The 55638-nt window shown below is 69.6% G+C and carries 55 protein-coding genes (1 of these 55 only partly in view); 31 read left to right on the top strand and 24 right to left on the bottom strand.

Features of this window, described 5'->3' with window-relative positions; genetic code table 11:
- The first annotated feature begins 119 nt into the window (after window positions 1–119).
- From ACIQD6_RS33430 to ACIQD6_RS33465, 8 genes are all read left to right on the top strand, one after another.
- Complete coding sequence (locus tag ACIQD6_RS33430) at window positions 120–776, top strand: HAD family hydrolase (protein WP_401890061.1); 657 nt, start codon at window positions 120–122, stop codon at window positions 774–776.
- 92 nt (window positions 777–868) lie between these two features.
- Window positions 869–2119, top strand: coding sequence for an MFS transporter (locus ACIQD6_RS33435; protein WP_401890063.1), 1251 nt, complete (start codon window positions 869–871; stop codon window positions 2117–2119).
- Window positions 2088–3260: an acetoin utilization protein AcuC gene (locus ACIQD6_RS33440; protein ID WP_401890066.1), complete on the top strand. Its 1173-nt coding sequence runs from the start codon at window positions 2088–2090 to the stop codon at window positions 3258–3260. The genes ACIQD6_RS33435 and ACIQD6_RS33440 overlap by 32 nt, the downstream gene beginning before the upstream one ends.
- Before the next feature lie 136 nt (window positions 3261–3396).
- Window positions 3397–4212, top strand: a complete 816-nt coding sequence (locus ACIQD6_RS33445) for a phosphatase (RefSeq protein WP_401890068.1) — start codon at window positions 3397–3399, stop codon at window positions 4210–4212.
- Between the two features lie 127 nt (window positions 4213–4339).
- A complete protein-coding gene (locus tag ACIQD6_RS33450) occupies window positions 4340–4552 on the top strand; it encodes a helix-turn-helix domain-containing protein (protein ID WP_014046653.1) in 213 nt (70 codons plus the stop codon).
- Window positions 4553–4662: 110 nt separating this feature from the next.
- Window positions 4663–4761 (top strand): 30S ribosomal protein bS22, encoded by a 99-nt coding sequence (locus tag ACIQD6_RS33455; RefSeq protein ID WP_003948845.1) that lies wholly within the window; start codon window positions 4663–4665, stop codon window positions 4759–4761.
- 452 nt (window positions 4762–5213) lie between these two features.
- Window positions 5214–6251 carry an NAD-dependent epimerase/dehydratase family protein gene (locus ACIQD6_RS33460; RefSeq protein ID WP_401890070.1) on the top strand — a complete coding sequence of 346 codons (1038 nt, stop codon included), beginning with the start codon at window positions 5214–5216 and terminating at the stop codon, window positions 6249–6251.
- Window position 6252: 1 nt separating this feature from the next.
- Window positions 6253–7434 carry a 1-acyl-sn-glycerol-3-phosphate acyltransferase gene (locus tag ACIQD6_RS33465; protein ID WP_401890073.1) on the top strand — a complete coding sequence of 394 codons (1182 nt, stop codon included), beginning with the start codon at window positions 6253–6255 and terminating at the stop codon, window positions 7432–7434.
- A gap of 127 nt (window positions 7435–7561) precedes the next feature.
- Here ACIQD6_RS33465 and ACIQD6_RS33470 read toward each other — a convergent pair whose 3' ends face one another.
- From ACIQD6_RS33470 to ACIQD6_RS33480, 3 genes are all read right to left on the bottom strand, one after another.
- The gene (locus ACIQD6_RS33470; RefSeq protein ID WP_401890076.1) at window positions 7562–8797 is read right to left on the bottom strand and encodes a DUF5667 domain-containing protein; all 1236 of its coding nucleotides are present in this window, start codon (window positions 8795–8797) and stop codon (window positions 7562–7564) included.
- Window positions 8798–9041: 244 nt separating this feature from the next.
- Window positions 9042–9836: an ECF subfamily RNA polymerase sigma factor, BldN family gene (locus ACIQD6_RS33475; protein ID WP_401890079.1), complete on the bottom strand. Its 795-nt coding sequence runs from the start codon at window positions 9834–9836 to the stop codon at window positions 9042–9044.
- A gap of 421 nt (window positions 9837–10257) precedes the next feature.
- The gene (locus tag ACIQD6_RS33480; protein ID WP_401890082.1) at window positions 10258–11208 is read right to left on the bottom strand and encodes an HAD family hydrolase; all 951 of its coding nucleotides are present in this window, start codon (window positions 11206–11208) and stop codon (window positions 10258–10260) included.
- Window positions 11209–11358: 150 nt separating this feature from the next.
- Here ACIQD6_RS33480 and ACIQD6_RS33485 point away from each other — a divergent pair, with 150 nt between their 5' ends.
- The 9 genes from ACIQD6_RS33485 (at window position 11359) to ACIQD6_RS33525 (ending at window position 22297) form a co-directional block, all read left to right on the top strand.
- Entirely contained in the window at window positions 11359–11637 is a 279-nt protein-coding gene (locus ACIQD6_RS33485) for a glutaredoxin family protein (protein ID WP_401890085.1), read from the top strand.
- A gap of 480 nt (window positions 11638–12117) precedes the next feature.
- Window positions 12118–12906: a redox-sensing transcriptional repressor Rex gene (locus tag ACIQD6_RS33490; protein ID WP_401890088.1), complete on the top strand. Its 789-nt coding sequence runs from the start codon at window positions 12118–12120 to the stop codon at window positions 12904–12906.
- Window positions 12903–14258, top strand: a complete 1356-nt coding sequence (locus ACIQD6_RS33495; protein WP_401890090.1) for a glutamyl-tRNA reductase — start codon at window positions 12903–12905, stop codon at window positions 14256–14258. The genes ACIQD6_RS33490 and ACIQD6_RS33495 overlap by 4 nt, the downstream gene beginning before the upstream one ends.
- Window positions 14255–15250, top strand: a complete 996-nt coding sequence (gene hemC / locus ACIQD6_RS33500; RefSeq protein ID WP_401890093.1) for a hydroxymethylbilane synthase — start codon at window positions 14255–14257, stop codon at window positions 15248–15250. The genes ACIQD6_RS33495 and hemC overlap by 4 nt, the downstream gene beginning before the upstream one ends.
- Complete coding sequence (locus tag ACIQD6_RS33505; protein WP_401890095.1) at window positions 15247–16908, top strand: uroporphyrinogen-III synthase; 1662 nt, start codon at window positions 15247–15249, stop codon at window positions 16906–16908. The genes hemC and ACIQD6_RS33505 overlap by 4 nt, the downstream gene beginning before the upstream one ends.
- A 246-nt stretch (window positions 16909–17154) precedes the next feature.
- Complete coding sequence (hemB, locus tag ACIQD6_RS33510; protein WP_401890097.1) at window positions 17155–18150, top strand: porphobilinogen synthase; 996 nt, start codon at window positions 17155–17157, stop codon at window positions 18148–18150.
- Between the two features lie 172 nt (window positions 18151–18322).
- On the top strand, window positions 18323–19264 hold the full coding sequence (locus ACIQD6_RS33515) for an STM4015 family protein (protein WP_401890260.1): 942 nt from the start codon (window positions 18323–18325) through the stop codon (window positions 19262–19264).
- A gap of 63 nt (window positions 19265–19327) precedes the next feature.
- A complete protein-coding gene (locus ACIQD6_RS33520) occupies window positions 19328–20506 on the top strand; it encodes a hypothetical protein (protein WP_401890099.1) in 1179 nt (392 codons plus the stop codon).
- A gap of 357 nt (window positions 20507–20863) precedes the next feature.
- Window positions 20864–22297 carry a helix-turn-helix domain-containing protein gene (locus ACIQD6_RS33525; RefSeq protein ID WP_401890101.1) on the top strand — a complete coding sequence of 478 codons (1434 nt, stop codon included), beginning with the start codon at window positions 20864–20866 and terminating at the stop codon, window positions 22295–22297.
- 9 nt (window positions 22298–22306) lie between these two features.
- Here the strand turns inward: ACIQD6_RS33525 and ACIQD6_RS33530 are convergent, their stop codons facing one another.
- From ACIQD6_RS33530 to ACIQD6_RS33545, 4 genes are all read right to left on the bottom strand, one after another.
- Entirely contained in the window at window positions 22307–23083 is a 777-nt protein-coding gene (locus ACIQD6_RS33530) for an alpha/beta fold hydrolase (protein WP_401890104.1), read from the bottom strand.
- A 50-nt stretch (window positions 23084–23133) separates the two neighbouring features.
- A complete protein-coding gene (locus ACIQD6_RS33535) occupies window positions 23134–23958 on the bottom strand; it encodes a rhamnogalacturonan acetylesterase (RefSeq protein ID WP_401890106.1) in 825 nt (274 codons plus the stop codon).
- A gap of 119 nt (window positions 23959–24077) precedes the next feature.
- Window positions 24078–24317 (bottom strand): DUF397 domain-containing protein, encoded by a 240-nt coding sequence (locus ACIQD6_RS33540; RefSeq protein WP_401890108.1) that lies wholly within the window; start codon window positions 24315–24317, stop codon window positions 24078–24080.
- A complete protein-coding gene (locus ACIQD6_RS33545; protein WP_401890110.1) occupies window positions 24314–25141 on the bottom strand; it encodes a Scr1 family TA system antitoxin-like transcriptional regulator in 828 nt (275 codons plus the stop codon). The genes ACIQD6_RS33540 and ACIQD6_RS33545 overlap by 4 nt, the downstream gene beginning before the upstream one ends.
- A gap of 113 nt (window positions 25142–25254) precedes the next feature.
- Here ACIQD6_RS33545 and ACIQD6_RS33550 point away from each other — a divergent pair, with 113 nt between their 5' ends.
- On the top strand, window positions 25255–25779 hold the full coding sequence (locus tag ACIQD6_RS33550; protein WP_401890113.1) for an ATP-binding protein: 525 nt from the start codon (window positions 25255–25257) through the stop codon (window positions 25777–25779).
- 74 nt (window positions 25780–25853) lie between these two features.
- Here the strand turns inward: ACIQD6_RS33550 and ACIQD6_RS33555 are convergent, their stop codons facing one another.
- Window positions 25854–26567, bottom strand: coding sequence for a hypothetical protein (locus ACIQD6_RS33555; RefSeq protein ID WP_401890116.1), 714 nt, complete (start codon window positions 26565–26567; stop codon window positions 25854–25856).
- Window positions 26568–27029: 462 nt separating this feature from the next.
- Between ACIQD6_RS33555 and ACIQD6_RS33560 the strand changes: the two genes are divergently transcribed.
- Both ACIQD6_RS33560 and ACIQD6_RS33565 read left to right on the top strand, forming a co-directional pair.
- Window positions 27030–27374, top strand: a complete 345-nt coding sequence (locus ACIQD6_RS33560; RefSeq protein WP_401890118.1) for an ArsR/SmtB family transcription factor — start codon at window positions 27030–27032, stop codon at window positions 27372–27374.
- Window positions 27371–27814 (top strand): SRPBCC domain-containing protein, encoded by a 444-nt coding sequence (locus ACIQD6_RS33565; protein WP_401890121.1) that lies wholly within the window; start codon window positions 27371–27373, stop codon window positions 27812–27814. The genes ACIQD6_RS33560 and ACIQD6_RS33565 overlap by 4 nt, the downstream gene beginning before the upstream one ends.
- On the opposite strand, the gene ACIQD6_RS33570 is transcribed toward ACIQD6_RS33565, so the two are convergent.
- Window positions 27796–27951 (bottom strand): hypothetical protein, encoded by a 156-nt coding sequence (locus ACIQD6_RS33570; protein WP_401890124.1) that lies wholly within the window; start codon window positions 27949–27951, stop codon window positions 27796–27798. The genes ACIQD6_RS33565 and ACIQD6_RS33570 overlap by 19 nt on opposite strands.
- On the opposite strand from ACIQD6_RS33570, the gene ACIQD6_RS33575 reads away from it, so the two are divergent.
- Window positions 27950–28681, top strand: coding sequence for an N-acetylmuramoyl-L-alanine amidase (locus tag ACIQD6_RS33575; RefSeq protein ID WP_401890126.1), 732 nt, complete (start codon window positions 27950–27952; stop codon window positions 28679–28681). The genes ACIQD6_RS33570 and ACIQD6_RS33575 overlap by 2 nt on opposite strands.
- Before the next feature lie 62 nt (window positions 28682–28743).
- Here ACIQD6_RS33575 and ACIQD6_RS33580 read toward each other — a convergent pair whose 3' ends face one another.
- A complete protein-coding gene (locus tag ACIQD6_RS33580) occupies window positions 28744–28965 on the bottom strand; it encodes a helix-turn-helix domain-containing protein (RefSeq protein WP_401890128.1) in 222 nt (73 codons plus the stop codon).
- Window positions 28965–29456 (bottom strand): DUF2975 domain-containing protein, encoded by a 492-nt coding sequence (locus tag ACIQD6_RS33585; RefSeq protein ID WP_401890129.1) that lies wholly within the window; start codon window positions 29454–29456, stop codon window positions 28965–28967. Before ACIQD6_RS33585 ends, ACIQD6_RS33580 begins: the two co-directional genes overlap by 1 nt.
- Before the next feature lie 621 nt (window positions 29457–30077).
- Here ACIQD6_RS33585 and ACIQD6_RS33590 point away from each other — a divergent pair.
- The 3 genes from ACIQD6_RS33590 to ACIQD6_RS33600 all read left to right on the top strand — a co-directional run bounded on the left by ACIQD6_RS33590 (window position 30078) and on the right by ACIQD6_RS33600 (window position 31856).
- Window positions 30078–30332, top strand: coding sequence for a hypothetical protein (locus ACIQD6_RS33590; RefSeq protein WP_401890131.1), 255 nt, complete (start codon window positions 30078–30080; stop codon window positions 30330–30332).
- A 237-nt stretch (window positions 30333–30569) separates the two neighbouring features.
- Window positions 30570–30812: a hypothetical protein gene (locus tag ACIQD6_RS33595; RefSeq protein WP_401890132.1), complete on the top strand. Its 243-nt coding sequence runs from the start codon at window positions 30570–30572 to the stop codon at window positions 30810–30812.
- Between the two features lie 426 nt (window positions 30813–31238).
- Window positions 31239–31856, top strand: a complete 618-nt coding sequence (locus tag ACIQD6_RS33600) for a DUF4291 domain-containing protein (protein WP_401890135.1) — start codon at window positions 31239–31241, stop codon at window positions 31854–31856.
- Between the two features lie 158 nt (window positions 31857–32014).
- On the opposite strand, the gene ACIQD6_RS33605 is transcribed toward ACIQD6_RS33600, so the two are convergent.
- Complete coding sequence (locus tag ACIQD6_RS33605; RefSeq protein ID WP_401890137.1) at window positions 32015–33241, bottom strand: methyltransferase domain-containing protein; 1227 nt, start codon at window positions 33239–33241, stop codon at window positions 32015–32017.
- Between the two features lie 328 nt (window positions 33242–33569).
- A complete protein-coding gene (gene argS, locus ACIQD6_RS33610; protein ID WP_401890138.1) occupies window positions 33570–35369 on the bottom strand; it encodes an arginine--tRNA ligase in 1800 nt (599 codons plus the stop codon).
- Window positions 35370–35515: 146 nt separating this feature from the next.
- On the opposite strand from argS, the gene lysS reads away from it, so the two are divergent.
- The gene (gene lysS / locus ACIQD6_RS33615) at window positions 35516–37288 is read left to right on the top strand and encodes a lysine--tRNA ligase (protein WP_401890140.1); all 1773 of its coding nucleotides are present in this window, start codon (window positions 35516–35518) and stop codon (window positions 37286–37288) included.
- 97 nt (window positions 37289–37385) lie between these two features.
- On the opposite strand, the gene ACIQD6_RS33620 is transcribed toward lysS, so the two are convergent.
- The 3 genes from ACIQD6_RS33620 to ACIQD6_RS33630 form a co-directional block, all read right to left on the bottom strand.
- The gene (locus tag ACIQD6_RS33620; RefSeq protein ID WP_401890142.1) at window positions 37386–39002 is read right to left on the bottom strand and encodes a DUF2637 domain-containing protein; all 1617 of its coding nucleotides are present in this window, start codon (window positions 39000–39002) and stop codon (window positions 37386–37388) included.
- Window positions 39003–39375: 373 nt separating this feature from the next.
- Window positions 39376–40185 carry a DUF3558 domain-containing protein gene (locus tag ACIQD6_RS33625; protein WP_401890144.1) on the bottom strand — a complete coding sequence of 270 codons (810 nt, stop codon included), beginning with the start codon at window positions 40183–40185 and terminating at the stop codon, window positions 39376–39378.
- A 127-nt stretch (window positions 40186–40312) separates the two neighbouring features.
- On the bottom strand, window positions 40313–41350 hold the full coding sequence (locus ACIQD6_RS33630) for a DUF3558 domain-containing protein (protein WP_401890146.1): 1038 nt from the start codon (window positions 41348–41350) through the stop codon (window positions 40313–40315).
- A gap of 228 nt (window positions 41351–41578) precedes the next feature.
- Between ACIQD6_RS33630 and ACIQD6_RS33635 the strand changes: the two genes are divergently transcribed.
- Window positions 41579–42772, top strand: coding sequence for an RtcB family protein (locus ACIQD6_RS33635; protein ID WP_401890148.1), 1194 nt, complete (start codon window positions 41579–41581; stop codon window positions 42770–42772).
- 67 nt (window positions 42773–42839) lie between these two features.
- Here the strand turns inward: ACIQD6_RS33635 and ACIQD6_RS33640 are convergent, their stop codons facing one another.
- Entirely contained in the window at window positions 42840–43748 is a 909-nt protein-coding gene (locus ACIQD6_RS33640; protein WP_401890150.1) for a hypothetical protein, read from the bottom strand.
- A gap of 176 nt (window positions 43749–43924) precedes the next feature.
- Window positions 43925–44665 (bottom strand): class I SAM-dependent methyltransferase, encoded by a 741-nt coding sequence (locus tag ACIQD6_RS33645; protein WP_401890152.1) that lies wholly within the window; start codon window positions 44663–44665, stop codon window positions 43925–43927.
- Window positions 44666–44960: 295 nt separating this feature from the next.
- Between ACIQD6_RS33645 and ACIQD6_RS33650 the strand changes: the two genes are divergently transcribed.
- The 3 genes from ACIQD6_RS33650 to ACIQD6_RS33660 are packed head-to-tail and all read left to right on the top strand — an operon-like array spanning window position 44961 to window position 47547.
- Window positions 44961–45440, top strand: coding sequence for a MarR family winged helix-turn-helix transcriptional regulator (locus tag ACIQD6_RS33650; RefSeq protein ID WP_401890154.1), 480 nt, complete (start codon window positions 44961–44963; stop codon window positions 45438–45440).
- Window positions 45437–46954, top strand: coding sequence for an MFS transporter (locus ACIQD6_RS33655; RefSeq protein WP_401890157.1), 1518 nt, complete (start codon window positions 45437–45439; stop codon window positions 46952–46954). Before ACIQD6_RS33650 ends, ACIQD6_RS33655 begins: the two co-directional genes overlap by 4 nt.
- On the top strand, window positions 46951–47547 hold the full coding sequence (locus ACIQD6_RS33660) for a cysteine hydrolase family protein (protein WP_401890159.1): 597 nt from the start codon (window positions 46951–46953) through the stop codon (window positions 47545–47547). The genes ACIQD6_RS33655 and ACIQD6_RS33660 overlap by 4 nt, the downstream gene beginning before the upstream one ends.
- Window positions 47548–47554: 7 nt before the next feature.
- Here the strand turns inward: ACIQD6_RS33660 and murJ are convergent, their stop codons facing one another.
- The 3 genes from murJ to ACIQD6_RS33675 all read right to left on the bottom strand — a co-directional run bounded on the left by murJ (window position 47555) and on the right by ACIQD6_RS33675 (window position 50616).
- Window positions 47555–49261 carry a murein biosynthesis integral membrane protein MurJ gene (gene murJ, locus ACIQD6_RS33665; RefSeq protein WP_401890162.1) on the bottom strand — a complete coding sequence of 569 codons (1707 nt, stop codon included), beginning with the start codon at window positions 49259–49261 and terminating at the stop codon, window positions 47555–47557.
- Window positions 49262–49386: 125 nt separating this feature from the next.
- Window positions 49387–50160, bottom strand: a complete 774-nt coding sequence (locus tag ACIQD6_RS33670; protein ID WP_401890164.1) for an SDR family NAD(P)-dependent oxidoreductase — start codon at window positions 50158–50160, stop codon at window positions 49387–49389.
- 105 nt (window positions 50161–50265) lie between these two features.
- Window positions 50266–50616 (bottom strand): YnfA family protein, encoded by a 351-nt coding sequence (locus ACIQD6_RS33675; protein ID WP_401890166.1) that lies wholly within the window; start codon window positions 50614–50616, stop codon window positions 50266–50268.
- Window positions 50617–50763: 147 nt separating this feature from the next.
- Here ACIQD6_RS33675 and ACIQD6_RS33680 point away from each other — a divergent pair, with 147 nt between their 5' ends.
- On the top strand, window positions 50764–51273 hold the full coding sequence (locus tag ACIQD6_RS33680) for a hypothetical protein (RefSeq protein ID WP_401890169.1): 510 nt from the start codon (window positions 50764–50766) through the stop codon (window positions 51271–51273).
- 89 nt (window positions 51274–51362) lie between these two features.
- Here the strand turns inward: ACIQD6_RS33680 and ACIQD6_RS33685 are convergent, their stop codons facing one another.
- Window positions 51363–52097 carry a Mut7-C RNAse domain-containing protein gene (locus ACIQD6_RS33685; protein ID WP_401890172.1) on the bottom strand — a complete coding sequence of 245 codons (735 nt, stop codon included), beginning with the start codon at window positions 52095–52097 and terminating at the stop codon, window positions 51363–51365.
- Between the two features lie 81 nt (window positions 52098–52178).
- Window positions 52179–53063: a DUF6597 domain-containing transcriptional factor gene (locus tag ACIQD6_RS33690; RefSeq protein WP_401890173.1), complete on the bottom strand. Its 885-nt coding sequence runs from the start codon at window positions 53061–53063 to the stop codon at window positions 52179–52181.
- A 63-nt stretch (window positions 53064–53126) separates the two neighbouring features.
- Between ACIQD6_RS33690 and ACIQD6_RS33695 the strand changes: the two genes are divergently transcribed.
- Window positions 53127–53696 (top strand): TIGR03086 family metal-binding protein, encoded by a 570-nt coding sequence (locus ACIQD6_RS33695; RefSeq protein ID WP_401890175.1) that lies wholly within the window; start codon window positions 53127–53129, stop codon window positions 53694–53696.
- 123 nt (window positions 53697–53819) lie between these two features.
- Here ACIQD6_RS33695 and ACIQD6_RS33700 read toward each other — a convergent pair whose 3' ends face one another.
- Window positions 53820–55638, bottom strand: the 3' portion of a protein-coding gene (locus ACIQD6_RS33700; protein WP_401890177.1) for a SpoIIE family protein phosphatase. Its footprint extends 971 nt past the window's final position; the window shows 1819 of its 2790 coding nt (coding positions 972–2790); its start codon lies off the right edge, out of view; the stop codon is at window positions 53820–53822.

The following is a 55638-nucleotide window of genomic DNA, read 5'->3' on the forward strand; positions in this document are numbered from 1 at the left end:
CGAACAATTATTGTGGGAATGCCCCGCACCAGTCATGGTGCGGGGCATTTCTGCGTTCACAACCCATTTCCCGTTTCCTGTTCATCCGGCCACGAGCAGCCCCCATTTACAGTCTGAGCATGCGCTACGAACTGATCCTCTTCGACAATGACGGTGTGCTCGTCGACAGCGAGCCTCTCTCCAACACCATCCTGGCCGGCTATCTCACCGAGCTGGGACATCCCACTTCGTACGAGGACTCCCTGCGCGACTACATGGGTTCTGCCATGCATCGCATCCATGACCTGGTGGAGGAGCGCACCGGAAAGCTGCTGCCCGCGGACTTCGACGACATCTTTCATTCGCGTGTCTTCGGCGCTTTCGAGCGGGAGTTGGAGCCGGTCGACGGGGTGGCCGAGGTGCTGGAGAAGCTGGCCGCCGACGGGGTGCCGTACTGCGTCGCCTCGTCGGGGAGCCATCAGCGGATCCGGGTCGGGCACCGGAAGACCGGGCTGGACCGGTGGTTCGAGGACAGCGTCATCTTCAGCGCCGAGGATGTCGGGCGGGGCAAGCCGGCGCCGGACCTCTTCCTCCACGCCGCTGCCCGGATGGGGGTCGCTCCCGAGCGTTGTGCGGTGGTCGAGGACAGCCCGCTCGGGGTCGCGGCCGCCAGGGCCGCCGGCATGGATGTGTACGCGTACACGGCGATGACGCCCGTCGACAGACTGACCGGCGCCACCGGGTACTTCTCCGACATGGCGGAGCTGCCGGGACTGCTCGGCCGCCCCGCGTCCTGATCGACCGCCTCACCCCTTCGTCCGATTCGCTGCCTCATTCACCGCCTGATCCATCTACCCATGGGTAGATGGGCGCTCTACGCTGTCCGGCCATGACAGATGCGCGGTTGCGGCACGGTCGGGTCTCTCTGGCACTCAGCTTCTTCGTCCAAGGGGTGACCTTTGCCCTGCTGGTGACGCGTATCCCCGCGATCCAGGACCGGTACGGGATATCCGACGGACTCCTGCCCGCCTTCCTCGCCGCCGTTCCCGTCCTCGCGGGTGTCGGCAGTGTCGTCACCGAGAAGCTGGTCGGGCGGGTGCGGCCCGGGACGGTGCTGCGGTGCGCGCAGCCCGTCGTGCTGCTGGCGCTCCTCGGGGTCGGGGCCGGTGCCGAGGTGTGGCAGGTCGCGGTCGCCCTGGGGGTGTTCGGGCTGGCGGTCGGCGGGCTGGACGCGTCGATGAACATGCTCGGCGTGAGCCTTCAGAGGGCGTACGGGCGGAGCATCATGCTCGGCTTCCACGCCACGTTCAGCCTGGGCGGGATCGTCGGCGCCTCGCTCGCCTGGGTGGGCGCGCACGAGGACATGTCCCTGGTGGTGTCGTATCTGCCGGTGGTGGCGGTGCTGTTGCCCGCCGCGCTGATCGGCAGCCGCTGGTACGCGGACACCCGCGACGAGGACGACGAGGAGTCGCGGAAGACGGACAGCACCGGTACACCGAGCACCGGCATCGCGAGCGCGGGCACACCGGTGTCGTTCAAGCTGCTGCTTCCGTTCTGTCTCGTCATGGCCTTCGCCTATATCGGCGACTCGACGGTGTCGAACTGGAGCGCCAAGTACCTCCAGGACGTGCTGGGCAGCTCGGAGGAGCTGGCGACCGTTCCGTACAACGCCTATATGGTCACCACACTGCTGGGGCGGGCCGTCGGGGACCTGGGGGTGCGGCGCTTCGGGCCGGTGGCTGTCGTGCGGTGCGGGACGCTGCTCGCGGCGGCCGGGTTCGCGGTCGTGGCGCTGGCGGCCGGGCCCTGGGCGGGGATCGCCGGGTTCACGCTGCTGGGGCTCGGGCTGTGTGTGATCGTGCCGCAGACGTTCGCGGCGGCCGGGAGGCGTGCTTTCGAGAGTCATGGCCCGGCGGCCGGCGACGCGGCGGTGGCCCGGCTCAATATCTTCAACTATGTCGGTTTTCTGGTCGGTTCGCCGCTGGTGGGAGCGCTCGGGGACGCGTGGAGCTATCGCGGCGCGATGCTCGTACCGATGGTGATGGTCCTGGTCACTCTCCTGTACGCCCGCTCGTTCGAGGCGGATCCGGCCCGATACGGTGGCGGGCATGAGCAGCCGCGCACGGTTGATGTGGGATGACGGAGTAACGGCGTACGACTTCGGGTCCAGCCATCCGATGGATCCGGTGAGGCTCGCTCTGACCATGGGGTTGGTGCGGGCATTCGGGCTCGACCGCGCGGTGGACGTGGTCGCCGCGCCCGCCGCGGGCGATTCCACGCTGAGGCTCGTCCACGATCAGGACTACCTGGCCGCGGTACGGAGGGCCTCGCTGGACCCGCGGAAAGCCGATGAGGCGTACGGGCTCGGCACGACGGACGACCCGGCCTTCGCGGGGATGCACGAGGCGTCGGCGCTGATCGCCGGACAGTCGGTCGGCGCCGCGGAGGCGGTGTGGCACGGGGAGGCCGCGCATGCCGTGAACTTCGCGGGCGGACTGCACCACGCGATGCCAGGGTCCGCTTCCGGATTCTGCATCTACAACGACGCGGCCCTGGCGATCGCGCGGTTGCTGGAACTCGGCGCGGAGCGTGTCGCGTACATCGATGTGGATGTGCACCACGGGGACGGTGTCCAGACGGCGTTCTGGGAGGATCCGCGCGTCCTGACGGTCTCGCTGCACGAGCACCCACGGACGCTCTTCCCGGCGACCGGCAGGCCGGAGGAGACCGGCGCCGGTGCGGGTGAGGGCAGTGCGGTGAATGTGGCGCTGCCGGCCGGGACGGGAGACGCGGGCTGGCTGCGGGCGTTCCACTCGGTGGTGCCCGAACTGCTGGCGGACTTCCGGCCGGAGGTCCTGGTGACGCAGCACGGCGCGGACACGCACTTCGACGATCCGCTGGCGCATCTCGCGGTCTCCCTCGACGCGCAGCGGGCGGTGCAGGCGTCCTGCCACGACCTGGCCCACGACTATGTGGACGGCGGGCGGTGGGTCGCGCTCGGCGGAGGCGGCTACGCGGTGGTGGATGTGGTGCCGCGGTCCTGGACCCACCTGGTGGGGATCGCCGCGCACGCACCGGTCGATCCCGAGTCGGCGGTACCGGCGTCCTGGCGGGACGAGGTGTACGCGCGCACCCGGCAGTTGGGTCCCGGCCGGATGACGGACGGGCGGACGCCGGGCTGGCAGCCGTGGGACGCCGGATACGATCCGGCGGACCGGCTGGACCAGGCGATCCTGGCGACGCGCAGGGCGGCTTTCCCGTTGCGGGGGTTGCTCGCGTAACTCCTGTTGCTCTCCGGGGCAGGTGGTGCCCGGCGCCGTCCGCCGCGATTTCCCTACCGGACGTTCGTTACGCCAACTGTGCGGTGTATCCGGGGTTCTGGCCCCGGCCGGTGCCGGAAGGGGCAGCATCGGCAGGGTGTTGAGCACCGGAGCCCTGCGGGCGCATCTGCTGGCGGCCAGGCTGGCCGGTCCTGTGGCCACCTCGCGGGAGGTGAGCCTGCGCAGTTACCGTCTTTTCGCCGCCCGCGATCCACGCGTAACGCTCGGACTCGATCCAGAATGGGCATGGAGTGAGCGGGACTTGCTCGGGCTCATGGCCGACAAGTGCGGGGTGTCGAACGATCCCGGTCATGTGTCGGGACCCGATGTGATCGACCCGGAGCGGACGCTGAGCGCGCTGGACGCGTTCGCCGCGCGACTGCGCGAAGCCGTGGAACGCGGGTCTCCGGTGCTGATCGGGACGGGGCATCCGCACCGGCTGCTCGGGTTCTACGCAGGTCTGGCAGACGCTTTGTCGGCGGCGGGATGTCTCGTCCTCACCCCGGCGCAGGGCCGATGTATCGACATAACGACCCGGTTCGGGGTACGTACCTACAACCTCGGCTACGTACGAGGAGTCGCACTGGTGCGGGAAACCGGCGGGGTGTGCGCCGGGAGTGAAACCGGCGCACATAGCCACTCGCCACTGCCGGTTCGGGTGGCTCTGGAGGGCGCGGCGGAGGCCGGCGGGCCGCTCCCCGAGCTGGTCGTCGGGGACCACGGCTGGGTCTGCGGGGCAGGTCAGCTGGGCATTGAGGCCATCGGCCTGGCTGATACGGACGACCCCGCACTGTTCGTCGGAGAAGCCGAGGGGCGGGTGTCCGTGGCCGTTCCACTTGATGACGCTGTGCGGTCCGCTTACTACCGGCCGCTTACTCGCTATGTACTCAATCGGGCGTGTCTGTCACAGTAGCGGCCGAAGGCTGCTCCTCTTCCCCACTCGCATCACCCGCCCCTAGTCTTGGGCGTGAGCGCACAACGACGAAGAGTTACCGGAGGGGAAGCCGGTGGCCGTCGGGTGCGGAAGGTACAGGTGGGTCATGGCTGCTGGCAGCGAGAGGCCTCTCAACGAGGTCAAGTTCCTTACCGTGGCGGAGGTCGCCTCGGTGATGCGAGTGTCGAAGATGACCGTGTACCGCTTGGTGCACAGCGGTCATCTGCCGGCGATCCGGGTGGGCAGGTCCTTCCGGGTTCCGGAGCAAGCGGTTCACGAGTATCTCCGCGAGTCCTTTGTGGGGGTGGAGTCCGCGTAGGCCGTCCCTCGGATTACGTCCCTCACTCGGTGGCGGGTAGGCTAGGCCGACGTAGGTCGTGTGGGCCCAGACGCCCCGCACCGAGTGAAGAGAAGTGAGCGAGGGTAGTCGTGGGCTCTGTTATCAAGAAGCGGCGTAAGCGGATGGCCAAGAAGAAGCACCGCAAGCTGCTCAAGCGCACCCGCGTTCAGCGTCGCAACAAGAAGTAAGCGACAGCTGTTCGTGCATTCGCGGCCCTTCCACCGACACGGTGGGAGGGCCGCGGTGTTTGTTCCGGTGCTTTTCCACCGAGTGTGCCGGGGCCCTTCCCGGGCGCCCTGTCCTCGGCCCTTCATGTGGCCCTTCACGTGGCCCTTCCCGGGCTGTTTGTCGGCCAAAGTGCGCAGTGGCACGTCGTACGGTCATCACAGCGCAATACCGACCGGCTACGGTGGCGCCTAGGCCCTGTCTGACAAATAGCGCCGTCCGCCTGTAGGGCGGGGCTCGCGGTGCCTGGGGCGTGCAATCGCAAGGCGGAGGATCGCCCGTGTACTGGACGTACTCGGGCGACTCCGACAACGCAGCGAGTGTGCGTGCCAGGCGTCGCGAGCCAGGCGGGATTTGTCAGACAGGGCCTAGGCAATCGAGGGTGGCCTACGAGACCTAGGGGAAGGCGCTGATCTTGGGCAAGGTCGTGCTCGTGACCGGAGCGGCCAGAGCGCTGGGCGGGCGTTTCGTACGACGCGTTCAGCGCGCCTCCGACGTGGACCGGGTGATCGCCGTCGACGCGGTCACTCCCGAGCATCAGCTGGGTGACGCGGAATTCGTCCGCGCCGATATCCGCCGGCCCGCCATAGCGCGGGTCCTGGCCGAGCACGGAGTCGACACCGTCGTCCATTTGGATGTGACGGGGACTCCGCTGGGCACCGGCAGCCGTGCCACGGTCAAGGAGACCAATGTCATCGGCACGATGCAGCTGCTCGGTGCCTGCCAGAAGTCGCCGACCGTCAAACGGCTGGTGGTCAAGTCCAGTACGGGCGTGTACGGCGCCGCGCCCCGTGACCCGGCGGTCTTCACCGAGACCACGCCGCCCAAGTCGCTGCCGATCGGCGGATTCGCCAAGGACGCGGTGGAGGTCGAGGGGTACGTACGGGGCTTCGCGCGCCGCAGGCCGGACGTGGCGGTCTGTGTGCTGCGATTCGCGAACATCCTGGGGCCCGCCGCGGATTCTCCGCTCGCCGAGTACCTCTCGCTGCCCGTCCTGCCGACGGTCTTCGGCTATGACCCGCGGCTCCAGTTCGTCCATGAGGACGATGTCGTCGACGTCCTGCTGATCGCCTCGGACGAACCGCGGCGCGGGACGCTCAACAGCGGGACGTTCAATATCGCCGGTGCGGGCGTCCTGCTGCTCTCGCAGTGCTCACGGCGGCTGGGACGGCCCACGGTGCCCGTTCCGCTGCCCGCCGTGACCTGGGTCGGTACGGCACTGCGTACGGTCGGGGTGACGGACTTCGCGCCGGAGCAGATCAGGCTGCTGACGCACGGGCGTGTGGTCAGCACGGACCAGATGCGCGAGACACTGGGCTTCGTCCCCACGTACACGACGGCCGAGGCCTTCACGGACTTCGCGCGCGGCCGGGGCGCCGGGCTCCTGCCGCCCGAGGCCGCGGCCCGGACGGTCGACCGGCTCTCCACCCTCGTCAGCAAGGAGCGCATCTGACATGGCCGATGCCAAGGTCATCCCCTTCGGCGAGGAACCGAGGGCGAGGCGTAGCCCCACCGGCGGCCGGCGGCAGCATGCCAAGGACGGTGCCACGAAGCGTCCGCAGGGGCCGGGCCAGGGGCCGGGGCAGGGCGCGGGGCGTAAGGCGGGGCCGCTGGCGCCCGTACCGGAGCCTCAGGAAACGGAGCCGCGTACACCGGGGCCGCGGACCTCGGACGAGCGGACCTCGGACGAGCGGACCTCGGACGAGTGGACTTCGGACGAGCAGGTGGCCGAGGCGCGGGGAGCGGAGCAGGAGCCGGAGCCGGACGGCGAGGCGGTCCGTGAGCAGGGCGGCGGGCGTGGTTGGGAGCGGCGGATCGCGGGCGGGCTGGCGTTTCTGCGCCGGCGGGTCACCGGCGATTACGAGGTCGACGAGTTCGGGTATGACGAAGAACTCACCGACCAGGTCCTGATGTCGCTGATCCGGCCGCTCTACGAGAACTACTTCCGCGTCGAGGTGAAGGGCATCGAGAACATCCCGTCGGACGGCGGGGCGCTCGTGGTGGCCAACCACTCGGGGACGCTGCCGCTGGACGGGCTGATGATGCAGGTCGCCGTCCACGACAACCATCCGGCGGACCGGCATCTGCGGCTGCTGGCGGCGGATCTGGTCTTCATGCTGCCCGTGGTCAACGAGTTGGCGCGAAAGGCCGGGCACACCCTGGCGTGCGCGGAGGACGCGGAAGCGCTGTTGCAGCGCGGCGAGGTCGTCGGGGTGATGCCGGAGGGTTTCAAGGGCCTCGGCAAGCCGTTCAGCGAGCGCTACAAGCTTCAGCGCTTCGGCCGGGGCGGGTTCGTCTCGACGGCGCTGCGGGCGGGGGTGCCGATCGTGCCGTGCTCGATCGTGGGCGCCGAGGAGATCTATCCGATGATCGGGAACGCGAGGACGCTCGCGCGGTTGCTGGGCGTGCCGTACTTCCCGATCACGCCGACGTTTCCGTTGCTGGGGCCGTTGGGCGCGTTGCCGTTGCCGACGAAGTGGACGATCCAGTTCGGGGAGCCGATTCCCACGGACGGCTATCCGCCGGAGGCGGCGGAGGATCCGATGCTGATGTTCAACCTGACGGATCAGGTACGGGAGCAGATCCAGCACACGCTGTACAAGCTGCTGGTGCAGCGGCGGTCCGTGTTCTTCTGACCGTGCTTGCTGCTGCCTCCGACTGCCTCCTGATGCTTTCTTCCGCGTCTCGTGACATGACGAGGTGGGGTGTGGTGTTCCTGTGTCGGAACACCACACCCCACCTCGGTTGTCTCGGTCCAGACCGCTAGTCCGCGTCCTCGGCCCTGATGCCGAGTCCGGGCAGCAGATCCGGCAGCAGGGGCGGGATCGTGACGTTCGGACCTGGACGGTCGCTGGTGTTGCTGTTGTCGGACGGCGACGGCGTGACGCTGTTCGGCGGCGGGTCCAGCAGCCCGCCCGTAGTGCCGCCGAGCAGACCACCCTCCTCTGAGGTGCTCTGTGAGTCCGGGCCCGAATCCGACGGGCGCGGGCTGTCGCTGGTGTGCGATTCGCTGTCGCCCCCGCTCTTGCTGGGTGCGGACGGCGAGGGACGGTCCACGTGGCCGGAGCCGGTGGAGTCCTGAGTGGAGCCGGGGCGGCCGGTGGTGCTCTGGTGTTTCTCCGGGGGCCGGGGCAGCAGCGACTGGAGCGGGGCGACCTCTTGGTCTATGGCGTCGAAGACCGAACTGACTTCGTCGCCGACGTCCGTCAGCTGGAGGGGCAGCCGGTCGCGAAGCCCGTTCCACGGCTGGCGGTGTGCGGCGGAGAACGATGAGAGCGTGGCGATCGGGTCGAGCGAGCCGTCCCGTTCGTATGCCTGATGGAGCAGGCGATGGCCCTCGGTGACGTCGTGCTTCATCCCGCCCAGCGTGCGCCGGATCTCGGCCAGGGATTCGTGGTCGAGCTGTCCGGCGCGGTCGCGCTCCATCAGCCGACGGGCCTCGCCGAGCCGGGTCGAAGCGTGGTCGAGGAACAGCTCGCCGCGGTCGGACTCGTCGTCCGCCAGGTTGAGCTTGAAGTCCTCCATGCCACGCTTCAGCGCGTACAGCGAATCACCCGGCAGGGCGTCCGAACTGGCAGCGGCCACTCCGCCGAAGGCCCCCGCCGCCACGCCGACCGTGAGCCCGCCGGCCGCGAGGCTCTTGGACCAGCGGGATCTTGGGCGCAGTTTCCGGAGCGGGGAGGCCCGGTGGGCACCCCGGCCGGTGGTCCGCTGCTCGGGCACCGTAGGGCCCGAGGACACACCTCCGGCGGCCGTGCCTTCTTGCAGCATGGCCTCCATGGCTGCCACGAGCTGTGCTCGTTGCACCACTTTGACCTCGGGGTCCAGCGTGGGCCTCGGTAGCTCACCGAGACCACTCGCCAGGGCCAACAGCCGCCCCTGTCCGGCCGATTCGGCCGACTCGGCGGGCTGTTCGGCCGCCGCGCCCTGGACCTTCTGGTCTTCCAGGGCCTGGGCGAAGGCGTTCGCCCGCCGGTGTGCCGAAACATTCGCGATCACTGGCGGCACCTCCTCTCGTCATGACGATCGACTCCCCTGGGGGTCCGGAAGGTTGCACGCCTTGAGCGCATCCACACGATTGAGTGAGTGGCTGCGGGCATGGCGTGACCGCAGGGAGCCTGCATCCCGCACAACGAGCGTCGCGGCAGTTGGGTTACGCGCGGAGGATGATCCGACCAGTGCGTCATCGAGGCGTCACCGACTGTGAGTTGAGCCTTGGAGGGGAAGGCGGCGGCGGTGACGGTCAGCGGGCGTCTTCCGGGAGCAGCCGGGCCAGGGTGCGGACGGCCCGGTACTGCAAGGTCTTGATCGCTCCTTCGTTCTTGCCCATGACCCGGGCCGTCTCGGCGACCGAGAGGCCCTGGAGGAAGCGCAGTGTGACGCACTCCTGCTGCTGGGGATTGAGTTTCCGTACAGCTTCGAGCAGCGCCGCGTTCGACAGGGACTCCAGGACGGAGTCCTCCGGGCTGCGCTCGACCTCGTTCGCGTCGAGCATTTCGCCCGTGGTCACTTCGAGCCGGAAACGGCTCGATTTGAAGTGGTCGGCGACCAGATTCCGGGCGATCGTGACCAGCCAGGCGCCGAAATCGCGGCCCTGATAGGTGAACGTGGAGATCCGGCGCAGGGCGCGCAGGAAAGTCTCGCTGGTGAGGTCTTCCGCGGTCGCCTTACCGCCCACGCGGTAATAGATATAGCGATAGACGGTGTCGCTGTACTGGTCGTACAGCCGGCCGAAGGCCTCGGCCTCGCCGGCCTGGGCGCGCTCGACGAGTTCCATCATGCGGCCGCTGTCACTGTCGGCGGTGGGTCGGCGGGGGGTGGTCGAGGCGGAGGTGCTGCTTCGGCTTCCCCGTCTGCCGACCGCCGCACCGCCGTTCGCCAGGGCATAACAAGGACCGATAGGGCCGCTCACGGCAGGGGCCGGTGCGGCGAAGGCGGGGACGGCGTACGCGGTGGGGACGAAGCCGCGCAAGTGGTCGAGGACCGTTGCGCGCAGCGTAGCCAGGCCCGAGGCGTCAACCCCGACGTGTGGGTACACGGGACTCCCAGAGGCAGAGCTTCCATCACGTGCAGTGCGGGACCGTTCACTCGTCGTGGCGACGCGTGGGGTCCGGTATGCGTCTGAGGAGAATAACGCTTCGTACAGGCAGTGCTACACCCAGTTGCTCAAATCATCGATTACGTCGCTTCCGTGCCGCCTAGGGGGCGGATCGAGTAGCGCATCGTGACCGTTTGTTGATCGGATTGGGTCAAAATCTGCCTGCTGAGGTGATGGGTTGTGCCTGAGTGACGGTGGCGGGAGTGACGGGGGAGCTCGGTGGGTAGAGGGCCGCATCGCTCGTGCGGGTGAGCGCGCGGGGAGTGCGCAGACGTACGAAACCGCCACGGCGGCCGGGCGTGCCGTGGCGGTGCGTCATCGGTAGGTGTTTGCCGGTAGGTGGCTTTGAGGTGCCGGGGCTCTATCGGCGGCGGCGGTGCAGGGCGACCGCGGCCACCGTGCCGCCCGCGAGAGCGCCCACTCCGGCTGCCGCGGGGATGCCGACCTTGGCCGCTTTGCGGCCGGTCCGGTAGTCGCGCAGGCGCCACTCCAGTCCGCGCGCGTGCTTGCGGAGCTTGGAGTCCGGGTTGATGGCGTACGGATGCCCGACCAGCGAGAGCATCGGGATGTCGTTGTGCGAGTCGCTGTACGCCGCGCAGCGGTCCAGGTCGAAGCCCTCGGTGGCGGCCAGGGCGCGGACGGCCTCGGCCTTCGCAGGGCCATGCAGCGGCTCGCCGACGAGCTTGCCGGTGTAGACGCCGTCGATGGACTCGGCGACCGTGCCGAGGGCGCCGGTCAGGCCGAGCCGGCGGGCGATGATCGTGGCGGTCTCGACGGGCGCGGCCGTCACCAGCCAGACCTGCTGGCCGGCGTCGAGGTGGGCCTGGGCGAGGGCGCGGGTGCCGGGCCAGATGCGGTCGGCCATGTACTCGTCGTAGATCTCCTCGCCGATGGACATCAGCTCGGAGACGCGGTGGCCCTTGACGATGGACAGCGCGCTGTCGCGGGCGTCCTGCATGTGCTCGGGGTCCTCGACCCCGGCCAGCCTGAACCAGGCCTGCTGCCAGGCGAACCGGGCGAGTTCGCGGCGCTGGAAGAACTTCCGTTTGTAGAGGCCGCGGCCGAAGTGGAAGAGCGCGGCGCCCTGCATCACGGTGTTGTCGAGATCGAAGAACGCGGCGGCGCGGACGTCCCCGACGACGGGGAAGGCCGGCGTCTCGTCGGTCGGAGTCGCCGACGAGTCCAGCGCGTCCAGCGAATTCAGTGATTCCTGTGTGGACTTGAGCCCTGCTTCGGCTGCGGCCTCGCCTGCGAGCACGCTCCGGGCTGTGGCGGAGCGCCTACGGGGGGTGAGCCATCCCAGTGCGGCCATAGCGTGAGCATAGTCAGTCTGTTCGGTACTTCCTGACCGATGGGGATGCGAGGGGGTGAACTCTCCGCGACCGGTGTGTTAATCCGGCGAACGGGCTCGGCTGTGGATGACCGCCAGCACCCGGCTTCGCGCGAGCGGACAATGGCTTCCATGAGTCCTCTGTTGCGGCGTACGACAAAGAAGAAAGCCGGCGAGCGGATGGTGACGCTTGTCTCGAAACCGGGGTGCCATCTCTGTGACGACGCGCGCACGGTGGTCGAGGCGGTGTGCGCGGAGACCGGGGCGTCCTGGGAGGAGAAGGACATCAGTCAGGACGAGGCGTTGCACCGTGCTTATTGGGAGCAGATCCCGGTGGTCCTGGTGGACGGGGAGCAGCACACGTTCTGGCGCGTGGACGCCGACCGGCTCCGCCGTGAGCTGGGGGCCTGAGGGGGCGAGGCGCGTGAGGGAACGGAGAGGGGGCGGGGCCTGACGGAAGCAAGGGGGCCTGACGGAAGCGACGGGGCCTGACGGAAGCAAGGAGGCGTGAGTGGAAAGACGGCTACCATCGTGGGCGCTTTGCCGACGTCCTCCGGTGGGCGCGGTCCGGGTCATGGTGCGGTGCGGATGCTGCCGCCCGCAGGTCCGGGGGGCCAGTTTCCCGGGAGGGCCCCGAAAAGCGGTCTCGGGGTGGTTTCGGGGGCGTATTCGTGAGGAGTGTGTGCGGTTTTGCCCCCTTCGTGTAGGCAATGGGCTGATGCGTTGGCTGGTTCCGTGTTGGCGGGATCAGAACGCGTGACCCCGATCACTTTGCTCGGACAAAGCGGACACTATCTTTGTGCACGCGTTCACAAAGACATAGCCTGCATTCGACGGGGCGGTCCTGGGACATACGGCCGCCTGCAGCCCCGCTCATCCCGCAGGAGCACCGTGGCAACTGGCCGAACTCACCGACCGGCGACCCGTAGCCGAGGAATCCCCGAGGCCACCGTCGCCAGGCTCCCGCTGTATCTGCGGGCGCTGACCGCGCTTTCCGAGCGTTCCGTACCCACCGTCTCGTCCGAGGAACTCGCGACCGCGGCCGGGGTCAATTCCGCGAAGTTGCGGAAGGACTTCTCCTATCTCGGTTCGTACGGGACCCGTGGCGTGGGCTACGACGTCGAGTACCTCGTCTACCAGATCTCCCGCGAGCTGGGGCTGACGCAGGACTGGCCGGTCGTGATCGTCGGTATCGGTAACCTCGGCGCCGCGCTCGCCAACTACGGCGGGTTCGCGTCCCGCGGCTTCCGGGTGGCCGCGCTGATAGACGCCGACCCCGCGATGGCCGGCAAGCCGGTCGCCGGGATGCCGGTCCAGCACACGGACGAGCTGGAGAGGATCATCAGCGACAACGGCGTCTCGATCGGGGTCATCGCGACCCCCGCGGGCGCCGCGCAGCAGGTCTGTGAGCGGCTGGTGGCCGCCGGTGTGACCTCGATCCTCAACTTCGCGCCGACCGTGCTCACCGTGCCCGACGGGGTGGACGTCCGTAAGGTCGACCTCTCCATCGAACTCCAGATCCTCGCCTTCCACGAGCAGCGCAAGGCCGGCGAAGGCGCCGCGGCGGAGGCGGCCCTGCCGCCCATCGCGCGCGACAGCGCCGTCGAGGCCGCGGCCGACAGCGTCGCCGCGAGCCGGAAGGGACCCGACGGGGACGTTCCCGCGGTGATGCCGGCATGAGTCTTCTGGTCGTCGGACTGAGCCACCGCAGCGCGCCGGTGAGTGTGCTGGAGCGTGCCTCGCTCACCACGGACGCGCAGGTCAAGCTGTTGCAGGACACGCTCGCCGCCGAGCCCGCGACAGAGGCCGCGGTCCTCGCCACCTGTAACCGCATCGAGCTGTACGCCGACGTGGACAAGTTCCACGCCGGTGTCGCCGAGCTGTCCACGCTGCTCGCCCAGCACAGCGGAGTCAGCCTGGAGGAGCTCACCCCCCATCTTTATGTGCACTACGAGGACCGGGCCGTCCACCACCTCTTCTCGGTGGCCTGCGGACTGGACTCGATGGTCGTCGGCGAGGGCCAGATCCTCGGGCAGATCAAGGACGCGCTGGCGCTGGGGCAGGAGCTCCACACCGCGGGCCGGCTGCTCAACGACCTGTTCCAGCAGGCGCTGCGGGTCGGCAAGCGGGCCCACAGCGAGACCGGGATCGACCGGGCCGGACAGTCGCTCGTCACCTTCGGTCTGGAGCAGCTCGCCGGCGGTACGGCCGTGGAGGCCTGGGCCAAGGGCAAGCACGCGCTGGTGATCGGCGCGGGCTCGATGTCCTCGCTGGCCGCCGCGACGCTGGCACGGGCCGGCGTCGAGGAGGTCGTCGTGGCCAACCGCACGGCCGCGCGCGCCGAGCGGCTCGTACAGATCCTGACCGAGCCCGGCGGTACCGGCGTGCGCGCGCGGGCCGTCGGCATGACCGCCCTCGGCGACGAGGTGACACGTGCAGATGTCGTCGTGTCCTGCACGGGCGCGACCGGCCTGGTGCTGACGGCCGACGAGGTCGAGGCCGCGCGGAACGGCCGTACGGCCACGCCCGCGCTGCTCGACCTCGCCATGCCCCGCGACATCGACGCCGCCGTGCACCGCATCGCCGGGGTCAGGTTCGTGGACATCGAGTCGCTGGCCGAGGCATCCGCCGACGCTCCCATGGCGGCCGACGTCGACCAGGTGCGCACCATCGTCTCCGACGAGGTGGCGGCCTTCGGCGCCGCTCAGCGTGCCGCTCACATCACACCGACCGTGGTCGCGCTGCGCGCCATGGCCGCCGATGTGGTGAGCAACGAGGTCGCGCGCCTCGAAGGCAGGCTCCCCGATCTTGACGAGAAGCAGCGGGCCGAGGTCACCAGGACCGTGCGCCGCGTTGTCGACAAACTCCTGCACGCGCCCACCGTGCGGGTCAAGCAGCTGGCCAGTGAACCCGGCGGCGCCGGGTACGCGGACGCGCTGCGAGAACTCTTCGACCTCGACCCGCAGACGGTCGCAGCCGTCAGCCGGGCCGACCTGAATGACACCGACGGTGTAGGCAGAGGGCGAGTATGACCGAGAGAGCACTGAGGCCCGACAATGCGCCGACGACCGAGAAAGCGCTGAGGCTCGGCACGAGGCGCAGCAAGCTCGCCATGGCCCAGTCCGGGAACGTGGCGGACGCGGTACGTGAGCTGACCGGCAGGCCGGTGGAGCTGGTCGAGATCACCACGTACGGCGACACCTCCCGCGAGCATCTCGCGCAGATCGGCGGTACGGGCGTCTTCGTCACCGCGCTGCGCGACGCGCTGCTGAGCGGGGAGGTCGACTTCGCCGTGCACTCGCTGAAGGACCTCCCGACGGATCAGCCGGACGACCTGACGCTGGCGGCCGTACCGGCCCGCGCGGACGCGCGGGACGTGCTGATCGCACGCGACGGGCTGACCTTCGAGCAACTGCCCGACGGCGCCCGTGTCGGTACGGGGTCGCCGCGCCGCATGGCGCAGCTCAACGCCTACGCGCGGGGGCACGGCCTCACCATCGAGACCGTACCGATCCGGGGGAACATCGACACCCGGATCGGGTTCGTCCGCAGCGGGGAGCTCGACGCCGTCGTGCTGGCCGCCGCCGGACTTCACCGCATCGGCAGGAGCGACGAGGTGACCGAGTTCCTGTCGGTCGACACCGTCCTGCCGGCCCCCGGCCAGGGGGCCCTGGCTGTCGAGTGCGCCGCGGTCAACGTGGACCTCGCCGCCGTGCTCGCCGAGCTCGACGACCCGTACACCCGGGCCGCCGTGACCGCCGAGCGATACCTGCTCGCCGCCCTGGAAGCCGGCTGCAGCGCACCTGTGGGTGCGTTCGCCGACCTGCTGGCCGACGGACAGGTTGTCAACGAAATGCGCCTGCGCGGCGTCGTCGGCACGACCGACGGCTCGACGCTGGTGCAGCTGTCCACCACCGGTCCCGTACCCACGTCGCACGGCGACGCCATCGCGCTCGGTCGCGAACTCGCGTCCGAGATGCTCGCCAAGGGTGCGGCCGGTCTTATGGGGGAGCGAGCACTTTGAGCCCCACCACCTCTGACCTTCCGGCCTGCTCCGCATCGGGGCACGTCACCTTCCTCGGTGCCGGCCCCGGTGATCCGGGGCTGCTGACACTGCGCGCCGTCGACGCGCTCGCGGGAGCGGATGTACTGATCGCCGAGCCTGATGTGCTCGATGTCGTACGGAGCCACGCCAGGACGGGTGTGAGCACCCCGGCGCTGACGGTTGTCGACGAAGCGTCAACAGCCGCCGGAATTCCCGCGATCCGGGATGCCGCCAATCTTGTCATGGAGGCCGCGCGGGGCGGCAAGCGGGTGGTCCGTGCGGTCACGGGCGACCCCGGGCTGGACGGCGACGCGGGCACGGAAATGCTCGCCTGCGCCACCGCCGGCATCCCCTTCGAGGTCGTCCCCGGTATCGCCGCCGCGGTCGGTGTACCGGCGTACGCCGGGGTGCCGCTGCGCGATGCCCAGGGCGCGGACGTACGGTTCGTGGACGCCAGGACCGCCAGCGAGCGCTGCTGGACCGAGGTCGGCGCGAGCGACGGCACGGCCGTCGTCTCCACCACTCTGGACTCGGTGGCCGCGGCCGCCGGTGAGCTGGTCGCGGCGGGCCGCAAGCCCGACACCCCGATGACCGTCACCGTCGCCGGTACGACCACACGCCAGCGCACCTGGAACGCGACGCTCGGCACCATCGCGCAGGTCCTCAAGCAGGCCAAGGTGCTGCCCTCCCCGGAGGGGCATCAGCCCGCGATAGCCGTGGTCGGGGAGCGCAGCGCGGCGGCGCAGCGGGACCAGCTCGCGTGGTTCGAGTCCAAGCCGCTGTTCGGCTGGAAGGTCCTCGTACCGCGCACCAAGGAGCAGGCCGCCTCGCTCTCCGACCAGCTCACGTCGTACGGCGCGGTGCCGCACGAGGTCCCGACCATCGCGGTCGAGCCGCCCCGTACGCCCCAGCAGATGGAGCGCGCGGTCAAGGGCCTGGTCACGGGCCGGTACGAGTGGATCGCCTTCACCTCGGTCAACGCGGTGAAGGCGGTGCGGGAGAAGTTCGAGGAGTACGGGCTCGACGCCCGTGCCTTCGCCGGGATCAAGGTCGCCGCGGTGGGCGAGCAGACGGCCGCCGCGCTGGTCGACTTCGGTGTGAAGCCCGACCTGGTGCCGTCCGGCGAGCAGTCCGCCGCCGGGCTGCTGGACGACTGGCCGCCGTACGACCCGGTCTTCGACCCGATCGACAGAGTGTTCCTGCCGCGTGCGGACATCGCCACCGAGACGCTGGTGGCGGGCCTCATCGAGCTGGGCTGGGAGGTCGACGACGTCACGGCGTACCGCACCGTGCGCGCCTCGCCGCCGCCGGCCGAGACCCGCGAGGCGATCAAGGGCGGCGGTTTCGACGCGGTGCTCTTCACCTCGTCGTCGACCGTACGGAATCTGGTCGGCATCGCGGGCAAGCCGCACAACGTGACGGTGATCGCGTGTATCGGCCCCGCGACGGCGAAGACCGCCGAGGAGCACGGCCTGCGCGTCGATGTTCTCTCGCCGGAGCCGTCGGTGCACAGGCTGGCCGAGGCGCTGGCCGCGTTCGGCGCGCAGCGCCGCGAGGCGGCGAAGGAGGCGGGCGAAACGGTCACCCGCCCGAGCGAGCGCCGTCCGGGCAGCCGCAGGCGCCGTACGACGACCTGACCGGCGCGCTGCCCGAGCGGCGCTGATCCTCACGTAATGCCCCTTACGGACCGTGCGGTCCGGCTGCCTCGGCGGCCGGGCCGCACGGCCGTTTCCGTCGCCTTTTCGGCCGGGGGCTCCGGTTTGCCGGTCTCGGTGTCGGTAAGGGCGCGGGGCGGGCGGGGCTATGGTCGAAAGTGGTCCGACGGCCTTGCCGGACCCCGGGCCGCAGGCCTGGGAAGCAGAAGACGCAAGAGGCGACTGACGATGACTGTGCATGGATCCTTTCCCGGCTCGCGGCCCCGGCGGCTGCGGGTGAACCCCGTGATGCGCCGGATGGTCGCCGAGACCCGGCTGCACCCGGCGGATCTGATCCTCCCCGCGTTCGTACGGGAAGGGATCAGCGCCCCCGTCCCCATCTCCGCGATGCCCGGCGTCGTCCAGCACACGCTGGACACCCTGCGCAAGGCGGCCGTGGACGCGGCCTCGGCCGGTGTCTCCGGGATCATGCTCTTCGGCGTCCCCGAGGACAGCAAGAAGGACGCGACGGGCACGGCGGGCACGGACCCGGACGGGATCCTCCAGGCCGGAATCCGCGCGGTGAAGGCCGAGGTCGGCGACGACCTGGTCGTCATGTCCGACCTGTGCCTGGACGAGTTCACCGACCACGGCCACTGCGGCGTGCTCGACGCCGAGGGCCGCGTCGACAACGACGCGACCCTGGAGCGGTACGCGGAGATGGCCCAGGTCCAGGCCGACGCGGGCGTCCATGTGGTCGGCCCCAGCGGCATGATGGACGGCCAGGTCGGCGTGGTCCGCGACGCGCTCGACACGATCGGGCGGGAGGACGTGTCGATCCTCGCCTACACGGCGAAGTACTCGTCGGCGTTCTACGGCCCCTTCCGGGAGGCCGTCGGCTCCTCGCTCAAGGGCGACCGCAAGACCTACCAGCAGGACCCGGCCAACCTGCGCGAGTCCCTGCGCGAGCTGGCGCTCGACCTCGACGAGGGCGCCGACATGGTGATGGTCAAGCCGGCCCTGCCGTACCTGGACGTCCTGGCCAAGATCGCCGCCGAGGTGGACGTGCCGCTCGCCGCGTACCAGATCTCCGGCGAGTACGCGATGGTCGAGGCGGCGGCCGAGAAGGGCTGGATCGACCGCGACGCGGCGATCCTGGAGACCCTGACGGGCGTCAAGCGCGCGGGCGCGAACATGATCCTCACGTACTGGGCGACCGAGGCGGCGAACAAGCTCAGCCGCTGACAAGCCCCTGGGCGCCGCCCGCCTCCCGTACCCGTATGCCCGTCTCGTGGGAATTCCCGTACACGAGACGGGCATTGGCGCGTACGGGCCCGGGGGCGCTGTCAGTGGCTGCTGGTAGAACGTGGCGCACGGACAACAGCCACGGAGCTTCGGGAGCGTCATCTTGTCGTACGTGCAACATCTGGAGAATTTCTACGGGTTACCGGTACTGACCGTTCCGCCGTACACACCCGCCACGCTACTGCCCGATGCCTCCTCGGTCGCCTGGCGCCTGGCGGTCGGGCAGGGCACGACCGACGAGGACTACGAGGTCTGTTGGGACCGCTTCACCAGCACGGTGGAGCTGGAGAAGGTGCGGGCGCTGGTCCTCGGCCATGGCCTGCACTACATGTCCGACGACAAGCTCATCGAGATGAGCGACCGGCTGACCGGTCTCGAAGCGCTCTTCCTCTCCGATCTGGAGGACGAGGAGGAGATGATCTCCTCGATGTACCAGTCCGATCTCGCACCGCTGTTGGAGGCGTTCCCCGGTCTGCGGGAGCTGGCCGTCCGTGGCGGGCAGGGGCTGGATTTCCCGGTGACGGGGCACGCGGGGCTGCGCTCGCTGCGGGTCGAGTCCGGCGGGATGCCGCCCGGGGCGGCGGAGAAGATCGCCGCCGCCGATCTGCCGTCGCTGGAGCGGCTGGAGCTGTGGCTGGGCGACGACAACTACGGGGGCGGCACCACGGTCGAGCAGCTCGCCCCGCTGCTCGCGGGTGAACGCAAGCCCGCGTTGCGTCACTTGGGGCTGCAGAACAGCCCGATCCAGGACGAGCTGGCCGCCGCGCTGGCCTCGGCGCCGGTCGTGCCCCGACTGACGTCGTTGAGCCTGTCGATGGGCACGCTCTCCGACGAGGGCGCGGAGGCGCTGCTGAACGGGCAGCCGCTCACCCACCTCACCGAGCTCGACCTTTCGCACCACTTCCTCAGCCACGACATGATGCTGCGGATATGGACGTCGCTGGAGCCCGCGGGGGTCCGGGTGAACCTGTACGGGAGGAACGACGAGGAGGAGCCCTACGACTGGGACGACGAGGACGATCACGACGGCCGCTACATCGCGGTGGCCGAATGATCACCGGGCGCGATCCGCGCTGTTCCCGTCTCCCGTACCCGTACCGCCTCCGAAAGGTCCGCCATGTCGAACAGCCCTGAGTCCCAGGACCCGGAGGACCTCCGGATCACCCGTTTCGACCTGCCGGGGATCTCCCGGGTGAAGCCCGGTCAGCCGGTGCCGTACGGGCATGTTCTGTACGGCGCGGCGACGGTGGGGTGTGCTCCCGCCACCATCGTGTCGAGGCTGACCGCGCTGGGTTACGACGACATCGAGCTTCCCGGGGGCCCGCTGCCTCTCACGGCCGACCGGGACGACGTTCTGCTGCTCAGGACGGAGGAGTACAGCCCCAGGTGGCACGGACTCGGCGACCCCGTGTCGCTGCGGCACATACTCGCGGCGGCGGGGCGGCACGGCCGCAGCCCCGCCGACGTGGCGCGCCGGGTGACCGCCCTCGGCTACGCGGTCCCGGCCGGCCATGCGCTGCCCGAGACCCCGGACAGCCGGGACATCATGCTGATCCGTGGGAGCGGCAGGGGTTCGGGCGACTGGCTGGACTGGGGCGGGGAGGCGCCCGTCCACCATGTGCTCGAAGTCGCCGGGACGCTGCTTTGCAGCCCGCACGCCGTCGCCAAGCGCATGGTCGCGCTCGGTCTGAGGCTCCCGTACGTACCCGAGCCCGACGACGACCGGATCCTCAAGCACCGGGAGGGGGACGCCACGGGGCATTGCTGGCTCGGCCGGTACTCCGAAGCGCCCGTCGGGCACCTGCTCGCCGTCGCGCGGGACACGGGCCGCAGCCCGGCGGACATCGTCGCCCGGCTGAAGGAGCTGCGCCCGGGTGGTCAGCGCGACCTGCCGGACACCGCGAACGTGGACGACCTGTGCGTCCTCAGTGAGCGACTCGACGGCCGGCAGCCCTGGTTGGAAGGGAGCCACGTCGGGGTGCAGTTGCGGCACATCCTGCGTGCGTCCCTCGTCACGGGGCGGAGCCCCGCGGAGGTCACCGAGAGGCTGGCGGCGCTGGGGCACCCGCCGCACGAGAACGCGAAGGTGCCCGAGGTCGCGGACGCGGAGGACATCCGGTTGCTGGAGGCGCTCGACCGCTCGTTCATGGACAACGTCCACCTTGAGCATGTGCTGCGCTGCGCGAGCCGGACGGGCAGGAGCCCGGCGGATGTCGCCTCGCGGCTGACGGCTCTCGGCTACCGGCTGCCCGACGAGGTGGACTACCCGGAGGTGTGCGGCGCGTTGCGCCGGTGATGTTCGGTGACATCCGGCGGGTGATGACGTGATGGCGCGCGCCGCCCCTGGGCGGGGCGGCGCGCGCTCAGGGCAGTGGCTGTCGGTTGATGATCGAGATGACGATCGCTGTGCAGGTGATCAGCACGGCGACAGCCACTGCGTCGACCAGGCTGATGCGGATTCGGGTTCGGATGACTGCTCCCCGTTCGGCCGGTGCTGCGCTCACCCTGCGCCTCGGTGGGAAGCGACCGCAATCGACAGGGGACAATGAGGGAAGCTGGAACGCCTGCGCATGGTCTGACCTGGGGAGATGTCCTGCCCCCGGAACGCGTTCCTGGGACGGTCCAGACGAGGGCCCTAGGAGGGGAACGACAGGTGGCGACCACCGAAGCCGAGGCTTTCGCGCGATTGCTCAGGGAGTTGAAGGCCCGTTCCGGGCAGAGTTACGGGGTGCTCGCCGGCAAGCTTCATGTGAGTACGTCCACGCTTCACCGCTACTGCAACGGCGACGCCGTGCCCGCCGAGTTCGCCCCGGTCGAGCGGTTCGCGCGGCTGTGCGGTGCGAAGGGCGAGGAACTCGTCGCCCTGCACCGGCGGTGGATCCTGGCGGACGAGGCCCGCCGCCGGGCACGGTCGGCCGCGCCGTCCGCCGCCGAAACGACCTCTGCCGTCGATACGGCCCCCGTCGCTGATACAACCCCCGCCGCCGACACGGTCCCTGGCCCCGATACGACCCCCGCCGCCGTGCCTGCCGAGGGCCCGGACCCCGACGAGGCGGAGGCCGGGCAGGCCGACTCTTCGGCGCCCGATCCGAGTACCGACGTAACCGTCACCGCAAAGGGCGATCCCCGCGCGCCGGGTACTCGCCCCGGACGCAAGAGACTTGTCCTCGCTGCCGCCGCCCTGGTCGCCGTCGTAGCCGTATCCGGCGCCACCTTCGGGGCCTGGGGCGCGCTGACGGACGACGACACGTCCGTCGCCGCGAAGGATGTGGGCGACGGCGCTCAGGGGGAAGGCCCCGCCGATCGCGTTTCGCCGTCGCCGACACCGTCGCGGAGCGGCAAGTCGCCGTCGGCGTCCGCCTCTTCGTCCGCCTCCGCTTCGCCCTCCGGCGGTGCGAACGGCGGCGCGAACCCGTCGGGACCGGCCGCCGGGAGCAAGGCGCCCGAGGCCGGCCGGACCTCCGGCGGCGAGGAGGCGCAGAGCGGCGCGGTGCCGGTGACGGTGGCCACGCGGCCGTACGCGTTCGCGGATCCCTGCGGCCCGCACTATCTGGTCGACAGTCCGCCGGAGGACGTTCCTCCGCCGCCCTCGGAGCAGGACGCGCCCGGCTGGGTCGGCGCGCTCGGTGGCGTCCCGGCGGGAGATCAGTTGCTCGAACTCACCTTGCAGGGAAGGACGAGCGAAACGGTCGTCCTCCAAGCGCTGAACGTACGCGTGGTGAAGAGCGGTGCCCCGCTCGCCTGGAACGTCTACGGCGGGTTCTCCGCCTGCGGCGGCGACGTCTCCACGAAGTCCTTCGACGTCGATCTGGACGCGGGCCATCCCGTCACCGTGCCGAAGGCCGGGCAGCGGGGCTTCCCGTACAAGGTGAGCGAGTCGGATCCGGAGGTCTTCTACGTCACCGCGAACGTCTCGACACGGGACGTCAGTTGGTACCTGGAGCTGGAGTGGTCCAGCGGCGACCGGCGCGGCACGCTCCGCGTGGACAACAACGGACAGCCCTTCCGTACGAGCGGATCGCAAGGCCGGCCGACGTACAACTACCCGATCGGTGGTCCCGAGTGGCTGAGGGAAGAGACGGGCTGACGCGCCGGGTCATGTCCGCACCGCCGCCGTCACGGCGGCGGGGTTGTCCCGGTAGACGGAGTGGCCCGCTCCTTCCACGACCGACCAGTGGAAGTCCGTTTTGATGCTCTGGATGCGGCGGCCCTCCCCGGCGGTGAAGGCGGGGGAGTGGAGAGGGTCGGCGGCGAGCACGGTGACGGGGTGCGGATACGTGGCCAGAGTCTTCTCGTACGACCACGGGGCGTTGCCCCGCAGGAAGGTCTCGACCACGTACGGCGTCGTCCGGCGCGCGGCCTGCGCCTTCAGATACGCGTCCTCGGGGTGCCAGCGCGGGTTCTCCCTGAGCATCTCCTCCGGGTCGGCGTCCCGCACCTCGGCGGAGATCGAGCGGACGAAGCCCTCGACCGCCTCCTCCCGCACGGTGATGACGGGGTCGAGCAGCAGAAGCCGGCCGGCCCAGCCGTGGTCGGCGCTCGCGGCGGCGGTGGCGACGAGACCGCCCAGGGAGTGCCCGATGACGAGATCCCACGCCGGTGTTCCGTGCGGCTGAGCGGGTGGCCGGAGGAGCAGCACGTCGGCCACGAACCCGTCGATGTCATAGCGTCGGGTCCGTGGCGCGAGCCCGTGCCCTCGGAGGTCGGGGGCGGTGACCGACCAGCCCGCGTCGGCGAGTTCATCCGCCACGTGCCACCAGCAGGCCGCCGCCGAGGTGAGACCGTGGAGCAACAGGACGCGCCGGGGCGCGTCCTGTCGACCCCAGTGCAGGACGGGCAGTTGTACGGGTGTGTGTACGGGGGTGTGATCCATCGCGCCATCGAAGCACGGCGCCGTGGCATACGGGATGCGGGACGCGGGATTCAGAGAGCGGCGGGCTTCACTTCCCCGGACAGCGGCAGCCCGAGCTTGGACACCGCCTGTGCGACGAGGCGGGCCATCTGGGTGGCGCCGTTCTGCTGGAAGTGGGTGTCGTCCGAGACGCCGTTCGGGAAGTTGGGGTACTGGCCCGGACTCAGCCAGAGGAAGAGCTTCTTGGACGGCTCGATGCCGACGCCGTTCAGATACGTACGGCTGAGCGCCGACAGGTCGACCAGCGGGGCTCGCTCTTCGGCGGCGACGGCCTTGGCCGCGTCCACGTACGCGGGGAACGAGACGTTGAACTGGCCCGTGGAGGCGTTGTACGAGCGCCGGGATACGGGCGTGACGACGACCGGCGTCGCGCCGCGCGAACGCGTGGCGCGGATGTAGTCGTTGCGCAGGTATTCCTTGTAGTCGGCGGGCGAGGTGTAGCGCTCGGCGTTGCCGACGGTGGCGTCGTTGTGCCCGAACTGTACGAAGAGGTAGTCGCCCGCCTTGATCACCTGGTGGATCGCGGCGAGACGGCCCTGCTCGATGAACGAACGCGAACTCCGGCCGCCGATCGCGCGGTTGGCGACCGTGATGTTCGAGGTGAAGAACCCGGGGAGCATCTGACCCCAGCCCGCCTGCGGGTAGAAACTGGAGTTGTACGTCTGGGCCGTGGAGTCGCTGGCGATGTAGAGCGTGCCGGTCGCGAGACGCGGTGCCGCGCTCGCGGTACCGGGGAGGCCGAGGGTACCGGCCGCGCCCGCGCCGAGCGCGGCGGTCGTGCCGAGGAGGAAACGTCTGCGGCTGGGGTTGGGGCTGCTGGGACTGGTGGGGGGCATCCGGAACTCCTGACGAGAGTGTGGGGTGGAGCTGTCGTCAGCCGGATGTCGCCGCCGGGGGCGGAAAGGTTGCGGGGTTTACGTGATCGGTTCTGCCGCGATCGACGTGATCAGCGCGATCAGTTGGCCGCGTACGCCGTGAAGTCGGCCCAGGCGGCGGGTGCCAGGGCGAGGGCGGGGCCGGTGGGGTTCTTGGAGTCGCGGACGTGGATGGTGTGGGGGCAGGTGGCTACCTCTACGCAGGCGCCGCCCTGCTCGGTGCTGTAGCTGGACTTGCGCCAGGTGTAGGCGACTTCGAGGCAGTCGCCGCCCTCGTCGCTGCTGTAGCTCGACTTGAACCACTGAAGTGCGATGTTCATTGCTCTCCCAGGAGACGGTCCAGCAGGCCCCTGGAGTCCTCGGGGGTGAGGGCCTGTGCCCGCAGCATCGCATATTTGCGGGACATGGTGGACACCCTGTCGAGGTCGGAGACCCAGTGGCTGCCCTGCTGGGACTCGGCGTAGGCGAGGTGCTGGTGGTCGGGTGTCTCCAGCACTACGAAGGGGCCGCTGATCCCGGCATGGGACGGACGGTCCAGTGGCAGGATCTGCAGTGAGAGGCCTGGTAGTTCGAGGCAGGCGCGCAGGTGTTTCAGTTGGTCAACGTAGATTTTGGGACCGCCCAGAGGGAACCGGAGAGCTGGCTCCCAGACAACGAAACTGAGCGTCGGGGGGACCTTGCGTTGCAGGATCTCCTGGCGCTCCATACGAGCTGCGGTCTTGGTTTCGATCTCGTCTTCGTCGAACGCGGGAACGCGGGTGCCGAAGATTTCCCGCATGTACGCCTCGGTCTGGAGCAGTCCGGGGATCACCTGGTTCTCGAACCACGACAGGGAGATCGCCTCGCGCTCGTGGTCCACGTACTCCTCCGCCCACTGCGGGAACTGGTCGATCTCCGGCATGTTGTCCACCCCGACCGACAACACCCCTTTGGTGTCGAGCAGTTGATCCAGCGTCTCGGCGAGGTCCGCTTTCAGCGGGCGTCTGCCCTGCTCGATCGACGCGATGGTCTCCTCGTCCGCGACCACGCGTTCGCCGAGGGAGCGCTGCGTATAGCCCGCCGCCCGGCGAAAAGTCGCCAATTGCGCGCCCAGCAACTTCATCGCCGAGGCATTCTTCTTCCGGGGACGTTTCCTGGGGTCCATGCTCGTCCAACTCCCCACATCTGCGCGTACTTGATCTCACGTAACCCCGTACACGAGATTTGTACGGGTTCGCTCGCTGCTCAACACTAGTCACGCTCCGCGACGATCGTCTTGTGAATGAGACAACTCGACCCCCGGTTCTCCGGGAGAGGTTCTTCCGCCGTGATCGCCGGTCCATCCCCGCAGCCAGGGAGTTCACTCACTGGGCTCTGGTCGACTGGGGCCTGTCCGTGGGCACTCGCGCGGATGACGCGTTGCTGTGCGTGAGTGAGCTGGCCACCAATGCCCTGGTGCACGGGGTGCCGCCCGGTCGCGGGTTCCTGCTGTGTATGCGGTACGACGGTGACGTACTCCGTATCGAGGTGCACGACAGCGGCGGTGGCGTCCCGGAGGTCGGTGAAGCGACGGAGGCGGACAAGGACGACGAGGGCGGGCGTGGGCTGTTGCTCGTCGCGGCGTTCGCCGACAAGTGGGGCGTGAACGAACGGCAGCCCGGCAAGGTGGTGTGGTGCGAGTTCGCGGTGCGGGAGGACGGTGACGACGAGGTGCTGCGGGCCGCGTTGATGGTGTACACGGACGAATGCCTGCGGATCGGCGTCGCGCCTGGGGACGTACTGCCGGGCGTGGGGCAGGTGTGACGCGGACGGGCGGGCCGCCGTGACCGGTGTGATCGGTCGCGGAGGCCCGCCCGTTCTGTGCGATGTGGGTCCGACTAGCTGAAGGGAACCGCGTCCGCCGGGTTGGTGTGCCAGTTGGTGACGATCGGCTTGTCGACGGTGATCGCGCCGACCGGCAGGGACTCCGGGTTCGGGTCCCCCTGGTCGACGGCGACGATGATGTCTTCGAACTCGATGCCGTCGTTGTTGTTGGTGGTCTTCGGGTTCATCCCGGCGTAGGCGGTGGTCTTGCCGCTCAGGGTGATTTCGTCGCCGACCGAATGCTCCGCCGGGCGCGCCTCGATGCCGCCCGAGCCGAAGGCGACGACCGGGTACGTGCCGGGCAGGGTGCAGGTGATGCCCGGCTTGGCCTTGGCGATGATCAGGATGTAGCCGCCGGCCTGGCTCTCTTCCCGGGTGCTCCAGTTGATGTCGTTGGCGCCACAGGCCTGCCCGACCTCGGCCCGCTCGCCGTTGCCGACATCGGCGCCGGAGCCTCCCGCGGTTCCCGTGCTGCTGGTGCCGCCCTGGGCCTTCGTGCCGGAGTCCTTGGCGTCGCTGCTCTGTCCGTTGTCTGCGGCGGACGCGTCGGATGAGTCGGACGTGCTGGAGGCGTTGGAGGCGTTGGTGGTGTTGTCGGCGGAAGAGGAAGAACCGTTCAAAGAAGAACCAGACTTCGCGGCACCCGAGTCCGTGCAGGCGGTCAGCGACAGGGCGGCGACGAGGGCGGTGGCGGCCAGGGCGGTGGTGCGGAGGCGGTTCTTACGCATGGTTTCTTCTTCTTCCCGTTTTTGTGTGGAGCGGAGTGATGAGTGGCAGCGTGGAGACGGCGGGAGGGCGGGGTCGCGGTGGGCGACCGGTGCTGTCCGGGCCGATGCTGCCGGGCCGGTGCCGCTGTCTGGTCACAGCTTTCGGCGTGCCCGGTCCGGGCCGCAAGCTTCGACGGGGAGGTCGGGACGCCGGAACGGTGGAATGCCATCTGACCTGCGGAAACAGCAGGTGCCTGGAACGGTGGTACGGGACGGCTGGTGCTGTGACCTTGAAGGGTTCACCGTGTTGTCGGTGTCGGCACGCCGTGGTCGGCGTGTGCATTTTGGAGTATCTCGGCTCATCTTGCGCACGGGTCGGCAGGCTGTCGGGCCACGTCATCCCGCTGGTCCGCCCGCCACCGGGCGGACCAGAAACTTAAGCCCCTACTTGACTTTGCGGGCCTGGTGGCTAAAGTTAAGCGCATGCTTAAGTATGAGGGGGAGGTGGCGGACCGGGTGTTCCACGCGCTCGCGGACGCGAACCGACGGGCGGTGATCGAGCGCCTGACCCGCGGCCCGGCCACCGTGAGCGAGCTGGCGGCCCAGCTCGGGGTGACCGTCGCCGCGACGGTCCAGCACCTACGGGTGCTGCAGGACAGCGAGCTCGTGCAGTCGGAGAAGGTCGGACGGGTCCGCACCTGCCAGATCGATCCGGCCGGCCTTCGCAACGCCGAGGCGTGGCTGCAGCGTCGGCGCACGGCGTGGGAGCACCGCCTGGACCGCCTCGGCGCGGTCCTCGACGACCAGTCGAAGGAGTCAGGATCATGACCGACCACTCGGTGAAACACAGCACGTTCACGTTGGAGCGGACCTACGGCGCTTCGCCCGCCGCGGTCTTCGCGGCCTGGTCCGACCGCGACACGAAGGCGAAGTGGTTCGCGGCCGAGGACGGCCGCTACTCGCTGGACTTCCGGGTCGGCGGCACCGAGGCCGTGCACGGAGGCGACGGGGTCGCCCTTGTCGCGAGGAGCGAGTACCACGACATCGTCCCCGATGAGCGCATCGTCTACACCACGGCCCTGTTCACCGACGAGGTCCTGTCGACCGTGTCGCTGACCACGGTGCGGTTCGCCCACCACGGCGACGGGACCCGCCTGGTCCTCACCGAACAGGGCACCTTCCTGGACGACCAGGAACAGCCCGAATGGCGCGAGCAGGGTACCGGCGACTGGCTGGACGCCCTCGGCCGTCAGGTGGCACGGCGATGACGGCGGACAGCGACCATCAGATCCGCGAGCTGCTGGAGACCCGCACCCGGGCGTTCGGCCGCCGGGACGCCGCCGTTCACCTGACTGGCCGCGTACAGATGCCCGATACGGCGGGAGCGGGCGCACGCTGGGCCCATGTGGCCCCGCAGGCTCAAGCTGGCGACAGCCGTTTGGTCAGTGGCTTTTCTGGTGACGTGCGCCGCGCCCGAACACCGTGCGCCGCTCCCACGGCACCGCGAGGCCGGTGCCTTTCCCGCCGCGCCGCGCCCCGCCATCGTGGGGCGGCAGGTGTGGCATGCGGATGAGAAGGCGGTACGGGAGAAGCCCGTGTACACCGGGTCCGTACAGGCGGTGTTCCTGCACCACACCCTGCACTCCAACAACTACGACTGCGTGGCCGATGTGCCCGCCATGCTGCTGTCGATGGAGAAGCACCACATCAACGACATGGGGTGGGACGACCTCGGCTACAACTTCGTCGTGGACCGCTGCGGCACCATCTACGAGGGGCGGGCCGGTGGGGTCGACCTGGCGGTGAAGGGGTCGCACACCAAGGGGTTCAACGCCCGGAGCGTCGGTATCGCGGCTCTCGGGCACTTCGAGGAGGGGCAGGAGGTCCCGCGCGCCATGCTGCGGGCGATCGCGACCGTGGCGGCGTGGAAGCTCCGCGCCGGGGTGGACCCGAAGGGGCGGACGCGGATGGTCTCCAGCAGCGGTGAGAGCCGGTATCCGAAGGGGACGCCGGTGGAGCTGAATGTGATCTCGGGGCACCGGGACGAGTACGAGACGACCTGCCCCGGTGCCGCGCTGTACGAGGCGTTGCCCTGGCTGAGGGAAGAGGCGGCCCGGCTGCGGGGCGCGCGCTGAAGAGTCGCCCGCGAGTTGGCCGGGCCGGTGGTACCAGGCGTTTTCACGCCCGCCGGGGGACGTCATTCGCCTGCGGCGTCCTCGGCCTCCCAGCGCAGCACGTCACCCGGCTGGCACTTGAGCACCTCGCAGAGGGCGGCGAGCGTCGTGAAACGCACCGCCTTGGCGCGGCCGTTCTTGAGTACCGCCAGGTTGGCGGGCGTGATCCCTATGCGGTCCGCGAGGTCGCCCACGGACATCTTCCGCCTGGCCAGCATCACGTCGATGTCGACGACGATCGGCATCAGATCACCTCGTCCAACTCGGCCTGCATCTGGGCCGCTTCGACGTCGCGCGCGACGGCCTGGGCGAGCAGCATCCGCAACAGGAGCACGATGAGTGCGACCCCCAGGATGGCCACGCCGACCCCGCCCATGATGACGGTGACGCCCGGGTCGTCCCGCTGGCCCGGCGCGTTGAAGGCCGTGACCGCGAACCACAGGAGGGCAGCCGCCACGATCGCGCCGATCACGGCGTCCACGTACCGGAAGGCGGTAGGGGAGAACACGGTTCCACGTCGCACCATCGTCACCAGCCGCCATACGGCGACCAGGGCGACCTGGGCCGAGCCCATGCCCAGGATCGTGATCACGCGCAGCGCGGTCAGCGGGAGCGATCCGTCCTCCGGATCGCTCCCGCTGGCCAACACCCACACCATTGATGCCTGCACGAACAGGGTGCCGGCGAGCACCACCACGAGCACGGCGCGAAGCGCACGCACTGCCAGCTGTCCCATATCTCATCCTTCCATCGAGTCGCGATGGAAATCTATCGAATTTCGATAGATGAATCAAGGGTCGAGGCGGAGGATGGGCGGTCGGCTGCACCGAAGCCCTGGTCCGGAAAGCCGGACCTCGCATCCTCCCGGCTCGGACCACATCCCGAGGTCCTGGCATGCCCACGTCTCAAATGAACTGGTCGCCACACGTCGGTAGCCCAGCTCGGAACCAGATCATTCGAGACGGGACACGTCTCATGGGGTGCCTCCAGCGGGGTCTCCAGCAAGGTTCCAGCCCCTTGCCGACAAGCCACCAACAGCGAACCGACAGCACCGGCTTGTGACCGACGCCGCAGCTCCGCCGCCGCACGAACAGCCAGGACGAGGCTCGGCGCACGGTCTGACACGGACGTTCCTCACGGATCGACTTGGCCGAAGGTGGCTCGATGAGTGGGCACGGGACGGCCCTCGGGGAGGATCGATCTCAGAAATTCTTGCCGCACCATGAACCTTCCGACGCTGAGTTTGCATCTGACTTCCTGAGTCGCGTGCGCAAAGCCGATGGCCTCCTGGCCGGGGTGCCTCTGCGGAGGAACTGTGCGCGGGACGTTGGAAGTTGGCTCTACCCATGGAGGAACAATGACGAAGTCCCTGCGTTCCCGTATCGGCGTCGGCCTGGCTGTCGCCGCTGCGGCGGTCGCCGTCCCGCTGACCGCCACCACTGCTTCCGCGACCCCTCCTCCGGGTGACGGCTGGGTCATCTCCGGCGGTTGGAAGTACCCGTCGAAGGAGGCGTGCGAGGCTGAAGAGCTGCCGTACGCCCAGCAGAACGGGTACAAGGAAGTCTGGTGCGACGGGGAGCCCAACACCGTCTACGAAATCTGGGTGCGCTGACCCGCTGGGGGCGGCGAGCTGTCCCCCTCTGTCCCTTTCGCAGGTGACAACTCCGCCTCGGGGGGCGGCCGATGTCGGAAAGTTCTGGCGCGGCAGGAACCGCCGACGCGGAGTTTGCATCTGACCCTTTGGGTAACGCGCGCAAAGCTGATGGCCTTCTGGCCCAGCTCCTCGGCGGAGGAACCGCGCGCGAGACACCTGAAGTTGGCTCTACCACATGGAGGAATGATGAAGTCCATGCGCTCTCGTATTGGTGTCGGCCTTGCGGTCGCCGCTGCGGCGGTCGCTGTTCCGCTGACCGCCACCACTGCTTCCGCCACCCCTCCTCCGGGTGACGGCTGGATCATCGCCGGCGGCTTCAAGTACCCGTCGAAGGAGGCGTGCGAGGCCGAGGAGCTGCCGTACGCCCAGCAGAACGGGTACAAGGAAGTCTGGTGCGACGGCGAGCCCAACACCGTCTACCAGATCTGGAACCGCTGACCGGTCGCCGCTCGGCGGGGGACACCTCCCGCTGATCCTCTGCCGCGAAAGCCCGCTGCCCCTCGGTAACATGCCGGGGGCAGCGGGCTGTCCCCCTTCACGCGCCCGCGCACCCGGGAGCCGGGTCCCCGACGGGCCGGGGAATTCGTTGTCGGACGGTACACCGATCCCGGATCAGGGCGAGTCGTCCGAGAAGGGTGATGCTGTCCACGATGATGCATAGCGGCAAGAGTCTGGCGGACGAATTTCAGCGAATACAGAATCGCCCGAGCGTCGCATCTGCGCCGCCCGTCCTCTCTCTAGAGTCCTTTTTCGGCTGCCAGGACCTGCTCTGGGCTGCCTACGCAGCCGGTGCCCTGCATGTTGACGGCCCCACCATCAAGCGGTCCGCCGCGTGGGCGGCAGAGGTCGCGGACGGGAATTCTGATGAACCCTGAGCCCGAGGCGGAGCGGCAGCAGCGACGGGTGAGGGCCGTCTACGGGGAATCCAGCATCACGGTGTACCAGGCGTACCCGCAGGAGATCGCGGGGCGGGCCGTGGAGGCGGGGACCTTTGTGGCTCCGTTCAAGAAAGAGCGGATGACCTGGATCAAGCCCTCTTTCCTGTGGATGATGTACCGATCGGGGTGGGCTACCAAGCCGAACCAGGAGCATGTGCTCGCTGTGGAGATCACCCGAGCGGGTTTTGAGTGGGCACTGAACCACTCGTCACTGAGCCACTTCGATCGTCGTGTGCACCCTGACAAGGGGACTTGGCTGGAGGAGGTAAAGGAAAGCCCGGTGCGTGTCCAATGGGATCCGGACCGGTCGCCGTCCCTTGATCCGCTTCCCACAAGAGCGATTCAGATCGGCCTCTCCGGAGAGGCCGTGGAGCTTTACGTCCACGACTGGATCATCGGCATCGACGATGTCACCGATCTCGCCCGCTCCATTCACTCCGACATTCGTGACGGGCGACGTTCGGAAGCCGCTCAAAAGACCCCACAAGAGCGGGAATATCCCCTTTCGGGTCGGATCCGGCGGAGGATCGGGGCGGACGGCTAGGGTCTTTCGTTTGGATCAGGCCGGATCAGGGAGCGGGGTCTGGTGCCGTGGATCGCAAGGCGGAGGAGTGAGGCGACGCGGAGCGTCGTGGAGTGACGACAACGCGGCGAGGCGCGGTGCCAGGGCACGCGAGCCCGGCAAGATCCAAACGAAAGACCCTAACCCCTCTGAGGAACCAGCTGCCCGGGGTCGTCGAGCCAGAGGTGCTGGCCGGTGGGGGTGACAGTGAGGCCGTACCGGGTCCGCTCCGGTGATCCGGCGCTCTCCCACCAGGCGTACGCGGCCTCCACCTCGGCCCAGAGCCTGCGGGGGCCGTACTGCCGGAGCCGGTACTCGGCGGCGCCGGGGACGTAGTCGACGCAGGCCCAGGAGCCGGTGGAATGGTCGGCGAGCCAGATGGTGAACTCGCCGTCGGGTCCGTGGCCGACGCTGTAGCGGCAGTCGGGGACCAGGACGCCCGCTGTGAACGCCGCGTCTTCGTCACCGAAGACGCGGCGCGGGTCGAGGCCGGTGCGTGTGGTGGTGGCCCGGTGCCGGACCTGGTCCTGGTCCTGGTCCTGGTCCTGGACGGTGGCCATGACGTCGCGTCGGGGAGCTTCGAGCCTGTTCCACATGAAGGCGGAGTCGCCGATGACGGGACCGCTCGCGGTGCCGTCGTCACCTGCGGTGAGGCGCAGGAGAACACCGTTGTACAGGCCCGTTCCCCAGGGCAGCACGATCACTCCGCCGGGGGCGGTCTGCGCCACCAGGGCGTACGGCACCGTGTGGAGCGCACAGGTGGCGATGACGCGATCGTACGGCGCGTACGCGGCGCAGCCGAGAGAGCCGTCACCGGTGACGACCGTGGGGGAGTAGCCCGCGTTCTTCAGGTTCGCTCGCGCGATGTCGGCGATACGGGGGTCCAACTCGACGGACACCACGTGTTGTTCGCCGAGCCGCTCGGCGAGGAGCGCGGCGTTGTAGCCGGTGCCCGTGCCGATCTCCAGCGCGCTCTGGCCGTCGGTCACGGAGAGGGCGTCGAGCATGATGGCGACGATGCGCGGCATGCTCGCCGAGCTGGAGGGGATGAGCGCGGGCCGGTGGGTGTTGCCTTCGCGGCCGTCGCCGCTCGCATCGTCGCCGTCCTCGGCGCCGTCGTCCTCTGTTGTGCCGTCGTCCTCGACCTGAGTGACGAGCGCCTGGTCGTCATAGGCGAGGGCGTGCCAACGGTCGGGGCCGGCAGTGCGGTTGAGCGGGTGATAGCCGCCCTCGCCACGGATCCAGATGCGGTCGGGAATGAACCGCTTGCGGTCGACCCGGATGAACGCGTCGCGCCATGCGGGCGCGAGGTGGCCCGCGTGGGTCAACTGCTGGGCGAGGGTGGCCGGAGAGCTTTCTCTGCTCACTTCTTCGGTGTTTCCGGACGCTTCGGATCGGCCGGAGGGATTGGCTTGTCGGGCTTGTGGCCGTCGCTCTCGGCTGTGTCGGGCTTGCCGCTGTGACTACCGCTCATGGTGTCTCCTCGTACATGGCAGTGACTTACTGTCACTAAAATGTACGGGAGGGTGACGGGCGATGGGCAGGGGGTGTTGTGGCGCAGTGGTGGCACGAGGGAGCGCGGGAGGTGTCAGAGGTGCGGTCGCGCGCCCTTCGCCGGACCGCGCGACCGTCCAACCCTGCTCCCGGCCAGGGCCTGATCCCGCCCCACCGGCTGCGGTGGGGCGGGATCAGGCTCTACAGGCGCTCGGGCGCCCGGATGCCCAGCAGGGACAGGCCCTGCTTCAGCGTGCGGGCCGTGATGTCGCACAGGAAGAGGCGGTTCTCGACCAGCTCCGGCGCGTTCTCGTCGCTCAGTACGTGGCACTGGTCGTAGAACGTCGTGTAGAGCGACGCCAGTTGGTACAGGTACGCCGCCAGCTTGTGCGGCTCGTAGCCCGACGCGACCTCCGCCAGGACCTCGCCGAACTGGTCCACGTGCAGGCCCAGCGCCCGCTCGGCCGGGGCCAGCGTCAGCTCCGGGTGGGCGACCGCCTTCGCGTCGCCCGCCTTGCGCAGGATCGACTGGATCCGGGCGTACGCGTACTGGAGGTAGACCGACGTGTCCCCGTGCAGCGAGACCATCTGGTCCAGGTCGAACTTGTAGTCCCGTACCGCCGACGTCGACAGGTCCGCGTACTTCACGGCGCCGATACCGACGTACCGCCCGTTCTCGACGATCTCCTGCTCGCCGAGACCGGCCTTCTCGGCCTTTTCCCGTACGACCGCCGTCGCCCGCTCGACCGCCTCGTCCAGCAGGTCCTCCAGCCGTACGGTCTCGCCCTCACGGGTCTTGAACGGCTTGCCGTCCTTGCCGAGGACCGTGCCGAACGCCAGCTGGACGGCCTTGACCTCGTCGTTCAGCCAGCCGGCCCGCCGGGCGGTCTCGAAGACCATCTTGAAGTGCAGCGACTGGCGCGCGTCGACCACGTACAGCAGGGTCGTCGCGCCCAGGTTCCGCACCCGGTCGCGGATCGCGGAGAGGTCAGTGGCCGCGTAGCCGTAACCGCCGTTGGTCTTCTTGACGATCAGCGGGACCTGGTTGCCGTCCGGGCCCTTCACATCGTCGAAGAAGACACAGAGCGCGCCCTCGGAGCGGACCGCGACGCCCGTCTCCTCCAGGATCCGGCAGGTCTCCTCCAGCATGTCGTTGTAGCCGGACTCACCCACGATGTCGGGGTCCTGGATCTCCATGTCCAGCTTGTCGAAGACCGAGTGGAAGTAGATCTTCGACTCGTCCACGAACCGCTGCCACAGGTCCAGCGTCTCCTTCTCGCCGGCCTGGAGGGCCACCACCCGGTCGCGGGAGCGCGCCTTGAACTCCTCGTCGGAGTCGAAGATCGCCCGCGAGGCCTTGTAGAGCCGGTTCAGGTTGGACATCGCGGTCTCGCCGTCGATGTCCGCGCCGGTTCCGTTGTCGCCGTCGCCGCTCTGGTGGTCCAGCTCGTGCGGGTGCTCGATCAGATACTGGATGAGCATGCCGAACTGGGTGCCCCAGTCGCCGATGTGATGGCGCCGGATCACCTTCTCGCCCATGAACTCCAGGATCTCGACCATCGCCGCGCCGATCACGGCGGACCGCAGATGCCCGACGTGCATCTCCTTCGCCACGTTCGGCTGCGCGTAGTCGATGGCGGTCGTGCCCGTACGCTCCGCGTGCGGGACACCGAGCCGGTCGTCGGCGGCGCGCGCCGCGAGGGTCTCGATGATCGCCCGGTCCGTGACCGTGATGTTCAGGAAGCCGGGTCCGGAGACCTCGATCTCCTTGATCACCCCGTCGGAGTCCGCCGCGGGGAGGGACGAGACGACCTGGGCCGCCAGCTCGCGCGGGTTGCCCTTGAGCTTCTTCGCGAGCGCCAGGATGCCGTTGGCCTGGTAATCCGCGCGGTCGCTCCGTCGCAGCAGCGGATCCGCGGAACCGGCCTCCGGCAGTGCTGCCGAGAGGGCGTCCGCGATGCGCTGATCGACGGTCGAGGCGAGGGAAGTGACCGGGGCCATGGGCTGGTGCCGTTCCTGTTGGGTGCGGAGAGAAGTCCCGCCCAGTATCCCATGGGGCAACAAGCCATTTTCGCTCTGCCGGAGGTACCTGGGACAATGGCATCCGCCGGTTTTGCAGGCGTACGAGAAAGAAGGACGTGCCGATCGTGGCTCCGAGCACCGAGACCGACTGGGTCTCCCGTTTCGCTGACGATGTCATCGCCGAGTCGGAGCGACGTGCGCCCGGCACGAAACAGTCACCCGCATCCTCTTCCGGTGCCTCCCCCGCGATCGTCATCGCCTCCGGACTGTCCCCCTCCGGCCCGATCCACCTGGGCAATCTCCGCGAGGTCATGACCCCGCACCTGGTCGCGGACGAGATCCGCAGGCGTGGGTACGAGGTCCGGCACCTGATCTCCTGGGACGACTACGACCGCTACCGCAAGGTGCCGGCGGGTGTCGCCGGTACGGACGCGTCCTGGGCCGAGCACATCGGCAAGCCGCTGACCTCGGTGCCCGCCCCGGCCGGATCCGCGTACCCGAACTGGGCCGAGCACTTCAAGGCCGCGATGACCGAGGCGCTGGCCGAGCTGGGCGTCGAGTACGACGGCATCAGCCAGACCGAGCAGTACACCTCCGGGGTGTACCGCGAGCAGATCCTGCACGCGATGAAGCACCGCGCGGACATCGACGCGATCCTCGACCGCTACCGGACCAAGGACAAGCCGGGGGCCACGGGCGGCAAGGGCAAGGGGCAGCAGAAGAAGCCCGAGGAGGCCGAGCTGGAGGCCGCCGAGGGCTCCGGCGCGGCGGCCGAGGACGACGGGCGCGGCGCCGCCGGCTACTTCCCGTACAAGCCCTACTGCGGCGGCTGCGGCAAGGACCTGACCACCGTCACCTCGTACGACGACGAGACGACGGCCCTCGCCTACACCTGCGGGGAGTGCGGCTTCACCGAGACCGTGCTGCTGAGCGAGTTCAACCGCGGGAAGCTGGTCTGGAAGGTCGACTGGCCGATGCGCTGGGCGTACGAGGGCGTGATCTTCGAGCCCTCCGGCGTCGACCACTCCTCGCCCGGGTCCTCGTTCGTCGTCGGCGGGCAGATCGTGCGCGAGATCTTCGACGGCGTGCAGCCGATCGGCCCGATGTACGCCTTCGTCGGGATCTCCGGCATGGCGAAGATGTCCTCCAGCAAGGGCGGCGTGCCCACCCCGGCCGACGCGCTGAAGATCATGGAGGCGCCGCTGCTGCGCTGGCTGTACGCGCGCCGCAGGCCGAACCAGTCGTTCAAGATCGCCTTCGACCAGGAGATCCAGCGGCTGTACGACGAGTGGGACGCGCTGGAGCGCAAGGTCGCCGACGGCTCCGTACTGCCCGCCGACGCCGCCGCGTACGCGCGCGCCACGGGCACGGCGGCCGGACCGCTGCCCCGTACGCCGCACCCGCTGCCGTACCGCACGCTGGCCTCGGTCGTGGACATCACGGCCGGTGCCGAGGAGCAGACCCTGCGGATCCTGAGCGAGCTGGACCCGGCGCACCCGCTGACCTCGCTCGACGAGGCGCGGCCCCGGCTCGACCGCGCCGAGAACTGGATCACCAGCCAGGTGCCCGCCGAGGCCCGGACCATCGTGCGCGCCGAGCCCGACCAGGAACTGCTGGGCTCGCTGGACGAGCAGGGGCGCGAGTCGCTGCGGCTGCTGCTGGACGGTCTCGACAGACACTGGTCGCTGGACGGGCTGACCACGCTCGTCTACGGCGTGCCGAAGCTGATGGCGGGCCTGGCGGCGGACGCCAAGCCGACACCGGAGCTGAAGATCGCGCAGCGGACCTTCTTCGCGCTGCTGTACCGGCTGCTGGTGGGCCGGGACACCGGGCCGCGACTGCCCACGCTGCTGCTGGCGGTGGGGGCGGACCGGGTACGGAAGCTGCTCGGCGCCTGAGAGACGGATTCCGGGCGGCCGGTTAGTTGAAGGGCAAGGGCCCCACCTCGTGCAACCGAGGGGGGCCCTTCGCCATGTGTGTGTGGTGTGACTGGCGCTACGCGATGTTCTCGGAGGAGTCCAGTTCCGACTGGTAGCGGTAGCGGAAGTCGCGCAGATACGGCCGGAGCGAACTCTCGCTCAGCGGACCGCCGGTGCGCCCGGTGATGCCGTACAGGTCCATCAAGTACAGCCCGAACTGGCGGCCGTTGGGGAAGTCGCCGTGCTCACTGACGTACTTCCGGAAGGCGTTGAAGTACGCCTCCTCGCGGGAGAGGTCGTCGGGGAGGCCGGGGACGGGCAGCTCCTCCAGCTGGTCCTGGCTGTCGGACCGCGGCTCGAAGTGCTCGGGCCGGCCGAACTGCTCGGGGCCGTACTGCTGCTGCTCCGGGGCCTGTTGGGCCTGCTGAGGGTATTGGGCCTGCTGCTGTCCTTGTGCCGGTCCCTGTGCGTACGGGCCCTGCGCCGGTCCCTGTGCTGGTCCTTGTGCGTACGGGCTCTGCGCGTACGAGCCGTCCGTGCGCTGGCCGGGCACCACTCCGCCGAGCGGGCGGGAGCGGCCGGGGCCCGAGGGGATCATCACCGGCGTGGGCTCCAGGCCCTCGACGTACGTCGGGTTGTACGCGCCCTCGTACGCGCCCTCCGGAACCTGCGGCGCCGCGAACCACGGGCTCGGGCTGGCCGCGGACTGCTGCTGTTGCGGCTGGTCCTGAGCTTGCGTCTGGTCCTGGTCCTGGGTCTGGTCCTGGGGAGTCACCTGCGACTGCTGTTCCTGGGCCGGTTGTTGCTGTTGTTGCTGCGGCTGGGCCTGTGCCTGTGTCTGCTCGGGCTGAGACTGCTTCACCAGGTTCGGCTTTTCCTGCGTCGGCGTCGGCGCCGATGCCTGCGCCTGCGCCTCGTCAGGTACCTGCTCCGATACCTGCTCCGAGGCCTGCCCCTGCGGGAGTTCGGCCCGCGTGGGCGTGGGCGCGGGCGGCAGCAGCACCGGTTCGATCCCGGCGGCGGCCAGCCCGGAAGGCGCGGTGTCGGCGAGCGGTACGCCGTACTTCGCCAGCTTCAGCGGCATCAGCGCCTCGACGGGCGCCTTGCGGCGCCAGTTGCGGCCGAACCGGGCCTGGAGGCGCGACTGGTAGACCAACCGGTCCTGTTCGATCTTGATGACCTGCTCGTACGAGCGCAGCTCCCACAGCTTCATCCGGCGCCACAGCTTGAATGTGGGGACGGGCGAGAGCAGCCAGCGGGTGAGCCGTACGCCCTCCATGTGCTTGTCGGCCGTGATGTCCGCGATCCGGCCGACCGCGTGGCGCGCCGCCTCGATGGAGACGATGAAGAGGATCGGGATCACCGCGTGCATGCCGACGCCGAGCGGGTCGGGCCAGGCGGTCGCGGCGTTGAAGGCGATGGTGGCGATGGTCAGCAGCCACGCCGACTGGCGCAGCAGCGGGAACGGGATGCGCAGCCAGGTGAGGAGGAGATCGAGCGAGAGCAGGACGCAGATGCCCGCGTCGATACCGATCGGGAAAACGATGGAGAACGTCCCGAAGCCCTTGGCCTCGGCGAGTTCGCGTACCGCGGTGTAGGACCCCGCGAAACCGATCGCGGCGATGATCACCGCTCCGAAGACCACGACCCCGATGAGTATGCGGTGCGTGCGTGTCAGTTGCATCGCGGCCACCCGCGATCCCCTCCCGTATTCGACCCCGTATGTCGCCGTGTCCGGACCCAACAGCCCGACAGCCGACGGGCACAGCGTGGCACATGTGTACGGATGCCGCCGTCGCGGGGGAGCGGAGCCCGGCCTTGGGGGAGGACCGGGCTCCGTGGGATAAGGGGAGAAAACGGCTCTCGGGCCGTGAGCTTGCCGGTGAGGTTCGCCCTCGCCAGGCCTAGGGCCTCTCGTTTGGATCTTGCCGGGCTCGCGTGCCCTGGTGCCGCGCCTCGCCGCGTTGTCGTCACTCCACGACGCTCCGCGTCGCCTCACTCCTCCGCCTTGCGATCCACGGCACCAGACCCCGCTCCCTGATCCGGCCTGATCCAAACGAAAGACCCTAGCTGGCCTTGGACGTTTCCTTGGCGGATTCCTTGGCCTTGGGGGACTCCTCGGCCTTGGGCGACTCCTCGGAGCCGGACGAGCCCGACGAGCCGGACGACTGCGCGGAGCCCTCGGTGATGCCCGCCACCGCCTCCTTGGCCGCCTTCACCGCGTCCTTCGCCAGGTCGGCGCTGCTCGGGGACTTCGCGCCCGCGTAGCCCGTACCGTTGTACGTGAGGGTGATCGTGACGTTCTCCGTACGGGCCACGACCATGGCGTACGCGAATTCCGCACCCGCCTTCTTCAGCGTGTACGTGACCGTCGTCGCCTGGTCGCCGATACCGCTCGCCGGGGCCGTCTTGACGTCCTTGGCGCCCTCCGTGCCCTGGGCGTCGGAGACCTCCGTGGTGTAGTACTTCCCGGCGAGCTGGGCACCGCTGCCGCGCGCCACGTCGGAGTCGTACCGTCGCATCGAGACGTCGAGCCAGCGGTACTGCGAGCCCTTGACGCCCTTGTCGTCCAGACCGTTCCAGGAGCAGCTGGAGCGGCTGGCGATGTCGCTGGACCTGCCCTCCGTACCGCCCTTGCTCTTGGCCTTCGGGACGAGCGAGTCGACCGTCTTGCCGCCGATCGTCTTGCAGGCCTTCGGCAGCTCGCTGTACTTGGCGGGCGGGACGGTCGGGGTCGCCTTGACGCTCGGGCCGGTGGAGGAGGCGTCCGCCTCGCCCTTGCTGTCGGAGTCGGACGAGCAGCCGGCGACGACGAGCATCACCGGAACGGCTGCGCAGGCGAGTATGCGGGTGAGTCGCGAGGCTGATCGGCTCATGGTTCCTTCAGTCGGTCTGTGGTCGTACGGTCCGATCGGCCACGGTAACCGCAGTCCCACGTCCATGTGCCCCGGATCCGGACTCCGCCTCCCGTCGGCGGGTGGCCGGAAACGACGGCGGGGACCGCTACTCGTTCAGCTGGTCGTTGAGCGTACGGGCCAGTCCCCGGGCCTTTTCCTGCAGTTCTTTGCTGTCGGGGACCGCGGCGGGGTGGGCCGGCTGCTCGGTGTACCGGACGGTCACGATCACGTTCGATGTGCGGAACACCACGCTCACGGTGCGGTGCTGGGCGGCCGAACCCGAGCGGGCGAGGACATCGTCCAGGAAGGCGGCGTCACCGAGATCGTCCAGGAGGCGGGGCTCAAGGCCTTCGGGGGTCCCGGAAGGGGTCCCGGAGGGATTTCCGGACGGGCTCCCGGACGGATTCCCGGAAGGGGTCCCGGTGCTTCCGGCGGTGCCTGTCGGTGTGCCTCCGGGGGTGCCTCCTGGGGCGACCGGAGTCGTGGAAGAACCGGTTTGCGGTGCGGTGTCCTGGTTCGAACCCTTCGCGCCCTGCGGCGAACCCGCCCCGGATGCGGAAGCCGTGGCGCTGCCCGAGCCGCTGGTGTCGCCAGTGCCGCCCTTGCCGCCCGTGCCCGTGCTGTCGGTGCCCGTGCTGTCGGTGGCGCCGGGGCTGGGGCTGCCGGTGCCGCTGGGAGTGCCGGTGCCGGCCGCGGGCAGCTTCGCGCCGGTCTCCTTCTCCCCGTAGACCTCCTGAGCCCGCTCGTCGTCGCTCACGGCCGGGTCGTACGACACGACCCGTTCGACGTCGATCGCCAGCTGGTGGGAGGCGTCGGGGGAGTCGGACTTCCAGCTGCAGCCGACGCGGCGGTCGGTGTCGTACGTGACGGCCGCGGTGCCCTGGTACACCTTCTCCTGCTGGTCCTCGGGGAGCGACGCGGTGCCCGGCAGCAGATCCCTGAGCGTGCCGCGCGGCACGGAACCGCAGGCCTCGGTGAGTGTGCGGTACTTGCCGGGCTCAGCCGCGGTCGCGGTGGTGGGGCTGCCCGGCTTGTCGTCCGTGGTGGAGTTGTCGTCGCCGCTGCCACCAGAGCAGCCGGCGGCGGCCACCACGAGGAACGCCGCCAGGCCGGTCACGTACGCGCTGCGCGCCTTTCGCTGCACGGTCCCGGGCTCCGTTCTGTACGTCTGTACGTTCGTTGCGTCTGGACGTCTGTCACGTCCGGGGCTGGGGTTTCGCGCGGGCCCGCGCGAAAACTGCTTGCCGCCCGATCACGGTCGATGGACACAATGTCTATCGCACGCAACGCCGTCGATGCTGGTCGGCTGTCTCTTTTGGCAGCTCTGGTTCCGGTTTTTGCGTTATCCGACTTTCGGGGGAATCGAGGAGCTATGTCGTACGTAGAGATGCCGGGCGCGAAGGTCCCGATCCGGATGTGGGCGGACCCCGCGTCGGTTGAGGAAGGGGCGATGCAGCAGCTGCGGAATGTCGCGACGCTGCCCTGGATCAAGGGCCTCGCCGTGATGCCGGACGTGCACTACGGCAAGGGCGCGACGGTCGGTTCGGTGATCGCGATGCATGGCGCGGTGTGCCCGGCGGCGGTGGGCGTGGACATCGGCTGTGGAATGTCGGCGGTGAAGACGTCCCTGACGGCGAACGACCTGCCGGGCGATCTCTCGCGACTGCGCTCCAAGATCGAGCAGGCGATCCCGGTGGGCCGGGGGATGCATGACGACGCGGTGGATCCGGGCCGGATGCACGGGTTCGCGACGGCGGGGTGGGACGACTTCTGGGGGCGGTTCGACGGGGTCGCCGATTCGGTCAAATTTCGCCAGGAGCGCGCCACGAAGCAAATGGGAACGCTCGGATCGGGAAATCACCATATTGAAGTGAGCGTCGACTCCCTGGGGTCGGTGTGGCTCACGCTTCACTCCGGCTCCCGGAACATCGGCAAGGAACTGGCCGAGCACCACATCGGCGTGGCCCAGAAGCTGCCGCACAATCAGGGGCTGGTCGACCGAGATCTGGCCGTCTTCGTCTCGGAAACGCCGCAGATGGCGGCGTACCGAAACGATCTCTTCTGGGCGCAGGAGTACGCGAAGTACAACCGCGCGATCATGATGGGGCTGCTCAAGGACGTGATCCGCAGGGAATTCAAGAAAGCCCGGGTCACCTTCGAGCAGGAGATCAGCTGCCATCACAACTATGTCGCCGAGGAACGGTACGACGGCATGGACCTGCTGGTGACACGCAAGGGCGCGATCCGGGCCGGTTCCGGTGATTACGGGATCATCCCCGGGTCGATGGCCACCGGCACGTACATCGTCAAGGGGCTCGGAAACACGGCGGCCTTCAACTCGGCTTCGCACGGCGCCGGTCGGCGCCTGAGCCGTAACGCGGCGAAGCGTCGATACTCCGCTCGCGACCTGGAGGAACAGACGAAGGGCGTGGAGTGCCGAAAGGACTCGGGCGTGGTGGACGAGATCCCGGCGGCGTACAAGCCGATCGAGCAGGTCATCGACCAGCAGCGTGACCTGGTCGAGGTGGTGGAGAAGCTGAAGCAGGTCGTCTGTGTGAAGGGCTGAGCGGAGGGCCGTAGGGCGGGGGCGCAGGTCAGAGGGCAGTGCTGAAGTCCGCACTGCCCTCTGTGCCTCAACTTCCGAGTGGCTCCTGATGTCCGAGTGGCTCCTGCGGGGGCAGCGCGATCTGGCCGGTGCGCAGGCGCCAGAGGCGGAGGCTGCGACTCGCCACCGTTCGGCCGAGAATCTGAGCGGCATCCGCGGAATTGCCGGCAGTGAGCAGGACGCGATCCTCCCAGTCCTTCCAGCGCCGGCGTGGGGGAGCGACCTTCATATCGGCCGGGCGCTTCCAGGAGGCGAGTGACGCGGCGGAGGTCCGCTTGCGCTCCAAGGCAAGGCAGCCCGGGTAGTAGAGGTCTTCGGCCAGTCGCATGGCCGCTTCCTTGGTGTAGGCGACGTTGTAGATGGCGTCACGGGTGTTGCGCTTGATGATGCGCTTGGCGCCTGTCAGTTGCCGTGTGTAGCGGCAGAGGTGGACCCCGACGGCCGTACTGGCCGTTGTCAGGGAAACGAACGGATAGCCCTGCCCCGTGAGGCCGATAGAGCCGTCCGCGTCGATGACACCCCGTAGGTAGTCACGTCGGGAGAACGCTACGCGGGGTGGAGCGATCTTCTTGGACTTACGGCCGTAGGGAAGGCCGAGTTGATGCAGCGTGTTTCTGGCTTCGAGGGAACACAGGGTCCACGTTGCCGAGTGGTGCGTCTCGGTGAAATTCGTGGCCCGGACGCGTTCGCTGATGGAGCTGTTGTACGGGGTCAGCCGCTGGAACGCACGCAGGATCTCGATATCGCGGACGTTGATCTCGACGGTGAGGCTGCCTTTGTTGCCGACTCCCTGAGCCAAATGCCCGTCGGCCTGCAAGAAGCCGTACATATAGGCGTAGTTGGGGTCCTCAAGGTTTATGAAGCCTGTGCTCCGGACGCTGAGCACGTCATCGAGGGTGTCTTGATGGGCGCCGGAGCTAGGCTCGCGTTCAGCCATGGGGAAGGTCTCGCTTCCTTGACGGTCGGGCCCTTGGGAGGGAGGGCAATCCCACCCAAGGGTCGTTTTGTGCGCTGTTGTTGTGATTGACCGTATGTGCAGCACTCCATCCGCACACGCGAACCCAGATCGCTCACTCGAACGAGTGGGCAGCGCTTCGCGCGTCTCCGGTGCTGTCAGGGCATGCGTTTCGCGGTGAATACCGCGTGGCCCGCGTACATCCAGGCCACGTCCACCTCGATGAAGCCCGCCTCGCGCAGCCAGTCGAGGTGGTCGGGGAGCGAGGACGGCTTGTCGTACGGGTCCGGGCCCGGGAGGCGGTAGTAGTTCCAGCCCGCCGTCTCGAACGCCACGGCCGCCTCGTCGCCGCCGAACTGTTCCCGGGACGCGCGGCGTACGGCCTGGTCCCAGTGGTCGGCCGCGAGTGCGCGGGCGGTGGGGCCGGTGGGTTCGACGAGGTCGGCCATGACGAAGACGCCGCCCGGCGCCAGCATGGCGTGGAGGTCGCGGTAGAGAGCGCGTTTGCCCGGACCGTCCAGGTGGTGCACGGCCAGGGAGGTCATGATCCCGCCGTACGTGGCGCCCTCGCGCCACTCGCGGTCCTCGATGTCCGCCCGTACGCGCGTGTGCCGGTCACCGAAGGGGGCGAGGCGTTCGGCGGCCAGGTCGAGCATCTCGGGGGAGCCGTCCAGCAGGGTCACCCGGCCTTCGGGCCGGCGGCGCAGGTACTCCTCCGCCAGTCTGCCCTCGCCGCAACACAGGTCGAGCACATGGGAGCTGGGGAGATCGGTCAGTACGTCGCAGACGGTGCTGATCTGTTCCCGCCGTCGCGGTACGAAGGTGTCTCCGTACGTGGCGAACAGTTCGGTGTCGGACGGTCGCCAGGTCTCGGGTGCCGGGACCGGTGCCTCGCTCATGCTGCCTCCGTCGGTTCGGCCGTGTCGATCCCGGGGGGGCGGGTCATGGGCAACCGCTCCGGGTTCCGGGGCATCGTCGGGCATCGGGGCGGTGCTCATCAACGGGGTTTCCGACGGGTTTTCCGGCGGGCGCGACGTCAGGTCCGTCATTCGGCCTCGGGGCCGGCGGCCAAGCGGTTCCTGCTGACGGCCGAGCGGTTCCTGTCCGGGCCCCGCCTCTCGGGGGAACCAGGGAAGCCAGGGAAACTCCTCAAGTAACTTGGCAAAGTTACTTGAGGAGTTTTACGGTGGAGGCATGACCACGAAACCCCGGCCGCAGCAGTCCGCGGTGTCCGTCGCGACCGCACAGCGTCTCCAGGACGCGATGAAACGGCTGCGCGCACGGCTGCGTGCCGAGTCGGGGCAGAACGCGACCGGTCTGACCGTCACGCAGCTCGGTGTACTGGCGAGCGTCATACGGGAGGGACCCGTCACCGCCGCCCGGCTCGCCGCGCTGGAGCATGTCAGCGCGCAGGCCATCGCGCAGAGCCTGGCGGTGCTCAAGGACGCGGGGCTGATCCACAGTGAGCCCGATCCGCGGGACGGCCGTAAGAAGCTGATCAGCGCCGACGTCTCCGCGACCGAGCTGATAGACCGGGTCATGGCGGGCCGCGCCTCGTTCCTGGCGCGCGCCATCGAGCAGGTGGTCGCCCCGGACGAGCGCGAGGACGTCGAGAAGGCCATCGAACTGCTGGAGCGGTTCGCCGAGGTCGATCTCGGCGGGGACGCGATATGAGCGCCGCTGCCGCCCGGGGCGACGGCCCGGCCGGCGGGCTGAAGCGCAACCCCTTCGCGTGGCAGTTCACCACCCCGCTCTACGTGGGCTCCGCCCTCAACCCGATCAACAGCGCCATCATCGCGACCGCCCTGGTGCCCATCGCCGCCGATCTGCACGTCTCGGTGGGCGCCACCGCCGTCCTCGTCTCCTCGCTCTACCTGGCCAGCGCCGTCGCCCAGCCCACCGCGGGAAAGCTGGCCGAGGTGTTCGGACCGCGCCGGATCTTCCTGTCCGGCATCGTGCTCGTACTGCTGGGAGGCCTGGTCGGCGGGGCCGGGCACAACCTGACGACGCTGACCGTCGCCCGGGTCCTGATCGGCGTCGGCACCTCGGCCGCGTTCCCCTGCGCGATGGTGGTGATCCGGCGCCGCGCCGAGGAGGCCGGCCTGGACGCGCCGCCCGGCGGGGTGCTCGGCGGCCTCGCCATCGCCGGCATGGCCACGACCGCCGTCGGCCCGCCGATCGGCGGTCTCCTGGTCGGTGCCGGGGGCTGGCGCTGGGCCTTCCTCATCAACCTCCCGGTCACCGCGATCGCCCTGGCGATGGCGCTGCGCCGGCTGCCCAAGGACCCCGTACTCGACCGTGCGGACAGGGGCTTCCGTACGATCGCCGGCCGGATCGACCTGCCCGGCATCCTCGGCTTCGCCACGTCGATGACCGCGCTGGTCGTCTTCCTGATGGGCCTGCCCCGCGCCGAGTGGGCCGCGCTCGCCGTGTTCGTCGTGGCCGCCGTGCCCACGGTCGTACGGGAACTGCGCACCACCACGCCGTTCTTCGACCTGCGTGGCCTCGCCGCCAACGGCGCCCTGGCCCGCACCTATCTGCGCCAGGCCCTCACCCTGCTCGGCGTCTACACCGTGATGTACGGCATGACGCAGTGGATGGAGGCCGCGCACGGCTTCTCCGCCGTGACGGCGGGGCTCCTGCTGCTCCCGATGGGCGCCGTCTCGGCGCTGCTCTCGCGCCCGCTCGCCCGCCGCAACCTGGTGCGCGGACCGCTGCTGGCCGCGGCCGTGACGATGGTGGTCGGCTCGGCCGGGATCATGCTGCTCACCTCGCACAGCCCGGCGATCGCGATCGTCCTCGTCTCGCTGGTCTTCGGCGTCATATCGGCCGCCGGCACGGTCGGCAACCAGACCGCGCTCTACCTCGCGGCGCCGGCCGACGGGATCGGTACCGCCTCCGGACTGTTCCGGACCTTCGGATACCTCGGAAGCATCACCTCCGCGGTGATCGCGGGCATCGTCTTCCGTGACGGCGCGAGCGATCACGGCCTGCACCTTCTCGGCCTCGTCCTGGTCGCGGCGGGCATCGCCGTACTCCTGCTGACGGTCCTGGACCGCCGGCTGATGGCCCGGGGCACCTCTGCGAATACCGGCACCTCTACGAACACCGACCCCCCTGTGGACACCGCGTCCGCAGCGAATACCGCGAACGCGGCGACCACCCCCCGTAAGGAGAACCCCGCATGACCACCCCTGCCCTCCCCGAGATCGCCCCCGAGCGGACCGCCCTGCTGGCGATGGACTTCCAGAACGGGATCGTCGCGTCCGTCCCCGAGTCCGACGCGCTCGTCGAGCGGGTCAAGGGCGCGATCGCCGACGTCCGTGCCGCCGGGGGAACCATCGGCTACGTCCGCGTCGCCTTCACCGAGGACGACTGGGCGAAGATCCCGGCGACGAACAAGACCTTCAGCGCGGTCGCCGGGGCGAAGATGATGCACCACGAGGACGACGCCACGCGGATCGACGAGCGGATCGCCCCCGAGGGCGACGACATCGTCGTCCGTAAGATCCGCTTCGGCGCGGTCTCCACCACCGACCTCGACGATCAGCTGCGCGCCCGTGGCATCGACACCGTGATCCTCTCCGGTATCAGCACCAGCGGCGTCGTCCTGTCCACGCTCATGGACCTGGCCGACCGCGACTACCGCGTCTACGTCCTGACCGACGGCGTCGCCGACCACGCCCCGGACGTCAACCGCGTCCTGGTCCACGAGGTGTTCCCGTCCCGCGCCCACCTGATCGACACGGCCCGGCTGGCCGAGCTGCTCAAGGCCGCCTGACCCGCGGTCACTTCCGGCCGGGCAGCTTCAGGTTGCTGAGTTCGGTGACTCTCAGCAGGCGCGTCAGTGCGAGATACGCCAGCGCCATCACCAGCCCGCCGGACGTCAGCGTCAGCGCCGTGTGCCACGTTCCGGTGGACGGCAGTGTGGCGGGCAGCGCGCCGGAGGTGGTGCGGGTCGTGAACCAGCCGAGAGCCGCCGCGACGGCGGACGCCAGGGTCAGTCTGGTGTACGTGCGGGTCAGGCGCCGACCGTCGATGCGGCCCCCGAGGCGGCGGCGCAGGACGTTGGCCGTGAGCAGCAGGCCCACCGCGTAGGAGAGCGTGTACGCGGCGGCCATGCCGGTCACGGACCAGCGCGCGGGCAGCAGGACATGGCACGCGGTGGCGAGGGTGATGTTGACGGCGGCGGTCCAGGTCGCCATCCAGAACGGGGTACGGGTGTCCTCGAAGGCGTAGAAGCCGCGCAGCAGCAGGTACTGCGCGGCGAAGGGGATCAGGCCGAGCCCGAAGGCCTGGAGCATCTGGCCCAGTGGCCGCGCGGAGGCGGCGTCGGCCGCGCCGTGGGCGAACAGCAGCGTCGAGATCTGCGGGCCGAACGCGAGGAAGAAGAACGCCGACGGCACGATGACGACACCGGAGACACGCAGCGCCCGGGACAGGTCCGCGCGCAGGTCGGCCACGCGGCCCTCGGCGGCGGCCCGGCTCATCCTCGGCAGCAGAGCGGTGACCAGCGAGACGGTGACGATGGACTGGGGCAGCAGCCAGATCGTCTGCGCGTACGAGTACGCGGAGTAACCGGCCCCGGCCTGGGGCAGTTTCTGGTCGGCGGCGTTGGCGTAGTTGGTGACCACGGCCAGGGCGACCTGGTTGACCAGCACGAAGAGCAGGGTCCAGCGGGCGGCCCGGACGGATCCGCCGAGGCCGGTGCCGCGCCAGTCGAACCTGGGGCGCAGCCGTACGCCCGCCGCCCGGACGAACGGGATCAGCGCCAGCGCCTGGAGCGCGATCCCGCAGGTCGTACCGATGCCCAGCAGCCGTACCTGCTCCGGGGTGATGTCCTCGACCCGGTCCGGCACGGTCATCAGGCCGAGGTAGAGGCCGAACATGGTGATGAGCACGACGTTGTTCAGCACCGGCGTCCACATCATCGCGCCGAACTTGCCTCGCGCGTTGAGGACTTGGCCCAGGATGGCGAAGAGGCCGTAGAAGAGGATCTGCGGCAGCAGGAACCGCGCGAAGACCACCGTCAGCTGGAACGCGTCGTGGCTCTCGGGGGTGTCCCGCATGTACAGCCCCACGATCGCGGGGGCTGCCCACACGGCCAGTACCGTGCCGGCCCCGAGTACGCACATGACGAGGGTGAGCAGGCGCTGCTCGTACGCGCGCCCGCCGTCGGGCTGTTCCAGCCGCGCCCGTACGAGTTGCGGTACGAGTACGGAGTTGAGCGCCCCGCCGATCAGCAGGGTGTAGAGGCTGGTGGGCACGGTGTTGGCGGTGTTGTACGTACTGGCCAGCAGGCCCGTGCCGAGGGCGCCGGCCTGGAGCACGTTCCGGATGAGACCGGTGGCGCGGGACACGACCGTGCCCAGCGCCATGAGTATGGAGGAGCGGGCGAGCCCGCCGCCCGCCGGTTCCGGTGCCTCTGCCGCCTCTGTTTTCTCTGCGCGCGGCGGCCGGTGGCCGGGCGCCGCGCTCTTCGCCCCCTCGATCATCGGATCAATCTATGGGCCGGGGCCCGGAAACGTGAATTGGGGCCTGGGGAAAGGGAGTTGGGGCCGGGAAGGTCGGGGCTGTGAAGGTCGGGGCCGGGAGCGCGTGCGTCCCGGCCCCGGACACGTCACAGCTCCCGGTGCACCTTGGTGTTCGAGGCCTGGGCGCGCGGCCGGAGCACCATGAGGTCGACGTTGACGTGGCTCGGGCGGGTGACCGCCCAGGTGATCGTGTCGGCGACATCGTCGGCGGTGAGGGGCTCGGCGACGCCCGCGTAGACCTTCGCCGCCTTCTCCGTGTCGCCGTGGAAGCGAGTGGTGGCGAACTCCTCCGTCTTGACCATGCCGGGCGCTATCTCGATCACCCGGACCGGGGTGCCGACGATCTCCAGGCGGAGGGTCTCGGCGAGGACATGGGCGCCGTGCTTGGCGGCGACATAGCCCGCGCCGCCCTCGTATGTAGCGTGGCCCGCCGTGGAGGAGAGGACGACGACCGTGCCGTCGCCGCTCGCGGTGAGGGCGGGGAGCAGGGCCTGGGTGACATTGAGGGTGCCGATGACGTTCGTCTCGTACATCTGACGCCACTCGGCGGGATCGCCGGTGGCCACCGGGTCGGCGCTGAGGGCGCCCCCGGCGTTGTTGAGCAGCACCTTCACGGAGGGGAAGCGGCCGAGGTCGGCGGCGAAGGCGTCGACGGCCGGGCGGTCGGTGACATCGAGGGCGTACGCGGTGGCCTGCCCGCCGGCGGCGGTGATCTCCGCGGCGAGCGCCTCGATACGGTCCTTGCGGCGGGCGGTGACGACAACGTGGTAGCCGGCCTCGGCGAGCTGCCGGGCGGTTGCCGCACCGATGCCGCTGCTCGCTCCGGTGACGACGGCGATGGGGGTTCCGGCGGCGGTCATGACGTAACTCCTCGCGCGTGTGATCGATGTCAGGCCAGGATAGGCAGGGTGCGCCGGGCGTGGCCGGGCCCGTCCACAGCGCGGACCGGTATCGCTGCCCGCAGGTCAGTGGCCGCGTGGTGCGTACATGATCACGGCCATACCGGCCAGGCAGATCAGTGCCCCGGTGACGTCCCAGCGGTCCGGGCGGTAGCCGTCGGCGACCATGCCCCAGGCGATCGAGCCCGCGACGAACACCCCGCCGTACGCGGCGAGGATGCGGCCGAACTCGCCGTCCGGCTGGAGCGTGGCGACAAAGCCGTACAGGCCCAGCGCGATGACTCCGGCACCGATCCAGATCCAGCCGCGCCCGCCGCCGTTGCCGTCGCCGCGTACGCCCTGCCAGACGAGCCAGGCGCCACCGATCTCGAAGAGGGCGGCGACGAGGAAGAGGGCGACGGAGCGGAGCACGAGCATCCGGACAGCCTGCCATGCCGCGATGAGCGGATGAACGGCGGTGCATGCGACGGGGGTGCAGGTGACCGGGGTGCATGCGGGTGACCGGGTGCGCGTCGGGCTGAGGGGTGGCCCGGATCGCGGGGTGGTGGTCGGTACCTTCCCGCCATGGTTGTCATGCGCAGAGCGCTGCTGGTGCTGGTGTCCGCCGCTACGGCGGTGGCGATGGGAGCGGGGCCGGGGATCGGCGCCGGAAAGGGCGGAGGTGCCGGCGACGAAGCCGGTGCCGCCGCGCCGGAGGCCGACCTGTCGCACCATGGTCATACGTCGCTTTCGGGCGGCCGCCTCACGGTTCGGTTCGAATCCGAGAACCACGGCCCTGCCGGGCTCACGGACGCGACCGTACGACTGGACTTCTCCGTCCCGCCGACGGCCGGTCAGGCGCTGCCGTCGAACTGCCTGTGGTCCGGCGACCGGACGGTCCTGTGCGGTACGGGGAAGCTCCGGCGGGTCGGCAGGAGCCACAGGACCGCTCTCGACCTCAAGACCGTCGGCAGTCCGGCCGAGGTGGTCGTATGGGTCGGCACCGCCTGGAACGGCGGGGCGAGCGACCCCAATCCGGAGAACGACCGGCATCGGGTGCTGACACCGGACACCGGGGATCTGTACGCCTTCTGATTCCGAGACCGTGATGCGGCTGAGTGGCTGAGTGGCTGAGTGGCTGAGCGGTTGGCGCGGCTGAGAGGCTGACCGCCCAGCTCGGCCGACTACGCCGCCGCGCCACCGAACTCGCGTACCGCTTCCTCCACGATCGCCGCCAGCCGGGCGTGGTGCGCGCCGCGCCAGTACACCCGTCCGCAGGCCGTGCACTGCGCGAAGACGTCGTACGAACGCTGCGTGCCGTGCTCCAGTCGTTCCGCCACGGAATCCTTGTCCGCCGGGCCCAACTCGCCGTTGCAGGCGGTGCAGCGGGTCCATGGTGCGAGGTCCGGCGCGAAGCGTTCCAGTACGTCGCGGAGCTGGTCGTCGGGGCGGTCGCTGTAGATGTACGCCCCGGCCCAGATCTCGCGGCGTCGCAGCAGGCCGCGGTCCCGGGACAGCATCACCCGGCGTTCGGCGGCGGAGCGGGTGGCCAGCGCGGGGTCCCCGATGTCCTCGCTCTCGTACGCCGCGTCGACCCCCAGCAGCCGCAACCGCCGTGCCAGCGTGCCGAGATGGACGTCGAGCAGGAAGCGCAGCGGCGCGCCGGGCACCCGCTGCGGCCGGTTCACGGCCCGTACCTCCACCGATTCGCCCGCGGCGGGAAGGTGCGAGACGGGCACTTCACGGCCGTCGACCAGGAGGTGACCGGCTTCGGTGAGCGGGACGCCGAGGGATTCGACGGCGTGACCGAGGGTGGACGAGCCGTCGGTGAGCAGGGCCGTACGTCCCTGGCGTCGCTCGGCCGCGACGAAGAGGCGCAGCTCAGGGGCGAAGTCGATCTGGATCTCGGGTCCGTTCACGTGGTCAGGATGTCATCGGGCCCGGGAACGGGCCAGGCCTTTCCGGGCCGCCCCGGGCGGCGGGTACGCCCCCGGGTGGCCCTACGCGCCCGCGCGGCCGTACGCCGTCGGGGGCACGCCGACCGTCGCCGTGAAGTCCCGTACGAAATGCGCCTGGTCGCTGTAGCCCAGGTCGGCGGCCAGCCGCGCCCAGTCGGCCTCGCCGCCCGGGGCCGACTCCGCGCGTTCGAGCGCCTCGTGAATGCGGTAGCGCAGGATCACCCACTTCGGTCCCACTCCCACGTAGGCGGCGAACAGCCGTTGCAGCGAGCGCACCGAGAGCCCTTCCGCCTCGGCGAGCCGGGCCACGCGCCGGGTCGTACGGTCCGTCCGGATCCGTTCGACCAGCTCCATCGCGAGGGTGGCCCGCGGGTCCGGCCGTGGGCCGAGCCTCAGCAGATACGCGTCGAGGGCGGCCACACGGGCGTCCTCGACGGCGGTGCCGATTTCCTCAAGGGGTTCGGACCGGACCTCGGGCGGGCCGAGTACCGTCGCGATGTCCGCTTCCGTCGTCGCCGGCATGACCTCGGCGATCGGCACCCGCCGCCCCGTCCACTCCGACACGGGCCACCCCGGCGCGAACGGCCGGAAGCCGCCCGGCCGGAACTGCACCCCGCACACCCGGCCCCGCCCCTCCAGCTTCTGGGTGAACAGTTCCAGGCCGATGCCCGCGACCTCCGCGACCTCCGCGAAGTCGGTGCCGTCAGGCCCATGGCCGTACCGCTGGAACACGACATTGACCGACGGATGCGGCACCACTTGGGAGGCGAACGGCTGCTCCAGATCCCAGTCGATCAGCCAGTAGTGCTCCAGATACGGCCGCAGGGCCGGGTCCGGCTCGCGGCGGCGGAAACGTACGCGCGCGAAGAGGTCGGGGGCATCGACGATGCCCCGGGTGTCACGCCGCGGACCAGCCCTGCCAGCCATGACAGGAATCCTATGTCGCGTTTGTTCAATACGGAGGGGTCGGCCGCCCCTACGGTCGAATGCATGAGCGAAAAGATCAGTACGCTGCTGGAGATGGCGGCCGACCGCACCCTTCCCGTCGTCCGTGGCATCACCGACGACCACCTCACCGCGCCGACCCCGTGCAGCGCGTACGACGTGCACGCCCTGGCCGACCATCTCTTCCAGGTCCTGGTGAACTTCCAGGTGCTGGCCGCCAAGGGCGACACCGATTTCGGGGCCGCCCCCGAGCATCTGGAGGGGGCGTGGCGCGACCGGTTCGCCGACGAGACCGTCCGGCTCATCGCGGCCTGGGACGCGCCGGGCGCCGAGGAGGGCACCACGGGGGCGATGGGGATGCCGGCCAGGACGGTGGGCTCGATGGCGCTCGGTGACCTGACCGTGCACGGATGGGACCTGGCGCGCGCGACCGGGCAGCCGTACGAGCCGGAGCCGGCGGTTGTCGAGATGCTCCGGGGGGACTTCGGGGCGCTGGCGACGAAGGCGCGTGCGATGGGTGTGTTCGGGGAGCCGGTGCCGGTACCGGAGGACACCGGTCCGTTCGAGGCGCTGCTGGCGCTGACGGGCCGCGACCCGGGCTGGACCCGCCCGTAAGCGGAGCGACCCGGGCTGGACCCGCCCGTAGGGCCCGGGTTGCGCCGGTTCGTAGGGCCCGGGTTGTGCCGGCTCGGAGCGGGGAGCCGGGGAGCGGGATCGATGACGCGGGGCCCTGTCTCCTCACGGCAGCGCCTGCTCCGCCCAGATCACCTTGCCCCCAGGCGTGTACCGGGTGCCCCAGCGCTCGGCGAACTGCGCGACCAGGAACAGCCCGCGACCGCCCTCGTCCGTGGCCCCCGCGTACCGGAGGTGGGGCGACGTACTGCTGGAGTCCGAGACCTCGCAGATCAGGTTGCGTACGTGCAGCAGCCGTACCCGGATCGGGCCGGTCGCGTAGCGCAGGGCGTTGGTGATCAGCTCGCTGAGGATCAGCTCCGTGGTGAACGCGACCTCGCCCAGCCCCCACTCCTCCAGCCGCTCGATCACGGCCGCGCGTACGACGGCGACCTCCGAGGGGTGGGCGGGCACGTCCCACTCGGCGATGCTGTCGGCCGGGAGCACGCGGGTACGGGCGACGATCAGCGCGATGTCGTCGCTGGGGCGGGCCGGCAGCAGCGCGTCGAGCACCGCCGAGCAGGTCTCCTCCGGGCCCCGGTCCCCGCCTGCCAGGGCCGTGCGCAGCAGTTCCAGCCCGGCGTCGATCTCGCGGCTGCGGTCCTCGATGAGACCGTCGGTGTACAGGACGAGATGGCTGGCCTCCGGCAGCAGCAGATCCACCGTCTCGAACGGCAGCCCGCCCAGCCCCAGCGGAGTCCCGGCCGGCAGGTCGAGGAACTCCACGCTCCCGTCGGGCAGGACCAGCGCGGGCGGCGGGTGTCCGGCGCGGGCCATCGTGCAGTGCCGGGTCACCGGATCGTAGATCGCGTACAGGCAGGTCGCGCCCGTGACCAGCCCGCCGCCGCCCGCGATGCCCTCGTCCTGGTCGATACGGGCGATCAGTTCGTCCAGATGGGACAGGATCTCGTCGGGCGGCACGTCCAGCGTGGAGAAGTTGTGGACCGCCGTACGCAGCCGTCCCATCGTGGCGGCCGCGTGCAGACCGTGCCCGACGACGTCTCCTACGACCAGCGCCACCCGGGCGCCGGGCAGCGGGATGACGTCGAACCAGTCGCCGCCCACTCCCGACTCGGCCGGCAGGTAGCGGTAGGCGACGTCGAGGGCGTTCTGCTCGGGCAGCACGCGGGGCAGCAGGCTGCGTTGCAGCGTCTCGGCCATGGCGTGCTCGCGTGTGTAGCGGCGCGCGTTGTCGATGCAGACCGCCGCGTGGCCGGCCAGGTCCTCGGCGAGGGAGACGTCCTCCTGCTCGAAGGCTTCGGGCCGTTCCGAACGCCAGAAATTCACGACCCCGAGGAGGACTCCGCGGGCCCGCAGCGGCGCGGTGACCAGTGAGTGGACGCCGTAGTCGATGACCTGGCCGGTCGTCTCGGGGTCCTGGGCCTGCCAGCCGGTGGCCCGGCGGAGATCGGGTTCGACGGTCCCGCGCCCGCTTTCCAGGCTCCATGCCTGGGGGGTGGACGAGCGGAACGAGAAGACCTTGCCCAACCGGTAGAACGGATGGTCGTCCCGGATGCCGCGGATCGCCGTACGGCGCATGTCGGCCACGGTCACCTCGGCAGGCTCCTCGCCTCTCAGGACGGCCTCCGCGAGGTCCACGGTCGCGAAGTCGGCGAACCTCGGGACCGCCACCCGTGCCAGCTCCTCGGCGGTCCGGGTCACATCGAGGGTGGTGCCGATCTCCACACCGGCGTCGTACAGCAGTTTGAGGCGCCTCTGCGCCACTTCCGCCCGGCCGGTGATCGCACGCAGTTCGGTCGAGTCGCGGAGTGTCGCGACGCTGCCGGGCGGCCCTCCGTCACGGTCGGTGGAGCGGTTGTTCACCGCCAGCATCCGGTCCCCGGTCGTCACCACCTCGTCGGTGACGGCGCGTCCCGAGGACAGC

The sequence above is a fragment of the Streptomyces sp. NPDC088400 genome (assembly GCF_044753355.1).
Classification (GTDB): domain Bacteria; phylum Actinomycetota; class Actinomycetes; order Streptomycetales; family Streptomycetaceae; genus Streptomyces.

Coding starts and splice junctions, on each gene's coding strand:
- ACIQD6_RS33430 (WP_401890061.1), top strand. CDS start 120: ATGCGCTACGAACTGATCCTCTTCGACAATGACGGTGTGCTCGTCGAC.
- ACIQD6_RS33435 (WP_401890063.1), top strand. CDS start 869: ATGACAGATGCGCGGTTGCGGCACGGTCGGGTCTCTCTGGCACTCAGC.
- ACIQD6_RS33440 (WP_401890066.1), top strand. CDS start 2,088: ATGAGCAGCCGCGCACGGTTGATGTGGGATGACGGAGTAACGGCGTAC.
- ACIQD6_RS33450 (WP_014046653.1), top strand. CDS start 4,340: ATGGCTGCTGGCAGCGAGAGGCCTCTCAACGAGGTCAAGTTCCTTACC.
- ACIQD6_RS33465 (WP_401890073.1), top strand. CDS start 6,253: ATGGCCGATGCCAAGGTCATCCCCTTCGGCGAGGAACCGAGGGCGAGG.
- ACIQD6_RS33480 (WP_401890082.1), bottom strand. CDS start 11,208: ATGGCCGCACTGGGATGGCTCACCCCCCGTAGGCGCTCCGCCACAGCC.
- ACIQD6_RS33485 (WP_401890085.1), top strand. CDS start 11,359: ATGAGTCCTCTGTTGCGGCGTACGACAAAGAAGAAAGCCGGCGAGCGG.
- ACIQD6_RS33495 (WP_401890090.1), top strand. CDS start 12,903: ATGAGTCTTCTGGTCGTCGGACTGAGCCACCGCAGCGCGCCGGTGAGT.
- hemC (WP_401890093.1), top strand. CDS start 14,255: ATGACCGAGAGAGCACTGAGGCCCGACAATGCGCCGACGACCGAGAAA.
- hemB (WP_401890097.1), top strand. CDS start 17,155: ATGACTGTGCATGGATCCTTTCCCGGCTCGCGGCCCCGGCGGCTGCGG.
- ACIQD6_RS33520 (WP_401890099.1), top strand. CDS start 19,328: ATGTCGAACAGCCCTGAGTCCCAGGACCCGGAGGACCTCCGGATCACC.
- ACIQD6_RS33530 (WP_401890104.1), bottom strand. CDS start 23,083: ATGGATCACACCCCCGTACACACACCCGTACAACTGCCCGTCCTGCAC.
- ACIQD6_RS33535 (WP_401890106.1), bottom strand. CDS start 23,958: ATGCCCCCCACCAGTCCCAGCAGCCCCAACCCCAGCCGCAGACGTTTC.
- ACIQD6_RS33540 (WP_401890108.1), bottom strand. CDS start 24,317: ATGAACATCGCACTTCAGTGGTTCAAGTCGAGCTACAGCAGCGACGAG.
- ACIQD6_RS33545 (WP_401890110.1), bottom strand. CDS start 25,141: ATGGACCCCAGGAAACGTCCCCGGAAGAAGAATGCCTCGGCGATGAAG.
- ACIQD6_RS33555 (WP_401890116.1), bottom strand. CDS start 26,567: ATGCGTAAGAACCGCCTCCGCACCACCGCCCTGGCCGCCACCGCCCTC.
- ACIQD6_RS33560 (WP_401890118.1), top strand. CDS start 27,030: ATGCTTAAGTATGAGGGGGAGGTGGCGGACCGGGTGTTCCACGCGCTC.
- ACIQD6_RS33565 (WP_401890121.1), top strand. CDS start 27,371: ATGACCGACCACTCGGTGAAACACAGCACGTTCACGTTGGAGCGGACC.
- ACIQD6_RS33575 (WP_401890126.1), top strand. CDS start 27,950: ATGTGGCCCCGCAGGCTCAAGCTGGCGACAGCCGTTTGGTCAGTGGCT.
- ACIQD6_RS33570 (WP_401890124.1), bottom strand. CDS start 27,951: ATGGGCCCAGCGTGCGCCCGCTCCCGCCGTATCGGGCATCTGTACGCG.
- ACIQD6_RS33580 (WP_401890128.1), bottom strand. CDS start 28,965: ATGCCGATCGTCGTCGACATCGACGTGATGCTGGCCAGGCGGAAGATG.
- ACIQD6_RS33585 (WP_401890129.1), bottom strand. CDS start 29,456: ATGGGACAGCTGGCAGTGCGTGCGCTTCGCGCCGTGCTCGTGGTGGTG.
- ACIQD6_RS33590 (WP_401890131.1), top strand. CDS start 30,078: ATGACGAAGTCCCTGCGTTCCCGTATCGGCGTCGGCCTGGCTGTCGCC.
- ACIQD6_RS33595 (WP_401890132.1), top strand. CDS start 30,570: ATGCGCTCTCGTATTGGTGTCGGCCTTGCGGTCGCCGCTGCGGCGGTC.
- ACIQD6_RS33600 (WP_401890135.1), top strand. CDS start 31,239: ATGAACCCTGAGCCCGAGGCGGAGCGGCAGCAGCGACGGGTGAGGGCC.
- argS (WP_401890138.1), bottom strand. CDS start 35,369: ATGGCCCCGGTCACTTCCCTCGCCTCGACCGTCGATCAGCGCATCGCG.
- ACIQD6_RS33625 (WP_401890144.1), bottom strand. CDS start 40,185: ATGAGCCGATCAGCCTCGCGACTCACCCGCATACTCGCCTGCGCAGCC.
- ACIQD6_RS33635 (WP_401890148.1), top strand. CDS start 41,579: ATGTCGTACGTAGAGATGCCGGGCGCGAAGGTCCCGATCCGGATGTGG.
- ACIQD6_RS33640 (WP_401890150.1), bottom strand. CDS start 43,748: ATGGCTGAACGCGAGCCTAGCTCCGGCGCCCATCAAGACACCCTCGAT.
- ACIQD6_RS33645 (WP_401890152.1), bottom strand. CDS start 44,665: ATGAGCGAGGCACCGGTCCCGGCACCCGAGACCTGGCGACCGTCCGAC.
- ACIQD6_RS33650 (WP_401890154.1), top strand. CDS start 44,961: ATGACCACGAAACCCCGGCCGCAGCAGTCCGCGGTGTCCGTCGCGACC.
- ACIQD6_RS33655 (WP_401890157.1), top strand. CDS start 45,437: ATGAGCGCCGCTGCCGCCCGGGGCGACGGCCCGGCCGGCGGGCTGAAG.
- ACIQD6_RS33660 (WP_401890159.1), top strand. CDS start 46,951: ATGACCACCCCTGCCCTCCCCGAGATCGCCCCCGAGCGGACCGCCCTG.
- murJ (WP_401890162.1), bottom strand. CDS start 49,261: ATGATCGAGGGGGCGAAGAGCGCGGCGCCCGGCCACCGGCCGCCGCGC.
- ACIQD6_RS33670 (WP_401890164.1), bottom strand. CDS start 50,160: ATGACCGCCGCCGGAACCCCCATCGCCGTCGTCACCGGAGCGAGCAGC.
- ACIQD6_RS33675 (WP_401890166.1), bottom strand. CDS start 50,616: ATGCTCGTGCTCCGCTCCGTCGCCCTCTTCCTCGTCGCCGCCCTCTTC.
- ACIQD6_RS33680 (WP_401890169.1), top strand. CDS start 50,764: ATGGTTGTCATGCGCAGAGCGCTGCTGGTGCTGGTGTCCGCCGCTACG.
- ACIQD6_RS33690 (WP_401890173.1), bottom strand. CDS start 53,063: ATGGCTGGCAGGGCTGGTCCGCGGCGTGACACCCGGGGCATCGTCGAT.
- ACIQD6_RS33695 (WP_401890175.1), top strand. CDS start 53,127: ATGAGCGAAAAGATCAGTACGCTGCTGGAGATGGCGGCCGACCGCACC.